At 59.8% G+C, this 56,941-nt stretch carries 56 protein-coding genes and 1 tRNA gene (2 of these 57 cut by a window edge); 28 read left to right on the forward strand and 29 right to left on the reverse strand.

The features are described from left to right. A protein-coding gene (locus K3177_RS14535) for a lipopolysaccharide biosynthesis protein (protein WP_221598805.1) crosses the window boundary here: on the forward strand, positions 1-437 show its 3' portion. 1,102 nt of this gene lie to the left of the window's left edge; 437 of the gene's 1,539 nt are visible here — the last part of the coding sequence; its start codon lies off the left edge, out of view; it ends in the stop codon at positions 435-437. Here K3177_RS14535 and K3177_RS14540 read toward each other — a convergent pair. Continuing rightward, positions 358-1,224, reverse strand: a complete 867-nt coding sequence (locus tag K3177_RS14540) for a glycosyltransferase family 2 protein (protein ID WP_221598806.1) — start codon at positions 1,222-1,224, stop codon at positions 358-360. The two genes, K3177_RS14535 and K3177_RS14540, sit on opposite strands and share 80 nt — an antisense overlap. Before the next feature lie 158 nt (positions 1,225-1,382). Here K3177_RS14540 and K3177_RS14545 point away from each other — a divergent pair, with 158 nt between their 5' ends. The 3 genes from K3177_RS14545 to K3177_RS14555 all read left to right on the forward strand — a co-directional run bounded on the left by K3177_RS14545 (position 1,383) and on the right by K3177_RS14555 (position 5,378). Then, positions 1,383-3,191 (forward strand): ABCB family ABC transporter ATP-binding protein/permease, encoded by a 1,809-nt coding sequence (locus K3177_RS14545; RefSeq protein ID WP_221598807.1) that lies wholly within the window; start codon positions 1,383-1,385, stop codon positions 3,189-3,191. A gap of 110 nt (positions 3,192-3,301) precedes the next feature. After that, on the forward strand, positions 3,302-4,804 hold the full coding sequence (locus K3177_RS14550) for a SulP family inorganic anion transporter (RefSeq protein ID WP_103025224.1): 1,503 nt from the start codon (positions 3,302-3,304) through the stop codon (positions 4,802-4,804). A gap of 7 nt (positions 4,805-4,811) precedes the next feature. Then, the gene (locus K3177_RS14555; protein WP_221598808.1) at positions 4,812-5,378 is read left to right on the forward strand and encodes a DedA family protein; all 567 of its coding nucleotides are present in this window, start codon (positions 4,812-4,814) and stop codon (positions 5,376-5,378) included. Positions 5,379-5,411: 33 nt separating this feature from the next. Here K3177_RS14555 and hslU read toward each other — a convergent pair whose 3' ends face one another. The 3 genes from hslU to K3177_RS14570 form a co-directional block, all read right to left on the reverse strand. Beyond that, on the reverse strand, positions 5,412-6,713 hold the full coding sequence (gene hslU, locus K3177_RS14560) for an ATP-dependent protease ATPase subunit HslU (RefSeq protein WP_103025222.1): 1,302 nt from the start codon (positions 6,711-6,713) through the stop codon (positions 5,412-5,414). A 74-nt stretch (positions 6,714-6,787) separates the two neighbouring features. After that, a complete protein-coding gene (hslV, locus tag K3177_RS14565; RefSeq protein ID WP_103025221.1) occupies positions 6,788-7,348 on the reverse strand; it encodes an ATP-dependent protease subunit HslV in 561 nt (186 codons plus the stop codon). Positions 7,349-7,395: 47 nt separating this feature from the next. After that, positions 7,396-7,860: an outer membrane protein assembly factor BamE gene (locus K3177_RS14570; RefSeq protein WP_196847796.1), complete on the reverse strand. Its 465-nt coding sequence runs from the start codon at positions 7,858-7,860 to the stop codon at positions 7,396-7,398. A gap of 162 nt (positions 7,861-8,022) precedes the next feature. Here K3177_RS14570 and K3177_RS14575 point away from each other — a divergent pair, with 162 nt between their 5' ends. The 4 genes from K3177_RS14575 to map all read left to right on the forward strand — a co-directional run bounded on the left by K3177_RS14575 (position 8,023) and on the right by map (position 10,130). Beyond that, positions 8,023-8,538, forward strand: coding sequence for a ubiquinol-cytochrome C chaperone family protein (locus K3177_RS14575; protein ID WP_221598809.1), 516 nt, complete (start codon positions 8,023-8,025; stop codon positions 8,536-8,538). Further along, a complete protein-coding gene (locus tag K3177_RS14580; protein WP_221598810.1) occupies positions 8,535-9,071 on the forward strand; it encodes a YceD family protein in 537 nt (178 codons plus the stop codon). The genes K3177_RS14575 and K3177_RS14580 overlap by 4 nt, the downstream gene beginning before the upstream one ends. An 80-nt stretch (positions 9,072-9,151) precedes the next feature. Next, positions 9,152-9,361 (forward strand): ParD-like family protein, encoded by a 210-nt coding sequence (locus tag K3177_RS14585; RefSeq protein WP_196848034.1) that lies wholly within the window; start codon positions 9,152-9,154, stop codon positions 9,359-9,361. A gap of 1 nt (position 9,362) precedes the next feature. Beyond that, positions 9,363-10,130 (forward strand): type I methionyl aminopeptidase, encoded by a 768-nt coding sequence (gene map, locus K3177_RS14590; RefSeq protein WP_221598811.1) that lies wholly within the window; start codon positions 9,363-9,365, stop codon positions 10,128-10,130. 125 nt (positions 10,131-10,255) lie between these two features. On the opposite strand, the gene ssb is transcribed toward map, so the two are convergent. The 5 genes from ssb to K3177_RS14615 form a co-directional block, all read right to left on the reverse strand. Continuing rightward, on the reverse strand, positions 10,256-10,780 hold the full coding sequence (ssb, locus tag K3177_RS14595; protein ID WP_103025218.1) for a single-stranded DNA-binding protein: 525 nt from the start codon (positions 10,778-10,780) through the stop codon (positions 10,256-10,258). A 99-nt stretch (positions 10,781-10,879) separates the two neighbouring features. Beyond that, positions 10,880-12,727 carry a ferrous iron transporter B gene (gene feoB, locus K3177_RS14600; RefSeq protein ID WP_221598812.1) on the reverse strand — a complete coding sequence of 616 codons (1,848 nt, stop codon included), beginning with the start codon at positions 12,725-12,727 and terminating at the stop codon, positions 10,880-10,882. Further along, positions 12,724-12,963, reverse strand: a complete 240-nt coding sequence (locus K3177_RS14605; RefSeq protein WP_103025216.1) for a FeoA family protein — start codon at positions 12,961-12,963, stop codon at positions 12,724-12,726. The genes feoB and K3177_RS14605 overlap by 4 nt, the downstream gene beginning before the upstream one ends. 54 nt (positions 12,964-13,017) lie before the next feature. Next, positions 13,018-13,677 carry a COQ9 family protein gene (locus K3177_RS14610; RefSeq protein WP_221598813.1) on the reverse strand — a complete coding sequence of 220 codons (660 nt, stop codon included), beginning with the start codon at positions 13,675-13,677 and terminating at the stop codon, positions 13,018-13,020. Positions 13,678-13,680: 3 nt separating this feature from the next. Continuing rightward, on the reverse strand, positions 13,681-14,238 hold the full coding sequence (locus K3177_RS14615) for an ankyrin repeat domain-containing protein (RefSeq protein ID WP_234003297.1): 558 nt from the start codon (positions 14,236-14,238) through the stop codon (positions 13,681-13,683). A gap of 117 nt (positions 14,239-14,355) precedes the next feature. On the opposite strand from K3177_RS14615, the gene K3177_RS14620 reads away from it, so the two are divergent. From K3177_RS14620 to K3177_RS14650, 7 genes are read left to right on the forward strand one after another with little or no spacing between them, the layout of a single operon-like run. Then, positions 14,356-14,955, forward strand: coding sequence for an SCO family protein (locus K3177_RS14620; RefSeq protein ID WP_196847791.1), 600 nt, complete (start codon positions 14,356-14,358; stop codon positions 14,953-14,955). Further along, positions 14,943-15,401, forward strand: a complete 459-nt coding sequence (locus tag K3177_RS14625; RefSeq protein ID WP_221598814.1) for a YcgN family cysteine cluster protein — start codon at positions 14,943-14,945, stop codon at positions 15,399-15,401. The genes K3177_RS14620 and K3177_RS14625 overlap by 13 nt, the downstream gene beginning before the upstream one ends. Continuing rightward, a complete protein-coding gene (locus K3177_RS14630) occupies positions 15,398-16,120 on the forward strand; it encodes a M48 family metallopeptidase (protein WP_221598815.1) in 723 nt (240 codons plus the stop codon). The genes K3177_RS14625 and K3177_RS14630 overlap by 4 nt, the downstream gene beginning before the upstream one ends. Positions 16,121-16,163: 43 nt before the next feature. Then, complete coding sequence (locus tag K3177_RS14635) at positions 16,164-16,619, forward strand: hypothetical protein (protein ID WP_221598816.1); 456 nt, start codon at positions 16,164-16,166, stop codon at positions 16,617-16,619. Beyond that, the gene (gene ribD / locus K3177_RS14640; protein WP_247714514.1) at positions 16,600-17,571 is read left to right on the forward strand and encodes a bifunctional diaminohydroxyphosphoribosylaminopyrimidine deaminase/5-amino-6-(5-phosphoribosylamino)uracil reductase RibD; all 972 of its coding nucleotides are present in this window, start codon (positions 16,600-16,602) and stop codon (positions 17,569-17,571) included. The genes K3177_RS14635 and ribD overlap by 20 nt, the downstream gene beginning before the upstream one ends. A gap of 12 nt (positions 17,572-17,583) precedes the next feature. Beyond that, positions 17,584-18,201, forward strand: coding sequence for a riboflavin synthase (locus K3177_RS14645; RefSeq protein WP_221598817.1), 618 nt, complete (start codon positions 17,584-17,586; stop codon positions 18,199-18,201). A gap of 16 nt (positions 18,202-18,217) precedes the next feature. Then, the gene (locus K3177_RS14650; RefSeq protein ID WP_345725416.1) at positions 18,218-18,805 is read left to right on the forward strand and encodes a protein-methionine-sulfoxide reductase heme-binding subunit MsrQ; all 588 of its coding nucleotides are present in this window, start codon (positions 18,218-18,220) and stop codon (positions 18,803-18,805) included. On the opposite strand, the gene K3177_RS14655 is transcribed toward K3177_RS14650, so the two are convergent. The 5 genes from K3177_RS14655 to K3177_RS14675 form a co-directional block, all read right to left on the reverse strand. Further along, positions 18,790-19,302: a helix-hairpin-helix domain-containing protein gene (locus K3177_RS14655; protein ID WP_221598818.1), complete on the reverse strand. Its 513-nt coding sequence runs from the start codon at positions 19,300-19,302 to the stop codon at positions 18,790-18,792. The two genes, K3177_RS14650 and K3177_RS14655, sit on opposite strands and share 16 nt — an antisense overlap. Positions 19,303-19,411: 109 nt before the next feature. After that, positions 19,412-20,662, reverse strand: coding sequence for an SAM-dependent methyltransferase (locus K3177_RS14660; RefSeq protein ID WP_221598819.1), 1,251 nt, complete (start codon positions 20,660-20,662; stop codon positions 19,412-19,414). Next, positions 20,662-21,207, reverse strand: a complete 546-nt coding sequence (locus K3177_RS14665) for a GNAT family N-acetyltransferase (protein ID WP_221598820.1) — start codon at positions 21,205-21,207, stop codon at positions 20,662-20,664. Before K3177_RS14665 ends, K3177_RS14660 begins: the two co-directional genes overlap by 1 nt. Positions 21,208-21,213: 6 nt before the next feature. Continuing rightward, entirely contained in the window at positions 21,214-22,395 is a 1,182-nt protein-coding gene (locus K3177_RS14670; RefSeq protein WP_221598821.1) for an amino acid aminotransferase, read from the reverse strand. Between the two features lie 112 nt (positions 22,396-22,507). Then, the gene (locus tag K3177_RS14675; protein WP_221598822.1) at positions 22,508-23,326 is read right to left on the reverse strand and encodes a DUF1134 domain-containing protein; all 819 of its coding nucleotides are present in this window, start codon (positions 23,324-23,326) and stop codon (positions 22,508-22,510) included. Between the two features lie 230 nt (positions 23,327-23,556). Here K3177_RS14675 and K3177_RS14680 point away from each other — a divergent pair. The 7 genes from K3177_RS14680 to K3177_RS14710 all read left to right on the forward strand — a co-directional run bounded on the left by K3177_RS14680 (position 23,557) and on the right by K3177_RS14710 (position 28,842). After that, a tRNA-Ser gene (locus tag K3177_RS14680) sits at positions 23,557-23,648 on the forward strand. A 157-nt stretch (positions 23,649-23,805) separates the two neighbouring features. Further along, the gene (locus K3177_RS14685) at positions 23,806-25,122 is read left to right on the forward strand and encodes a tyrosine-type recombinase/integrase (RefSeq protein ID WP_221598823.1); all 1,317 of its coding nucleotides are present in this window, start codon (positions 23,806-23,808) and stop codon (positions 25,120-25,122) included. A gap of 205 nt (positions 25,123-25,327) precedes the next feature. Continuing rightward, a complete protein-coding gene (locus K3177_RS14690; RefSeq protein WP_221598824.1) occupies positions 25,328-26,353 on the forward strand; it encodes a hypothetical protein in 1,026 nt (341 codons plus the stop codon). Positions 26,354-26,477: 124 nt separating this feature from the next. Beyond that, positions 26,478-26,936: a hypothetical protein gene (locus tag K3177_RS14695; RefSeq protein WP_221598825.1), complete on the forward strand. Its 459-nt coding sequence runs from the start codon at positions 26,478-26,480 to the stop codon at positions 26,934-26,936. A 153-nt stretch (positions 26,937-27,089) separates the two neighbouring features. After that, positions 27,090-27,767 (forward strand): helix-turn-helix transcriptional regulator, encoded by a 678-nt coding sequence (locus tag K3177_RS14700; protein ID WP_221598826.1) that lies wholly within the window; start codon positions 27,090-27,092, stop codon positions 27,765-27,767. An 88-nt stretch (positions 27,768-27,855) separates the two neighbouring features. Next, positions 27,856-28,143 carry a helix-turn-helix domain-containing protein gene (locus K3177_RS14705; protein WP_221598827.1) on the forward strand — a complete coding sequence of 96 codons (288 nt, stop codon included), beginning with the start codon at positions 27,856-27,858 and terminating at the stop codon, positions 28,141-28,143. Between the two features lie 81 nt (positions 28,144-28,224). After that, positions 28,225-28,842 carry a hypothetical protein gene (locus K3177_RS14710; protein WP_221598828.1) on the forward strand — a complete coding sequence of 206 codons (618 nt, stop codon included), beginning with the start codon at positions 28,225-28,227 and terminating at the stop codon, positions 28,840-28,842. A 192-nt stretch (positions 28,843-29,034) separates the two neighbouring features. On the opposite strand, the gene K3177_RS14715 is transcribed toward K3177_RS14710, so the two are convergent. From K3177_RS14715 to K3177_RS14735, 5 genes are all read right to left on the reverse strand, one after another. After that, positions 29,035-29,301, reverse strand: a complete 267-nt coding sequence (locus K3177_RS14715) for a hypothetical protein (RefSeq protein ID WP_221598829.1) — start codon at positions 29,299-29,301, stop codon at positions 29,035-29,037. A 562-nt stretch (positions 29,302-29,863) separates the two neighbouring features. Then, positions 29,864-30,442, reverse strand: a complete 579-nt coding sequence (locus K3177_RS14720) for a hypothetical protein (RefSeq protein ID WP_221598830.1) — start codon at positions 30,440-30,442, stop codon at positions 29,864-29,866. Positions 30,443-30,467: 25 nt separating this feature from the next. Next, positions 30,468-32,552 carry a hypothetical protein gene (locus K3177_RS14725; protein WP_221598831.1) on the reverse strand — a complete coding sequence of 695 codons (2,085 nt, stop codon included), beginning with the start codon at positions 32,550-32,552 and terminating at the stop codon, positions 30,468-30,470. Continuing rightward, positions 32,542-34,467, reverse strand: coding sequence for a hypothetical protein (locus tag K3177_RS14730; protein WP_221598832.1), 1,926 nt, complete (start codon positions 34,465-34,467; stop codon positions 32,542-32,544). The genes K3177_RS14725 and K3177_RS14730 overlap by 11 nt, the downstream gene beginning before the upstream one ends. Before the next feature lie 25 nt (positions 34,468-34,492). Next, positions 34,493-35,806 (reverse strand): site-specific integrase, encoded by a 1,314-nt coding sequence (locus K3177_RS14735; RefSeq protein WP_221598833.1) that lies wholly within the window; start codon positions 35,804-35,806, stop codon positions 34,493-34,495. Positions 35,807-36,278: 472 nt separating this feature from the next. Between K3177_RS14735 and K3177_RS14740 the strand changes: the two genes are divergently transcribed. Beyond that, positions 36,279-37,067: a hypothetical protein gene (locus tag K3177_RS14740; protein WP_221598834.1), complete on the forward strand. Its 789-nt coding sequence runs from the start codon at positions 36,279-36,281 to the stop codon at positions 37,065-37,067. Positions 37,068-37,115: 48 nt separating this feature from the next. Here K3177_RS14740 and K3177_RS14745 read toward each other — a convergent pair whose 3' ends face one another. Continuing rightward, entirely contained in the window at positions 37,116-37,613 is a 498-nt protein-coding gene (locus K3177_RS14745) for a hypothetical protein (protein ID WP_221598835.1), read from the reverse strand. 222 nt (positions 37,614-37,835) lie between these two features. Then, positions 37,836-38,201: a hypothetical protein gene (locus K3177_RS14750; protein ID WP_221598836.1), complete on the reverse strand. Its 366-nt coding sequence runs from the start codon at positions 38,199-38,201 to the stop codon at positions 37,836-37,838. Positions 38,202-38,273: 72 nt separating this feature from the next. Here K3177_RS14750 and K3177_RS14755 point away from each other — a divergent pair, with 72 nt between their 5' ends. From K3177_RS14755 to K3177_RS15505, 4 genes are all read left to right on the forward strand, one after another. Continuing rightward, positions 38,274-39,707, forward strand: a complete 1,434-nt coding sequence (locus tag K3177_RS14755; protein WP_221598837.1) for a DUF2779 domain-containing protein — start codon at positions 38,274-38,276, stop codon at positions 39,705-39,707. A 257-nt stretch (positions 39,708-39,964) separates the two neighbouring features. Further along, positions 39,965-40,825, forward strand: coding sequence for a hypothetical protein (locus K3177_RS14760; RefSeq protein ID WP_221598838.1), 861 nt, complete (start codon positions 39,965-39,967; stop codon positions 40,823-40,825). Further along, positions 40,792-41,289, forward strand: a complete 498-nt coding sequence (locus K3177_RS14765) for a hypothetical protein (protein WP_221598839.1) — start codon at positions 40,792-40,794, stop codon at positions 41,287-41,289. The genes K3177_RS14760 and K3177_RS14765 overlap by 34 nt, the downstream gene beginning before the upstream one ends. Positions 41,290-41,416: 127 nt before the next feature. Next, positions 41,417-41,545 carry a hypothetical protein gene (locus K3177_RS15505; protein ID WP_282099673.1) on the forward strand — a complete coding sequence of 43 codons (129 nt, stop codon included), beginning with the start codon at positions 41,417-41,419 and terminating at the stop codon, positions 41,543-41,545. 108 nt (positions 41,546-41,653) lie between these two features. On the opposite strand, the gene K3177_RS14770 is transcribed toward K3177_RS15505, so the two are convergent. The 8 genes from K3177_RS14770 to K3177_RS14805 all read right to left on the reverse strand — a co-directional run bounded on the left by K3177_RS14770 (position 41,654) and on the right by K3177_RS14805 (position 56,338). After that, positions 41,654-42,673 carry a hypothetical protein gene (locus K3177_RS14770; protein WP_221598840.1) on the reverse strand — a complete coding sequence of 340 codons (1,020 nt, stop codon included), beginning with the start codon at positions 42,671-42,673 and terminating at the stop codon, positions 41,654-41,656. 302 nt (positions 42,674-42,975) lie between these two features. Continuing rightward, complete coding sequence (locus K3177_RS14775) at positions 42,976-47,004, reverse strand: hypothetical protein (RefSeq protein ID WP_221598841.1); 4,029 nt, start codon at positions 47,002-47,004, stop codon at positions 42,976-42,978. 115 nt (positions 47,005-47,119) lie between these two features. Then, entirely contained in the window at positions 47,120-49,138 is a 2,019-nt protein-coding gene (locus K3177_RS14780; RefSeq protein WP_221598842.1) for an ATP-binding protein, read from the reverse strand. Next, the gene (locus K3177_RS14785; RefSeq protein WP_221598843.1) at positions 49,135-49,671 is read right to left on the reverse strand and encodes a hypothetical protein; all 537 of its coding nucleotides are present in this window, start codon (positions 49,669-49,671) and stop codon (positions 49,135-49,137) included. Before K3177_RS14785 ends, K3177_RS14780 begins: the two co-directional genes overlap by 4 nt. Beyond that, entirely contained in the window at positions 49,668-50,900 is a 1,233-nt protein-coding gene (locus K3177_RS14790; protein ID WP_221598844.1) for an SIR2 family protein, read from the reverse strand. The genes K3177_RS14785 and K3177_RS14790 overlap by 4 nt, the downstream gene beginning before the upstream one ends. Before the next feature lie 502 nt (positions 50,901-51,402). Beyond that, positions 51,403-52,773, reverse strand: a complete 1,371-nt coding sequence (locus K3177_RS14795; RefSeq protein ID WP_221598845.1) for a hypothetical protein — start codon at positions 52,771-52,773, stop codon at positions 51,403-51,405. 169 nt (positions 52,774-52,942) lie between these two features. Next, positions 52,943-54,301: a hypothetical protein gene (locus K3177_RS14800; RefSeq protein ID WP_221598846.1), complete on the reverse strand. Its 1,359-nt coding sequence runs from the start codon at positions 54,299-54,301 to the stop codon at positions 52,943-52,945. Positions 54,302-55,426: 1,125 nt separating this feature from the next. Then, positions 55,427-56,338, reverse strand: a complete 912-nt coding sequence (locus tag K3177_RS14805; protein WP_221598847.1) for a sigma-70 family RNA polymerase sigma factor — start codon at positions 56,336-56,338, stop codon at positions 55,427-55,429. Positions 56,339-56,506: 168 nt separating this feature from the next. Between K3177_RS14805 and K3177_RS14810 the strand changes: the two genes are divergently transcribed. Further along, a protein-coding gene (locus tag K3177_RS14810) for a carboxymuconolactone decarboxylase family protein (RefSeq protein WP_221598848.1) crosses the window boundary here: on the forward strand, positions 56,507-56,941 show its 5' portion. Its footprint extends 21 nt past the window's final position; only the first 435 of its 456 coding nucleotides appear in the window; its start codon is at positions 56,507-56,509; the stop codon falls past the right edge of the window.

The following is a 56,941-nucleotide window of genomic DNA, read 5'->3' on the forward strand; positions in this document are numbered from 1 at the left end:
CTACAAGCATAGCCGGGGCGGCGATCTTCGCGACATCGTTCTATATCGGCGTGCAGTTCGGACCCCAGGGACTGGTCCACGCCTGGTGGATTGGTGCACCGCTGCTGCTGATCTTTACGCTGGCGCTTACCCTGCCCCAGATCAACCTGTCGGCGGGCCGCCTGATCGGCGCAGCAGTCCCGCCGGCGGCAGCCTGCGCTGTCATGGCGATCGCCGTTTTCGGAGTGCGGGCCCTGCTGCCGACCGACATTCCTGCCGCCGTGACGCTGGCCGCGCTGGCGGGCGCCGGAGCGGCGACCTATGCGGGCGTGCTGCTGCTGGCGTGGCCGGATGTCGTGCGATCGGGCATCGCCATGCTCAGGCGCCGACCGACGAGCCCGATGCCGCCCGCATCCGGGCCAGTGCCTGTCGGTCAAACCAGTACCATTGTAGACTGAGCCGCGGCTTGAAGCCCGGCAAGGCCGCAGGATAAGCCTCCGCCAGATTGTCCGGCAGACCGCCGGGCCCTTCCGAGCGCATTATTTCCGTGATGATGCGGTTCTGGAACCGGCGAACCGCATAATTGACCATGCGCGCGGACTGGCTGCGCAAACCCTTGAGAGTGATGCGATTGGGTTCGCAGAAGAAGCCCGCATCCGGGCAGACTTTCACCAGTTCGTGGCGCCAGGCCGATTCCGGCCCGAGATCGGTATGCGCCAGAGCGCCGATCAGGCCATCGTCGCCGACAAGATCGTTCGGCAGGCGAATACCGTGGGTCCGGATGCGGCGAACGAAATCGCCCGACAGGCCATAACAGTCACCGAACAGGCCGCCCTCGCGCACCATGGACCTGCGATAGTGTTCGGCATTGCGGCCATTCATGGGAACGGCCGAGGCAGCATTGGCACCCGATTTTTCGAGACATGAGCGGAGGGCATTTACCGAGCCTGCCACAAGCTGCGCATCGCCATCGACGAACACATATGTTTGCGCTTCCGGCGCCTCGTCGAGGACGAACCTGTTCCAGCTCCGTGATTTGCCGCCTTTGGCATAGTCAACCAGCCGCACACCGCGTGCGGCATAGCCACGGACGATCTCAGCCGTGGAATCGCTGCTGCCGTTGACCACCACCCAGATCTGCACATCGGGATCGTCCAGCGGCAGACTGTCGAGACAGAGAGCGATCCTCGCCTCTTCATTATGGGCAAGGACAGTGACGAGAACCGGTTTGGATTTTTCAGTCATGAAACGAATGCGCCAGGCTGCCGAAGGCATGACCAATACGCGCGGCAGAGGGCGGCGTCAGCAAATATCCATGCACCTGTCCCAGAGCGGTTTACGTTCATCCCGTGAAGGCGGTGTGCCTTGCCCTGCCCGTGCCGCGACCCCAAGTATGCGCCCGAATGCCACCCGATACTGCCAATTCCGCCCAGCGCGACGATCCCGAAGGCTGGGCAACCGTCCAGCGGTTCCTGCCGTATCTCTGGCCAGCCGATAATCCGGCCCTGAAGCGCCGCATCGTCGGTGCCATGATGTTCGTACTCGCGGCCAAGGCGACCACGCTCGCGCTGCCGTTCGCCTATAAGAGAGCGGTCGATTCCATGACGACGCCGGCCAATCAGGCGGTCATGGTCGCGCTTGCATTCGTCATTGCCTATGCAGCCGGGCGGTTCGCCGCGGTCGCTTTCGACAATCTGCGCAATATTACCTTCGAGCGTGTTGGGCAGGATGCCACGCGCAAACTTGCCGAAGACACGTTTTCGCGGCTGCATCAGCTATCGCTGAGATTCCACCTGTCGCGCCGCACCGGGGAAGTGACCAAGACCATCGATCGCGGGACGAAGAGCATCGACGTCATGCTCTACTTCCTGCTGTTCAACATCGCGCCGACTGCGCTGGAACTGACTGCGGTAGGGGTCATCTTCTACCTCAACTTCGGATGGGAACTGGTTGCCGCCACTGCGCTGGCGGTGGGGGCGTATATCTTCGTCACGCGCACGATCACCGAATGGCGCAACGAATTGCGACGGCAGATGAACGAACTCGACGGGACGGCCCTCGCCCGGTCGGTGGACAGCCTGCTGAATTACGAAACCGTCAAATATTTCGGCGCGGAAACGCGCGAGCGCGACCGCTACGCCGAATCGACCCGCGCCTTCGCCGAAGCGGCGATCCGGTCCGAAAACTCGCTGGCCCTGCTCAACATCAGCCAGGCGGTCATCATGAACCTGCTGATGGGCGCAGCGATGGCCTTCACCGTGTGGCAGTGGAGCAAGGGCGCGCTGACCACCGGCGATCTGGTGCTGGTGAACACCTATCTCATCCAGCTTTTCCGTCCGCTCGACATGCTGGGCATGGTCTATCGTACAGTTCGCCAAGGCCTGATCGACATGGCCGAGATGTTCCGCCTGATCGATACCGACGCCGAGGTAAAGGATGTTCCCGGCGCCCCTGCCCTGCTGATCCGCAAGCCAACCGTTGCCTTCGACAATGTCGTATTCGGGTATGAGGAGGATCGGACGATCCTGCACGGACTGAGCTTCGAGGTTCCGGCGGGCAGTCATGTCGCGGTCGTCGGCCCTTCAGGCGCGGGCAAGAGCACGATCGGGCGATTGCTGTTCCGGTTCTACGACCCGCAGGAGGGCCGCATCCTGATCGACGGACAGGATATTGCAAAGGTTACCCAGCACAGTCTGCGCGAGCAGATCGGGATCGTCCCGCAGGATAGCGTGCTGTTCAACGACACCATCGGTTACAACATCGCCTATGGCCGCGGCGGCGCCGGGCGCGAGCAGGTGATCGCCGCGGCACAATCGGCAGCGATCATGCCGCTGATCGAACGCCTGCCCGAGGGGCTGGATACCGAAGTCGGCGAGCGCGGACTGAAACTGTCCGGCGGCGAGAAACAGCGCGTCGCCATTGCCCGCACGCTGGTGAAGGATCCGCCGATCCTGTTGCTGGACGAGGCGACAAGCGCGCTCGACAGCCGGACCGAACAGGAAATCCTGGCCACGCTCCGCCGGGTTTCCGAGCATCGTACCACGCTGGCCATTGCCCACCGGCTGTCGACCATCGCCGATGCGAACAAGATCCTGGTGCTGGAGCATGGTCGCCTGGTCGAAAGCGGTCACCACACGGATCTGCTGCGCCGCAAGGGCCTTTACGCAGAGATGTGGGATCGCCAACGCGCAGAGAAGTCGGATAGCGGCTGAACAGCGCCGCCGACCTTGCGGCTTGTGCCGCGATGCAACATTATTCATAATGCGCTGATCAACGGCGCCGATGCCGCGCCATTCCCGGATTAGACGAACGGAATTCTCGCATGCTCGACCGCAGCACGCTTCATCGCGACTGGTTTTCAAACATTCGGGCAGACCTGCTCGCCGGCCTGGTGGTGGCGCTCGCCCTGATCCCCGAAGCGATCGGCTTTTCGATCATCGCAGGCGTCGACCCGCGGGTGGGCCTCTATGCCTCGGTCGCAATTGCTATGGTCATCGCCTTCACGGGCGGGCGCCCCGGCATGATCTCTGCCGCGACGGCGGCGGTCGCCGTCGTGGTGGTGCCGCTGGTACGCGATTACGGTGTCGATTATCTCTTCGCGGCAACGATCCTGATGGGCGTCTTTCAGGGCATCGCGGCGCTGTTACGGCTCGACCTGCTGATGCAGTTCGTGTCGCGGTCGGTCATCACCGGCTTCGTCAACGCCCTGGCCATCCTGATCTTCATGGCCCAGTTGCCTCAGCTCGACCCGACGGCAGCAGGTATCGGCTGGACGACCTATGCCATGGTCGCGGCGGCGCTGGCGATGATCTACCTGATCCCGAGACTGACGTCAGCCGTTCCGAGCCCCCTCATCGCCATTGTCGTGCTCACCGCGCTGACCATCTGGCTCGATGCTCCGGTCAATACCGTTGCCGACATGGGCGAACTGCCGGAAGGCCTGCCCTATTTCGCCCTTCCGAACGTGCCTTTGACCTGGGACACCCTCCTCATCATCGCGCCCTATTCGGCGACCATGGCGGCGGTCGGCCTGCTGGAATCGCTGCTGACGGCGCAGATCGTCGACGACATGACCCACACGGGCAGCAACAAGCGCCGGGAAAGCGCGGGGCAAGGCGCCGCGAATGTCGTCGCCGCGCTGTTCGGCGGCATGGGCGGCTGCGCGATGATCGGCCAGTCGGTCATCAACGTGACGAGCGGCGGACGCGGCCGGCTGTCGACCTTCACGGCAGGCGCAGCGCTGCTGATCCTGCTGGCGCTGCTTGGCGACCTCGTCGGGCAGGTGCCGATGCCGGCGCTGGTAGCGATCATGATCATGGTTTCGATCGGTACCTTCAGCTGGAATTCGATCCCCAACATCGCAAAGCACCCGTGGCAAAGCAGCGTCGTCATGCTCACGACCGTCATCGTGGTGGTGGCGACGCATAATCTGGCACTCGGCGTGCTGGCGGGCGTGATCCTGTCGGGCGTGTTCTTCACACACAAGGTGATGACCATGTTCGAAGTAGTGCGCGAGCGGGAGGGAGATACCGCGACCTATCGTGCCAAGGGGCAGATCTTCTATGCCAGCGTCGAACGGTTCGAAGCCGCGCTCGGCCCCGAAAGCATCCAGCCCGATCCGGCGCCGCATGTAATCATCGACGTGCGCAAGGCACACTTCTGGGACATCAGCGCGGTCGGCGCGCTCGACAAGGTGGTCGAACGAATGCGCCGAAACGGGCGCAGTGTGCAGGTCATCGGGCTAAACCGGGCAAGCGCTGATCTGGTCGACAAGTTCGCCCTGACCGACAAGACCGGTGTGGAAAGCGGGCTAGCCCCGCACTGAGGCAGATATGAACCTCGAAGCGATCATTGCGCAGTACGGCATCTGGGCGGTTGCGCTGGGTGCCGGCCTGGAGGGCGAAACCGCGCTCGTGCTAGGCGGCATCGCAGTTCATCGTGAGCTCATTGCCTATGCGAGCACGATCCTCGCCGGGGCCGCGGGATCGTTCATAGCCGACCAAACCTTCTTTGCCATCGGCCGAAAGTTCCGCGACGGGCCGCGGATCAGTCAATTCAGGCAGAAGAAGGGATATGCCCGCGCGGTGGCTGCATTCGAACGGCATCCGACGCTGTTCGTTTTCGCGTTTCGGTTTCTTTATGGAATGCGCACGGTGAGCCCGATTGCGATCGGCACGACCACCCTGCCCGCGCGGCGCTTTCTCGTCATAAATGCGCTGGCTGCGCTTGTATGGAGCGCTGTCTTCGTGAGCCTCGGCTATGTCAGCGGACAGGCGATTGAAGCTGCATTCGGGCGAGTACGATCCTTCGCCCACGTGCTGATACCGGTCGTAGTGATCGCTATTGGCCTGGGCCTGATGGCACGCGCGCTGCTGCGCCGCCGCGGCACGAGCAAATAGGGTCCACGCCGCAGGAGCGGCAGGGACCCTGTCTTACAGGATATATTTGCTAAGGTCGGTATCGCCCGCGAGCGTTTCCAGCCTTTCGCGCACGTAAGCCGCGTCGATCATGATCGTCTCGCCCGCGTGATCTTCCGCTTCGAAGCTGATTTCTTCGAGCAGGCGTTCCATCACGGTCTGCAAGCGGCGGGCCCCGATATTCTCTACCGTTTCGTTCACGCGAGCGGCCAGCTTGGCAACTTCGGTGATGGCATCTTCGGTAAAGTCGAGGGTGACGTTTTCGGTACCGATTAGCGCTTTGTACTGTTCGACGAGATTGGCCCGCGTTTCCTTGAGGATGCGCACGAAGTCTTCTTCGGTCAGCGCACGAAGTTCCACCCGGATCGGCAGACGTCCCTGAAGCTCAGGAAGCATGTCCGAAGGTTTGGAGACGTGGAAAGCTCCGCTGGCAATGAACAGAATGTGGTCGGTCTTCATCGGGCCGTATTTTGTCGCGACCGTCGTGCCTTCGATGAGCGGCAAGAGATCGCGCTGAACGCCTTCGCGGCTGACGGATCCGCCCCGCACATCGGAGACTGCGATCTTGTCGATCTCGTCGAGGAATACGATCCCGTTCGTTTCCGCATTTTCCAGCGCGACGCGATTGACGTCATCCTGGTCCATACGTTTTTCGGCTTCTTCATCGACGAGGCGATCCCAGGCATCGGGCACCTTCAGCTTGCGACGCTTCATCGAATTCTTGCCCATGGCCTTGCCGAGCATATCGGACAGGTCGATCATGCCCACGCCGCCGGGCATTCCGGGAATATCCATCTGCTGGCCGGGCTGGTCGCGAACCTCGATTTCCACTTCGGTATCGTTCATCGCATTTTCGACGATACGCTGGCGGAAGGCTTCACGCGTCGCTTCGCTGGCATTTTCGCCAACCAGTGCATTAAGAAGGCGGTCCATCGCCGCCTTGCTGGCAGCATCGCGCACCGCTTCGCGGCGGCGTTCCTTTTCCAGACGGATCGCCTCTTCTGCCAGATCGCGCGCGATCTGGTCGACATCGCGGCCGACGTAACCGACTTCGGTGAACTTGGTCGCCTCGATCTTGATGAAGGGTGCCTCTGCCAATTTGGCGAGACGACGGCTGATTTCGGTTTTGCCGCAACCGGTCGGGCCGATCATCAGAATGTTCTTGGGCGTGACCTCGTCGCGCAATTCCGGGCCGAGACGCTGGCGCCGCCAGCGATTGCGTAGCGCCACGGCGACGGCGCGCTTGGCCTCTTTCTGGCCAATGATGTGTTCGTCCAGTGCAGCGACGATGGCTTTGGGGGTGAGGTTGTCGGTCAATTCATTTTTTCCAATATCGCGCTCGTGCACGAGGCTTGAGCGGGGTTATGTGGAGTTGCCCGCGGGCTGATCCATCACACCGTTTCGAGGGTAACGTTGCCATTGGTGAAAACGCACACGTCTGCGGCGACCGCCATGGCCTTGCGCGCGATGGTTTCGGCATCGGTTTCGTAATCGACGAGAGCCTTTGCGGCTGACAGCGCATAATTGCCGCCAGAGCCGATCGCCGCGATCCCGCCTTCGGGTTCGAGCACATCGCCATTGCCGGTGAGGACGAGGAGGTTTTCCTTGTCCGCCACGATCATGAGAGCTTCGAGATTGCGCAGATATTTATCCGTGCGCCAATCCTTGGTCAGTTCGACCGCGGCGCGAAGGAGCTGGCCGTTGTGCTGTTCAAGCTTGCGTTCCAACCGTTCGAACAGAGTGAAGGCATCGGCGGTGGCGCCGGCAAAGCCGGCGACGACCTTGCCGCCTTCGCCGATCCGGCGAACCTTCTTGGCATTGGGTTTCATCACCGTATTGCCCATGGAGACTTGTCCGTCGCCGGCAATCACGATCTTGTCATCGCGCTTGACGCCGATGATGGTGGTTGAATGCCACTGGGTCAGGCCGTGGCGATTGTCGTTTGCGTCCATGCCGCGCGATATGGGGGGCATGAAGCGGGGGTCAAGCGGCGGGCGTGTCAGCCCGGCCCCTGACCACCCATGCCCGGCGCGCCGACCGCACCGATATTGCCGAACAGGTCTTCGAGGAACGTGCGCTCCCGGCCCAGGGTCGGCGTGGTCGCACCGTCGGGGCTGAGATTGACGACCCTGTCCATCCCTGTGCGTTCGGCGGATACGACATTGCCTGTCTGATCGAACTTCACCGCCAATACGGAATGTTCTTCGATGCGCGGACGCACGAAAGGCTTACGCCCGGTGGTGCTGGATACGTAGTACCAGGTTTTTTCACCATACTGGCTTTCGAATGTCGGGCGGCCCAATGTGCCGGCCACGCTCTGTTCGTTATCGATGCCCGGCTGGACCGACTGCACCAGCGCCGCATCGACGATGTATCCGCGCGGTTCGCGAATGGAGGTGCAACCGCTTGCGGCCACGGCAGCCACGCCAATGGCGGCGAGACCCAGAATTTTCGACCTGTTCATGGGAACAGCAAATCTCCGTATTCCGGCAGGTGCTTGGCCGCGGGCGGCCACCTGCCTATATGCTCGGGCAACGCCTTAATCCCAAAGCGTCACCCCATGCAACTCGGCAATGCGGGGCGCTTGGGGATCGCGGCCTGTATTGCCGCTGAACGGAGTAGTCTCTTGTCTTTCCTCGCCCGCCTTTTCGGCACCAAACCCGACCCGCGCGAAGAATGGCGCGTTCTGTGGCACCGCACCGTTGCCGAAGCCCGCGACCCCGACTGGTATCGCATGTGCGGCGTCGCCGACTCCATCGAGGGTCGATACGACATGATCACACTGGTGTTGACCCTGGTCATGCTGCGGCTGGAAGACGAAGGCGGCCAAGGACCGGCGACAGCACGGCTGACCGAATTGTTCGTGGACGATATGGAAGGACAGATGCGCGAGGCCGGGATCGGCGATCCGACCGTGGGCAAGAAGATCAATGCACTGATGGAGAGCATGAACGGCCGCATCGGCGCCTATCGCGAAGGACTGCGCAGCGATCCCAAAGTGCTGATCGATGCCGTCCGCCGCAATGTTACGATGGCCCAGCCCGACGAGGCCGAGGCGCTGGTGCAGCGCATGGCCGCGCTCCATGCGCGGCTGGCCCGAACGAACATCGATCAGTTGAAGGCCGGGGAGATCGCGGCATGAGCGCACCCGAACTGAGCCGATTGGTAAAGCCACGCGCCCTGCCAAGTGAACCGATGCAAGTGGACGCCAGCGAAGCCGAACGCGCCGCGCTGGCCGAAAGGTTCGGCGTTACGTCTATTCCCGCACTTCACGCCGCCATCGAGTTCGGCATGAAGGACGAGGCCGTCCTGGCGAATGGCACCCTGACCGCGACGATCGAACAGCCTTGCGCCGTTACGCGGGAGGAACTGACCTACGAGGTTGCGGAGCCGCTGACGCTGCGCTTCGTTGCAGCGGGATCAACGCCCGATTTCTCACCGGACGAGGAAATCGAGCTGGAAAGCGAGGATCTCGACGAGATTGAATACGAGGGCGAAACCTTCGATCTGGGCGAAGCAATTGCTCAGACGCTGGCGCTGGCCATCGATCCATATCGCGAAGGTCCCGGGGCCGATGAGGCACGCCGAAAGGTGGGGATCAAAAGCGATGAGGATCGGGTCGCAAGCGGACCGTTGGCCGAAGCACTGGCATCGCTGACCACGAAAAACGACTAAGACGTCGCTTCGAAGCAGATTGACAATTTCCGCAGACCGCAAATATACGAATCATATATGGTTTGTATAAGGACGATGGCGTGGGCTTGGTAAAAATCGACGATGAACTACACGAGAGCGTGCGCCGCGCGAGTGCGGTCATGTGCCGATCGATCAATGCGCAGGCCGAGTTCTGGATGAAGATAGGCCGCCTGGCCGAAGCCAATCCGACCCTGACTTTCAGCGAGATCGTGAAGCGCGAAATGGCGCACGTCCACGACGACGCAGAAGGTGTGGCCGAAGCTGCCTGACATGGTCAAAACCGCAGATGAAATCACCCTTATGCGCATATCGGGCCGACTGCTCGGCTCGGTGTTCGAGATGCTGGACACGATCAACCTTTGCGGCATGTCCACAATGCAGATCAATGATCTCGTCGAACGCTTCATTACCGAAGATCTGGCGGCCCGCCCGGCCAGCAAGGGCCAGTACGGCTTTGCTTACGTCCTCAACTGCTCGATCAACGATGTCGTCTGTCATGGGGTGCCGTCGGAGGATGAGGTCGTAAGAGACGGCGACATCATCAATCTCGATATCACGCTGGAGAAGAACGGCTTCATCGCGGATTCGAGCAAGACCTATGTCGTCGGCAACGCCCCTGCGCCTGCCAAGCGGCTGGTGCAGATCGCGGAAGGCGCGATGTGGGCCGGCATTCGGGAAGTGCGGCCCGGGGCGCATCTGGGCGACGTCGGTTACGCGATCGAGAAACATGCCAGAAAACACGGCTGTACGGTCGTGCGCGAATATTGCGGCCATGGCATCGGCCGGGAGATGCACGAGGATCCCCAGGTACTGAATTTCGGGCGCCCCGGAAGGGGTTTACGGCTGCGTCAAGGCATGACCTTCACAATCGAACCGATGATCAATCTGGGTAGTCGCCAAACCGTTACTCGGGACGACGGCTGGACCGTGGCGACCCGGGACGGAATGCTGTCGGCGCAGTTCGAACATACGGTCGCCGTCACGGCAAGCGGCGTCGAGGTTCTGACGTTGCGAGAGGGCGAGCGAAACCGCGCCTGATCCGCCCGATAGTGACAAGAAGACCATGGGGCCGATCAGGACAGCGAATATTATCCAACCGGATGACTGAATGGCACGCTTTACGTTTCAGCCCGCGCCGCAGAGCTGAAACGGGAGACTGCAGCCTAAAACGGAATATCGTCATCCAGATCGTCGTAATTTGAACCACCGCCGGAACTGCGCGCTCCGCCACCGGACGATTCGCCGCCCTGATTCCAGCTGCCTGAGCTTCCGCCCCCGCCCTGATCCCACGAGCTGCCACCGCCACGCTGGCCACCGCCGCCACCGCTGCCGCCCTGCGCGCCATCGAGCATGGTCAGCGAGCCGTTCATGCCGCGGATGACCACTTCGGTACTGTAACGATCGTTGCCGGATTGATCCTGCCACTTGCGCGTCTGTAGCTGGCCTTCGATGTAGACCTTGCTACCCTTGCGCAGAAAGCGCTCCACCACGCCGACGAGACCTTCGGAGAAGATCGCGACAGTGTGCCATTCGGTCCGCTCCTGGCGTTCGCCGGTGTTACGATCCTTCCACGTTTCGCTGGTTGCGATGCGCAGGTTTGCGACCTTGCCGCCGTTCTGGAAGCTGCGGATTTCCGGGTCTGCGCCCAGGTTTCCGATCAGCATGACTTTATTGAGGCTTCCGGCCATCGAATCGTCCCTTCGTAATCTGTTGGCGAAGGGCCTAACCGAGCCTTCGCATCGCTTCTAGGCCCGCTACCGAATTTCCACGGGCGTAGATGGGGTTCGCTATAACCCCAGCGCGGTAGCAATCCAAAAGGTCAGCCCGGCGAACACATAGGCCAGGACGAACAGATAGCCGACCATGAAGGCGGGCCATTTCCATCCGTTGGTTTCCCGCCGGGCGACGGCGATGGTGGATATGCATTGCGGCGCAAAGACGAACCACGCGAGGAAGGCCAGCGCCGTGGGCAAGCTCCACGATGCAGCGATCCGGTCGGTAACGCCTTCTGCAGCAACATCTTCATCGGAGGCATCGACCGCGTAAGTCGTGGCGAGCGCGGACACCGCAACTTCGCGCGCAGCCATTGCCGGCACAAGGGCAAGGCTCATCTCGCGGTTGAAGCCGATCGGCTCCAGCACGGGATGAAGCCCGCTCGCGATCATGCCGGCGACGCTGGCGTCCATCTGGCTTTCGCCCGGCTCTGCCTTGGGAAAGCTGAGCATCAGCCAAAGGGCGATAGTGACCATGAAGATGATCGTCCCGGCACGGCGCAGGAACACCCATGCGCGCTGCCACAGACCGATCGCCAGGTCCTTGATGCGGGGGAGCTGATAGCGCGGCATCTCCATGATGAAGCCGCTCGCCGCGCCCTTGGCGACCGAGTGACGCAATACCAGAGCCACCACCATCGCACCGACGATCCCGGCAAGGTAGAGCGCAAAGAGCACCAGACCCTGAAGGCCAATGCCGGGGCCAATCGTGGTAGACGGAATGACCGCGGCGATGATCACGGCGTAAACCGGCAGGCGGGCCGAACATGTCATGAGCGGCGCGACGAGAATGGTCGTCAGCCGGTCTTTCGCATCGGGGATACTGCGCGTCGCCATGATGCCGGGGATGGCACACGCGAAGCTTGAGAGCAGTGGAATGAAGCTTTTGCCCGACAGGCCCACGCCCGCCATCAAGCGGTCCATCAGAAAGGCCGCGCGGGCCATGTAGCCTGTCGCTTCCATGATCAGGATGAAGAAGAACAGGATCACGATCTGCGGCAGAAAGACGACGACGGAACCGACGCCGGCCAGCACGCCTTCGGTCAGGAAGTCCCGAACGAAGCTGGATGGCATAGTGTCGATAACGGCGCTCGAAATTACCCCGACTCCGCCTTCCAGCGCATCGGCGAAAGGCGTCGCCCAGGCAAAGACCGCCTGGAATATGATGAACAGTAGACCGAACAGGATGACCGGACCGATCCAAGGATTGAGCAGGATGCGATCAGCGCCATTTTCAACCGTGTGACGCGCCGATTTCGACAGGATCGCACCGCGCGCGATATGCTTGGCAGCGAGGCGACGTTCCGGCAGCGTGATGTGCCAGCGCGTGTGCGCTTCCTCGTCCGCATGGGTTTCTGCCTCGGCAATGGCGGCGGCGAGATCGGTCAGACCCCTGCGCCTGACGGCTACCGTGGGCACGACGGGCACGCCCAGAGCTTCGGAAAGTGCGGCAGGATCGAGCACCAACCCGTCACGCTCCGCCAGATCGACCATGTTAAGCGCCACGACTGTCGGGCGCCCGAGTTCAAGGACTTCCTGCGCGAAGACAAGGTGCTGTTCGAGATTGGCCGCATCGATGACGAGGACGATGACGTCGGGAAGCGCTTCGCCATCGAATTCACCATGGATAACCTTGCGGGTTACCTCCTCATCCGGGCTGGCAGCATCGAAACTGTACGAACCGGGTAGGTCGATCAGTTCTACCGGCTCGCCGCTGGGAAGGGTCAGCCGCCCAGCCTTTCGCTCGACCGTGACGCCCGGATAGTTGGCGATCTTCTGGCGCGCGCCCGTAAGCGCGTTGAACAGAGCCGATTTGCCCGCGTTGGGATTGCCGACGAGTGCTGCGGTACGCTTGCGGCTCATGCGGGTTCCACCTCGATCGCGAGGGCGTGCGAGCGGCGCAGGGCAATGGTCATCCGCCCGATTCGAATGGCGATCGGATCGCGCGTGCCGAAAATACCACGGTGGATGACGGCGACCTCCGCGCCTTCGTCCACGCCGAGCGCTTTAAGGCGCTTGCCTTCATCCTCGGCCAGCGCAGTCCAGTTAACCGCGACGATACGGGCGGTCTTTTCGTGATCAAATCCGTCGAGCGTCATGCTGGAGCCGCTGCCAGATGCGCAGCTTTATTGCAACCGATTATCAATAGCGCGCTAACGGGCCGGATAACGCAAGCGTCCAAGAAAACGCGAAACACTGAAATGCTCGCGATCGGGGCTCAGCCACTTCGCCTTGGTCCGCTCGAATTTCATGACCCCTTCTATGCGCCGATCGAGAAAGGCTTTGGTGTCGGCCTTTTCCTCGCTCTCGTCCTCGACGAACACGGCCAGCGCGGCCGCGTAGATAGAGGCGAGGATCGCGCGCTTGGTGTAGTGATTGTAGTCGGTGGCGGTATCCCCGGCGAGCCGCCACATCACATCGGCGCTGTGCCAGCCGGCCTTCAAAGCGCGACGCGCATTCTGCGGCATAGCCATGATGGAGAGGGCGCGGCGGAGGGATTCCTCCTGCCCGTTCACCGCTTCGAGACGGAATTGTAGAAGGCTGCGGATACGCTCGCGTATCTTCATCGCAGCCAGTTTTTCCGGCGGAAGGTCCAGGATCATTTGCCGATCGATGGTTTCGATCCAGGCGCAGATCATGCCCATTGCGCCATCGTCCTTGAACGCCAGTCGCGCTACGTCGCGATCCGCGCCAAGCTGATCAGCCGCCATGTCGAGCGCATCGGCACTCCAGCCATCGAAGACGGCTGCTTGCGCGATGCCAGGGGCAAGTGCCAGGCGCAATTCGTCGAGCGTGAGATCGGCAACATCCATGAATCAGCTCGGTCCGTACGATTTTGTCTGTTCGCCGCGGGAGGATTCGGCGCGTTCGATTTCGTCCAGCATGGCCGAGCGCGCGCCCATGAGTTCGGCATAATCGCGCGCCGTGCGGCCTGAATTATCAGCCCGGTCGGGGCTGGCGCCCTTTTCCACCAGCAGGCGAACAAGGCCAGTGTCGCGGCGATGCACCGCTGTAATCAGGGGGGTTTCCCCGGTGCTGTTCGGAACATCGAGTGCTGCCCCGCGATCAGCCAGGATTTCCACCCCCTCGGCAAAGCCGAGTTGGACTGCTAGCTGCAGCGGCGTGCCACCACTCCTGTTGGCGATGTTGGGGTTAGCACCTTTCGCCAGCAGGAACCGCAGCCAGACCGGATCGCGCCGTTGCGTCACGATGTGAAGCGCGGTGTCGCCGCTGGAAATATCGCGGGAATTGACGAGGATACTGCCAGGTTCTTCGAGAAAACGGGTAACCTCGTCACCATTGCGCTTTTTGACTGCCTCGAGGAATTTGTAACCGTCGCTCTGGGATTGCGCATGGAGAGGCGAAGTTGCCATCATCCCCGCAAGCCCAGCCAGAAGTATGTTTGTCGCGAAACGCTTCACAGTGCGAAAACCCCTATTATTCGCAATTGGATCGATGACTCGCCCTTGCCGAAGGACGGTTAGCAGACCATGAACCGTCAGACCATGCTACACAACCGAACCCTTGTTATAGCGGGCCTCCTTGCCCTGACTGCCTGCAACCAGACCCCGCCAGCCGAACCGCCCCTGGCAGGCGCTGCCATAGGCGGAGATTTCACACTTACGGGCGAAGACGGCAAACAGGTCAGCTGGGAAGATTTCGACGGCAAGTATCGCACCGTGTATTTCGGCTACACCTATTGCCCCGACGTCTGCCCCGTCGACACACAACGCGCGATGGCGGGGCTGAAAGCGTTCGAAAAAGAAAATCCTGCACTGGGTGCGAAGATCCAGCCGCTTTTCATCAGCATCGATCCCGAACGGGATACGCCGCAGGCACTCACGGAATTTACCGACAATTTTCACCCACGCCTGATCGGCATGACTGGGACCAAGGAACAGCTCGATAAGGTAACGGACCAATTCGCCGCCACCTATTCGATAGGCGAAAAGCAGGAAGGCGGCGGCTATCTGGTCGGCCATACCAACATCACCTATTTGTTCGGCCCCGACGGCGAACCCTTGGCCATGCTTCCGACCGATGAAGGCGCAGAGGCGGTCACAGCGGAACTGGAAAAATGGGTGCATTGAGGGACCGCTTCTGGGAGCGACCGCTAGCCGATCTCAATACGGAAGAATGGGAAGCCCTGTGCGATGGCTGCGGGCGCTGCTGTCTGCACAAGGTAGAATATGAAGACACCGGAGAGATCGAGCACACCAATGTGGCGTGCAAGCTGCTGGATACCAAGACGGCAGCCTGCACAGACTATCGCCGGCGCAAGACTTTCGTGCCGGAGTGTCTGCGGCTCACCCTGAAAATCGTGGACAAGGTAAGCTGGCTACCGCCGACTTGCGCCTATCGCCTGCGCGCGGACAGGATGCCGCTCCCGCGCTGGCACTATCTTATCTCGGGCAGTCGCGAGGATGTGATAACCGCAGGGGTATCGGTGGCCGGGCGCGTGATCAGCGAGGATGTGGCCGGCCCTTTGGAGCATCATGTCGTCGACTGGGGCGACGAAGATGAGGAGGCAGCATGATCGACTGGCTCCGCCGTGAAGCACTGGAGCCTACGATCAAGCTTATTGGGCGCGACGTACCGATCGATCTGGTCCGCAACCGCCGCGCAAAGCGGCTGACCCTTCGACTGGCGCACGATGGCAGCGCCGTGCGCATAACCCTTCCCCAATGGTGCCGCAGTGCCGATGCGATCGCCTTTGCCCATGCCCGGCAAGAATGGTTGAGCGCGCAGCTCGCCAAGGTGCCCGAACGGCGCGATCCCGCCCGCGATGGCACAATGCTCTATCGCGGCGAAGACATCGCGGTCGAATGGCGTGAGGATCTGCCCCGCAAACCGGATTTCAAAGACGGCGCGTTCAGGGTTGGAGGCCCGAGGGAAACACTCGCCGCACGCCTGCAGCGCTGGCTCGAACGTGAGGCACTGGATTTATTCGGCGAGGATGCGGCGCAATATTGCTCACGCGGCGACCTTGATCGCGCCGATGTGAAACTGACCCGGGCCAAGCGCCGATGGGGCAGTTGCTCTTCCGAAGGCGTGCTGCGGCTCAACTGGCGGCTCGTCCAGGCCCCGGATTTTGTCAGGCGTTCGGTCGTTGCTCACGAAGTCGCGCATCTGGTCCATTTCGATCATTCGCCCGCGTTTCACGCGCTACTAGACCGGCTGTACGAGGGCGACATCGAACGAGCGAACCGTTGGCTGAGCGTACACGGCCGGACGCTTTATGCGACATTCGGATAGCCTATACTGGCGCGGTTCATCGAAAACCTCTATCTTGAACATCATGCGCCTCAAGACACGTTTCGATGCCAAGGCCGGGGCCGCCGACCTGTGGGACTATATTCGCGAACCGCGGCCGTATCGCTGGACCTTCCTGACGATTTCCATTTTGATCCCGCTTGCGGGGATCGCAATGCTGGCTCAGGAATCGCATTTCCGCCCGCCGGACGCCCCCAAGGTCAGCTTTATTTCGACCTTCGCCGAAGGCCGAAGCGACGAGGAAATTCGCCAGAGCAACCTTGAAAACCAGAAACGCAAGGAAGCTCGCGAGGCGGAGTTGGCCGAACTACGCCAGCAGAAGGTCGACGCCTACAAGACCCTCGGACGCGCAACCGGGCTCGACGTGGATGAGATGGCACGTCAGGCGGCCATAGAAAACGCTCGCGAAGCGGCGGAAGCCGAGGCTCGCCGCCGCGAGCTGTATCGGGCGGGTTCGACGGTTGACGACAGCGGCGAGTGATTGGCGCTGGCTGGATGCGGCCGCGCGGCTTGCCTGTCGCGCGCGCCCCGCAAGCTATCCCAACCCCGGTGTTGGGTGCATCCTTGTAAAAGATGGCATGGTCGTGGGCCGCGGATGGACAGCCGTGGGTGGGCGCCCTCATGCAGAAGCGGCTGCCCTGGACCAAGCTGGTAAGCGCGCTCATGGGGCAACCGCCTATGTAACACTGGAGCCTTGCGCACATCGCTCAGAGCGGGGTCCGGCCTGCAGCGAACGGTTGGTCGACGCCGGTGTGGCTCGCGTTGTCGCAGGAGTAGAAGATCCTGACCCGCGAACTGCAGGGGCCGGGTTCGCTCGGCTTCGCGACGCCGGCATTTCCGCCGAACTGGTCCATCATCCCGCAGCCGAGGCCAGCCTCGCGGGTTATCTCATGCGCGCGCATACCGGTCGCCCGCATGTCACGATGAAGCTGGCCATGACGCTTGATGGCTGTATCGCGACGGCGGGTGGCGAGAGCCAGTGGATATCGGGCGAAGTGGCGCGTGCACATGTGCATTCGCGCCGCGCGATTGCCGATGCAATACTGGTTGGCGGCGGCACGTGGCGGGCGGACAGACCGCGGCTCGACGTGCGGCTGCCTGGGCTGAAAGATCGTGGCCCACAGCGAGTGGTCCTCACCCGCGGAATAGCGCCGGACGGGGTCAAAGTCATCAACACCCCCGATCAGATTGCGCAACTCGATGCACTCTACCTCTACATCGAGGCAGGTGCGAATATCGCGGCGAGCTTTCTGAAGGCCGATCTCGTCGACCGCCTGGAAATCTACCGCGCCCCTATTGTGATCGGTGGCGGCCGCGGCGCAGTGGCCGATGTCGGGCTGACAAAACTTGAAGATGCGCATGATCGCTGGTGTCAGGTCGAGCGGCGTCAGCTTGGCAGCGACACCTTCGCAGCCTACAGCCGCACGCGTTAACCAGGAGCACGCATGTTTACCGGGATCGTAACCGCCATTGGCACCATCACGAAGGTCGAGAACAAGGGCGACTTGCGCGTCGTAGTTTCGTGCCCCTGGGACCCGGCAGGTATGGACATCGGCGCCTCCATTGCCTGTTCGGGTGTCTGCCTGACTGTCGTTGAAAAAGGTGGCGAGCGGGGCGATGCCTGGTTCGCGGTGGACGTGTCGGGCGAAACGATCAGCCGGACACCTCAAGACCAGTGGCGCGCCGACCGGCGCCTGAATCTCGAGCCGGCTCTGCGGCTGGGCGATGAATTGGGCGGGCATCTCGTTACCGGTCATGTGGACGCCGTGGGCCGAATTGCCCTTGCCGAGGATATCGGTGGTTCCACTCGTCTTGAAATCCTCGCCAGCGAAGAGATCGCGCCTTTCATTGCAGAGAAGGGTTCGATCACCGTCGATGGCGTGTCGTTGACAGTTAACGATGTCGAGGACGAACCTAATGGCGATGTCCGCTTCTCGCTCAATATCATCCCGCATACGGGTGAAGTGACGACGTTGGGCGACCTTTCCGAAGGCGACGCCGTCAATCTGGAGATCGATGTACTGGCGCGGTACCTGAAGCGCATGCAGAGCCTCGCGGTCTGACAATGCGGGCACACATGTGCTGAAAGCTGCCGCAAATTCCCGCCCTGCTTTGTGGCTCGTCCTGGTGCTTCCGGGACTGTGGATTGCCTGGCGCTGGATCGCGACACCCCAGCTCTACGGCTATGGTCATGCGATCGGCGACAGTGGCGATTGGGCTGCCTGGTTACTGATGGCGACGCTTGCGGTCACTCCGCTGCGCCTCATGTTCCGCAAGCAGGCCTGGACGATCTGGCTCATGCGCCGCCGCCGCGATTTGGGCGTTGCAAGCTTTGCTTACGCGCTGGCCCACACAGTAATGTATCTCATCAGGAAGGGGTCGCCCGAATTCGCATTCGCCGAACTCTCGACACCTTACATCCTTGCCGGCTGGATAGCGCTCGCCCTTTTCCTGCCGCTTGCCATTACCTCAAACGATTTCTCGGTTCGGCGCCTGAAGCGATCATGGAAGCGGCTGCACCGACTGGTCTATCCAGCGGCGATACTGGCCTTCCTTCACTGGGTCTGGTCGGCATTCGATCCGACCACGGCCTGGATTCACGTAGGCATCCTAGCCGCGATCGAGATCGTCAGAGTTGCCTTGCAGCAGCGTCAGAGAGTGACGTAGTTCCGGAAGCGCGCGACTTCGGCTTCGTCGACATACTTGCCGATTTCGCGATCGAACACACCCATGTCGGCATAGGGACGATACTCTTCGAATTCGTGTACCATCTTGTCGGTCATGCCGGGGATCAGGCGAATTTCCTCTTCCGTACCGGTGTTGAGATTTACCGGTACGAAGACGCTGACCAGAACATTTGCGGCCTCGTCCTGGCTTAGGGTTTCAAGCAGTTTTGCATTGAGATCGGTCACGCTGGCATAAGGCTGTCCGGCTACGATCGCTTCGGCGAGTTCGGGAGTGACACCTTCCGTGCCGGCGAGTTGTTCAGCGGTCGCGGTATTCGCATCCACAACAGTCGTGGCCTCGCTCGCCATGTCGCCGGCAGCCGCTTCGCCGGTCGCCACGGTGTCGCTTGGTTCGTTCGCGTTATCCGCGCTGCCGGAACAGGCGGCCACGGTAGCAAGGCTGCCACAAAGGGCAGCGGCAAGGATGAGTTTACGCATAAATCAGGTCCTCCTTTTGAGAAGGACTCGCACTAACAGGTTGAGGCTCGATAGAAAGGGGTACGGTAAATACTCTTGATTTGAAGAGCTCTCTTTGGTCGCCGGAGCGTTATCTGTCCCCCAGTAGCTCGCGTTCAGCATCCGCGATATAATAGCGCGTTACAGGAAGCGCCCGGCGATCCCGCGCGAACTGGATCTGGTAATTTACCATTCCGCCCCACTCAAACGCCGCTGTCGCGCCAGCCAGATAGAACGTCCACATGCGGTAGAAACGTTCGTCGTGCATGGCGACGATCGCCTCGCGATTGGCTTCGCAGTTGGCATACCACGCCCGCAAGGTCTTTGCGTAATGAAGGCGCAGCGTTTCGATATCGGTATGGATCAGGCGAGATTTCTCGCTTGCCCGGAGCGTTTCCGAAAGCGCAGGAATATAGCCGCCTGGAAAGATGTATTTGCGAGTGAAGGCGTCAGTCGTGCCCGGCCCGCCGATGCGACCGATCGTGTGGACCAGCATGACGCCATCATCTTCGAGCAAATTCGCGGTAGCCCGGAAAAAGGTGTCAAACTGCGGACGTCCGACATGTTCGAACATCCCGACCGAAACGATCCGGTCGAACCTGTCCCCCCGCAGTGGCAAGTCGCGATAGTCGATGAGTTCGAAAGTGACACGATCCGCGACACCGGTGGCCTGCGCCCGATCCCGCGCAAGAGCCAGTTGCTCTTCTGAAAGAGTGATGCCGAGAACGCGCACGTCGAAGTGCCGCGCGAGGTAAATGGCCATGCCGCCCCATCCGCAGCCGATGTCCAACACGTTTTGCCCACCGGATAGCGCCAGTTTGGCAGCGATATGGGCAAGCTTGGCTTCCTGTGCGGCGCCGAGCGTTTCGGTGCCGTCATCCCAGTAGGCGCAGCTGTACTGCATGTGTTCGGGATCGAGCATCAGTCGATAGAGATCGTTGCCGATATCGTAATGGTGCGCGACATTGCGTTTCGATCCAACGCTGTTGTTGACCGATTCCATTGCAAAGGCCGCCCGATTGCGCAGTCGCTTGACCAAACTTGGCGCGCGTAACTGGCCGCCCCTTTCGAACGGAGCATTGGACCGCAGGAGCTGAACCAGCTCCATGATGCCGCCCCGGGTCAATTGCAGTCGGCCATCCATATACGCTTCGGCTGCCCCGAGACGTGGGTCGAGCAGAATATCGCGCGGAACCTTGCGATCTGTCAGCCGCACGGCAACGTCGGGAAAGCCGCTTTTAGCCTGGCCCATCGTCACGACCTCGCCGTCGGCAAAGGTCATGCTCAAGGTTCCACGTTCGATGACCCGCCCCAGGAAGCGCTTCAGCAGGCGTTTGCTCATCACCTTTTCTCCAGCATGTGGCGTTCAAAACGGTCGCGGGTGATTTCGTAAACGAGGTGCACCACGCGTTTCCCTTGATACTTCTGAAGTTCGTAACGGTCGCTGCGCATGGCCCCGATTGCTTCCAGAGCGTTGCGCGAGCGATAGTTGGTGTCGCCGACACGAAATTCCACAAGTTCTACGCTGGCGAAAGCATGGGCGAGCATGGCACGTTTCATCTCGGGATTGATGCCCTTGCCCCAGTGGCGCGTTGAGAGAAAGGTCCAGCCGATTTCGACCACACCGCCCTCTTCAGGGTCGAATGGGCCGAAACGGGTCGAGCCCAGAAGCGAGCCGGTCGTTCTGTCTGATACGGCCAAGGCACCGCCGCTCGCCATCCCGTCAGCGAAGAAAGCATCGAACACCTCACGCCGCCAGCGGTCATGAATGGGATGCTGCTCCCACACTGCCGGATCTGAAGCGATCTGATAGAGTGGTTCGTAATCGGCCTGCGCCAATGGACGAATGATCAGCCGATCGGTCTGTAAAATCGGCTGGCGGTTCATGGTGGCTTATCCGGCGGTCACGTCCGCCAACGCGGCGATGAATTTGTCCGTGTTGCCAGCGTGGAGACCGGCCACATTGATTCGGCCTGAGCCGGCCATGTATACGCCGTGGTCTTCGCGCATGCGCACGATCTGCTCTTTGGTGAGCGGCAGCATCGCGAATAGACCATTCTGTTCACCCAACGCGGCAAGGTTGAGACCTGGCACCTCATTGTCCGCTGCGGCCAACCGCTCGCGTACGCGGCGCATTCGCGCCCGCATTTCGTCAAGTTCATCCAGCCATTGCTGGGTCAGCTCTTCGTCGGTCAGAACCGTGCGCACCGCAGCACCGCCATGATCCGGCGGCATCGACCAGTTGGCCCGCGCCAGCGCATTGGCGTTGGAAACAATTGCGGGCAAGTCAGCAGCCTGCTTCGCAATCATATAGAACGCGCCGACGCGATCGCGGTAAAGGCCGAAATTCTTGTCGCAACTATATGCGACAAGCGCTTCCGGGACCTTGGCCAGGACCTTGCGTACACCAGCAACGTCTTCTTCCAGGCCCTGCCCCAGACCATGATAGGCCACATCGAGGATCGGCAGGATTCCCTTGTCGGCAAATGCATCTGCAATCCGAGCCCACTGTGCCTCGGTATAATCGACACCGCTGGGGTTGTGGCAACATCCATGCAGCAGAACCGCATCCGTATCGCGCGCATCGGCAATTGTTTGCAGCAAGGCATCGATATCGGCGGCCCCATCTGCTTTCGCGTGTTGAAAGGTGACAGCTTCGAGACCAACATCCTGCAGGATTTGCGCATGGTTGGGCCAGCTCGGCACACCGAGATGAATGCGTGTGACACCGGCTGCTTTTGCAAGCGCGACCGCAAGGCGCACCGCGCCCGTGCCTCCGGGCGTCTGCATCCCTTCGACCCTTCCTCCCATCGTCGGATCGGCTCCGAACACATATGGTTTCAGAGCATCGACAAAGCCCAGGTCGCCTTCGGGGCCGAGATAGCTCTTGGAATCCTGCGTATCGACCAACCGCTGTTCGGCAGACTTGATCGAGCGGAAGACGGGTGTTGCCCCGTCATTCGTACGGTAGACGCCCACCCCGAGATCAATTTTGTCGTCGCGCGGATCCTGCGCGTACATCTTGATGAGCGCGAGCAGCGCGTCGGGGGCCTGGGCTTCAAGTTGGTCAAGCATGCCCGCCTAATTGCCGGATATGGAAAGGGCCGCAACAGGAAATCCTGCTGCGGCCCCGGAGCTCTTCAGGAATTATCGTTGGGCGACCCGAAGGGCTCCTTTCGCCAAACTCTCAAAAAGGCAGCCAGCGCTGCTTCTTGGAAAACTTCATGTAACCCGCATTGATGCCCAACCGCAACCCTGCACCCATCCTTATAGGTATGAGCACTACGTCGCCCTTGCGCATATAACTCGCCGTAAGACCGCCGATCACATAGGCCTGACCTTCACCCGCAGGATACCGCTCGTAAAGCTCCTCGCTATCGTAGAGGTTGTAAACCAGGACGAACGTGCTGCCCGCGTTGGCCCCCGCGTCAAATCCGATTGACGGTCCGGTCCAGTAAACGGGCCGTTCGCCTTCGACCTTGTGGAATAGTGTGCCCGATCCGTAACGCGCGCCGACGATGAATGCGCCGCCCGCTTCGCGCCCGACGATATAGGCGTTGGGTTCGCCCTGCTTCGACAGCAGATTCTTGATCATGTCCGCGACACCCTTGGCGCCTTTACCGAAGACCCCTTCGGCGGCACCGATAAGATCGTCTTCGCGATAGGTCGTGGCGGGATCATCGGTACCCGCCGTTCTCACAGCCTCGCCAGCGGCTTCTTCGGCGGCCTTTTCCGACCACTGAGGCTGATCCGGATAGGCATCGACCGGAGCAGCAGCATCGGGTTCTGGCGTATAAGTCGTGCCAAAATCAGTTTGCTCAGAGTAGGAATTACCGGCATCAGGCTCGGCGTATACCGGCTGATCGCCGGGCTGCTCCATCAAGTCGCCATCGATCGCCGAGTTGGGATCGATTGTTTCGACCTGCGCGGCCAACGGGCTGGTTGCCATGCCGAAAGCGGCAATTACCAAGCCAAAGCGCGGTAGTTTCTTGTTGAATATCGTCATCGATCCCTCCGTGTCGGCGATCCGAGCGCAGACAGCTGCGCCACGAGAAGAATCCTCTTTGAGCAGAGGGGCAATGAAACGGCGATGAACCGAATCGAAAATGCGGCGAGGCGAGTCGTTCAGTGCGGTGAACCACCTTTCGCAATCGAGCGTAAAACTCCCCTTGATGGCATGCAGGGCCATGGCTATAGGGCGCCCCTCGCAGTGAACGCTTCCTCATTGCGACATGCGGAGACGTGGGTGAGTGGCTGAAACCAGCTCCCTGCTAAGGAGCCATACCTGGTAACGGGTATCGAGGGTTCGAATCCCTCCGTCTCCGCCAGCAACCTTTCCATAGTGGTCCGGAGAGGTCCGGACTCCGGAATATTCCCCAGAATTCTGCGACGTTAGCATTCCATTAGGGTCCGGCAGGTTCCAGTACCATCCGGATGCAAGTGGGGGCACATTGGGGGCACCCATTCCCTGAATTGGGGGCACGGATGCTCACGGACGCGCAGGCGCGGCAAGCGAAGGCCAAGGACAAGGACTACAAGCTCTCCGATTCCGGGGGGCTCTACCTCTTCGTCTCGAAGACGGGGCACAAGACCTGGCGCCTCAAGTACCGCTATCTCGGCAAGGAGAAGCGGCTCATGATCGGCACATATCCGGAGATCAGGCTCAGCGACGCACGCAGCCGACGCGATTCTGCGAAGCTTGCCCTTAAACAAGGTCGCGACCCACAGATCGACGTCAAGAAGCAGCGGCTGGCCAACGAGGAACTCGCCTCGAGCACTTTCGAGAAATACGCGCGGGACTGGTGGAAAGTACAGAAGCCGCGCTGGCGTCCTGTCCACGCCGAGGACGTGCTCAATTCGATGGAGCGGGATCTCTTCCCCAAGATCGGTGAGCTTCCGATCCACGAGCTGAACGAACCAGTGCTGCTCGGCGTCCTCGAGAAGGTCGAAGAGCGAGGGGCCATCGAGACTGCCCATCGGCTGCGACAGCGTATCGAACGCGTGATCCGCTATGCCAAGGCGAAGGGAGTGCCGATCTTCGGCAACCCGGCGACCGACATCAAGGAAGCGATGAGCGCCGTGCCGAAGCGCAAGAAGTGGCCTGCGCTCACGAAGGTCGACGACGTCCGCGCGCTCGTTCGGAAGATCGACACTTCCACATCCTATCCCATCACCCGCCTCGCCTCCCGCTTCCTCGCGCTCGTCACCCAGCGTCCGGGCATGGTCCACAGGATGAAATGGGATCATCTAAGGGATGTCGATTGGTCGAAGGGTCCGGACGCTTCTCCGAAGGCTCACTGGTACATCGATTCCGAAGAGATGAAGCTCGAGTTCGATCGCCGGGGCGATGAGGAGTTCGACCACGACGTCCCCCTGTCGCCTCAGGCTCTGGAGGTTCTCTTCGAGGTCCGAAAACTCTCCGGCCTCGGTCCCTACGTGTTCCCCAACTGTTGGAACTCCCATGCGCCGATGTCGGAGAATGCGCTCAATTCCCTCTACCGGCGCCAAGGCTTCAAGGGGAAGCATGTGCCCCATGGATGGCGCACCAGCTTTTCTACCATCATGAACGAGAAGCTCGAACGCGGATTGATGATGGAAAAGCGTTTCATGATCGACAGGCTCGTCATCGATATCATGCTCGCGCATCTGCCGACGGGAATGAGTGCGGAGGAGTTCGCCTACAACCGGGCGCGCTTCGCGGAACGTCGCCGCGAACTCGCTTGTGAATGGGCGGATCATATCATGGTCGGTGCGGTTCCCCTGGGCGAGCTCGTCAGCGGTCGCAGACGGCGCGCCGACTGAGACTGTGTCGCTACGAGGCTCGCTGTCATGCGATCCAACCTTATTCCGGAATAGAGATTTCTAAATCTTTGATGTTCTAGGGTCCAGTTCGACGCGCTCGCGCTGCGATCCGAACACGGGTTGGCGACGGGTGATTTCGAATGGGATCGGTGAGCAAGGTTTAAGAGAGGAAAAGTCTCTCGCCTGCTCCGCAAGGAGTTAAATAATGAAGGATGAATTCCGCGGTCAGCTTCGCGAGTTCGTAGACATGGTCCGGCGAGAGCTTGATGAACAGGGATATGGCCATATCATGCTCCGGCCGACATGGCTGAAAGGGAATGGAGCCCTTGACCCCTTCTTGCTCGAAATTCCGATCAGTCCTGAACTCGTAGTCTCGCTTCGATCACGTGACATTGAAGATCGCGAGACGCCACCGGCCATCTGGGATCGGGAGGCCAAGGCATTCGCCGCCGCAATGATCACCTTGGACAAGGGCCAAAGAAAGCTGATCTCGTATGCAGATGAGATGCGGGTTGCTGCAGTTGCGGAAGTGGAGCAGGCACGGACGAATGGTCTGGACATCCGGCTGGTCGGTATCGGATTCAAGCCGATCTACGCCCAAGTACTCGATAGAATGGATCGCGAAGAGGCACTCGATCGCATTGTCGCGGAAGTGAAGTTGGAGGTGACGTCCTTCACATTGGAACGGGAAGTCGAACGGTTCACCGTGGAAGAGCCGGAAGACGTCGCCGATGAGATACAAGATTATGTGGATGATCAACGAGAACGACAGAAACGAGAGGACGAACTACATCGTTGCCGCGCGGATTTGGAGATCAGCGACATTGGCATAGACGTTCTTCGACTGGCAGGAAGGCGGCCAGAGGAAATCCTAGCCGAACTTTATAGTCGTGGCTCCCAAGACATCGTTCTGGACGATGTTACCAGGATCGGCCTGAGGCAGGATGCTGGCTACGTTGAGGTGAGCCTAGAAACCCAAGAGCTCTATTGGAATGGAAAGGTTCTGTGGCTTCGAAAGCCTATGACAGTCGAAAGCGGAGGGACTTCAACCCCGACGCCACTCAGCCAGTTAATCACTGATCAAATCTTCGCATCGCGACCCGTAGCTCAAATCAACAACCTTGGGGATGGCAAGACGGCATACTCTTTCGACGAAACTAGATTCCTTTTCGACGCCGCTGAAATGCGGATACGGAACAAGGCGAAGGTAGCCGCAAAGCAGCCTGATTAGCGCGGGTGGTCGTCCTTTCAGGTCGACCATAGGATGACAGTCCATTCCCTTTCCCATAAAAGCCAAGCACCCCCTTAGGAAAAATCCGATCTCCGTCCTACAACCCGTAGGAAGGAGAAACGGAATGCCTAACTATGTCTATGCCGCGTTTGATGTTTCCGGCGAGAAGGAAGAAATTGAACGCTTTCGCACCAAGATGCTGAAGCGCCGGAATGCGTCTGAATGCAGTGACGAAGACGAAGCCGGTCGACCTGAGATAATTTTAGACTTCTCTGAAGTCCTTCCCATGCCCGCGGACTGGGAGGGCGGGAGCGAGGAGGACTGGAATGTCCATGCCTGGGGGACGAAATGGGTGGGCTTCGATGTGGACGAACAAATGTGTGAGGACGGAACCTTCTGGTTTCAGTTCACTACCGCTTGGGATTTTCCGACCCGTGCGTTCGAGGCAATTGCTGCGGAGTTCCCAACCCTCCTTTTCAGTGGCTCAGCATATGAAGAGAACCACGAATTCGAAATGGCGGGAGATTTCAATGGCGAGACAGAATGGGGCGAAGGAGAGCTTAGGTGGATCGTAATTGACTAGATAATGTGAAAACTTCCCTACTTTCAAAAACCATCTGGCAAATATCGAGGAGTTCATTCTTCCTCATGCAAGTCCACAATTGCCTGCCGTGAGCCAACAAAAATAAGGAGTTTTCGATTGAAGACACCATGCGAACCGTGGGCGATCTACGCAATGGAGGAGGTTCCGATCTCCTCGGTAGGTCCTCTTCTCAGCCAAATGCTGTTTCTGCAGGTCTGCCTTTCCGAGGGTCACGGTCCAGAGCAGATCGCCCACGCCTTTAAGGACGACGATGACGACGCCATGAGGTGCCGATCGGCGGTGCTCGCGGCGATCAACCTATTTCGAGGGCCTCTCATGCAGGGTCGTTTCACCACCTACGCGAGACCGTTCGGCGGCGGTTCAGTGACCGTCATGAAGCCATCCGATTGGGAGGTGGACGATCTTCTACCTCGGTTCGCGACCTGCAGCTACGACCCTTCCAATCCCTTTGATGCAAACGCCGAACCGACAGCCTGGATTTTCGCTGACGCTTCGATCGAGACGGCGATCCTTGAACTCCACCGAAGCGAGTACGTCTCCGCCAGCAATCAAGCTGATTATGAAGAGAGTTCAGCGCACGAGCAACAGACTAGCCCTGAGACATTCGCCTCGGAAAGATCTACTGGAACATCGGAGGGCAAGGTCTTCCTGAGACGCGGTGAAGTCGAACGCATGACCGGGCTCAGAAAGAGTTCGATCTATGAGAGGATCCGCGACGACCGTTTTCCCAAGCCCGAACCGATCGGCAAAGGCCGTGTGGTCGGCTGGCGCTTCAGAGACATCGAAAAGTGGCTCGACGACCCGCAGTAGAATGCTGGCGGAATGTCCCGCCCGATTGACGGTGGATACGTGAGGGAAGAGCGGTGCCAGACTTCCCCTCCGCGACTAGTCTATCGCGATGCCTAAGAAAGATCTCGATTCGGGTGACGAACTGCTGGCCGCAAGTTTCGGTAAATGCCTGGCGCGTCACCGCGAAGCGGCCGACATGAGCCTAGCAGCACTCGGAAACGCTGCCGGGATGGGTCGCGCCTACGTATGGCGCCTGGAGCAGGGGCAAATCCTTCCCTCCCTTCGAAATATCGCCCGCCTATCGGTCGCGCTGGAAGTGCCGGTCGCGAGGCTAGTCGAGGGCCTCGACACATCCAGTATCCGGCTTGAGAACCGAGCGTACGAGAAAGAGGAATAGCGGCGCATTAGCGCCGGTACCGTTTCCGGCCTTGACAAGACCACCGCATTGTATACTTTAATTGATACAAGCGGAGATGCAATGACCGGTTTTTCCCCACTATATAGCGATCATGCTTTCGAAAGCGTGCTTCTTGATGAGGCCCGGCATCGCCACGCCAATGAATTTGCCGCAGCCCTTGCGGCATTGAGTCTCGTGCGTGCGAGCGGTCGTGTCGAGCATTCGCTTCTCGACAAGGCGATAGAGAGACTCGACGGTAACGTTCGGATCGAGCGTCTGTTGCTCAACCCGGGAACTCATGATGTCGGTGTAGCGGTGCTGGATTTGGCATCGCTCCTTTCGAGCACGCGAGTGGAACGCCCGGTTTTCAAGATTCGGCTGGTCGGTCGCGGTCTCGTTGTGGACCTGGGAACGATGAGGTTGATCCTACTCGTAGCGTACGAGCTCATGACTAACGCGATGAAACGTTCGGAGCAGGCTCGACCCATAGCCGTCCGGGTGGCGGCAAAGAACGGCACCGTTCGTCTGACAGTCGTGAATGCAATCGCTGGCACCGCCCACCAGACAACCAATTTTCCCTCCGGCCTGCCTGTGCTGCGCCGATTGGCGGCGGCATGCGGAGGATATGTAGCATGTAAAAAAGATGGTGATCGACACGTGGCACAGGCCTTCTTTCCAATGCCGGAGCGTGAGCGGTAACCATCACCGCATGAAAAAACCCTTCCTAATAGGATACCTCGCTATGCTTACACTATCACTAACGGATCAGAACGAAAGTTCGGAGAATACCGCCCTCAACTGGACTGGGTGCAGTTCGAGCGATGCGCGGCAATTCGTCGTTGATCTCGGCCTTCCTGCCAGCAGTCCGCTCGAATTGATCCTTCATGACGCTCATGGTCCAATCGCCTGGTGCTCGACGATCATCGCTGAAATCATTGCTTGGAACGTAGAGCTCTCTGCGCTTCCTCGCCCGGTGGCGAGACCCAGTTCGTCGAATCCCAGCGGTATGGGGCAACCGTCGACTTCGAAAAAGCAAGTGGCATGAAACCAATTATCGAAAGCATGGGCATAAACCGGCACCGAGAAATGTCGCTCCCCAGCTTGCAAATTCTCGCGGCGTAGTGACGATCCGCCGTGAAATACTCTCTCTTCCGACATTCGGGGCGTTAGCTCCATGGCTGATTTCGAAACCCACTCGGCGAAGATCTGGAGAGCCTGTGCGTTGCTCCGCGAGAGTGGCCAGGCTCTCCGTCAACTCGGAGAGCGACAAGCGTGTGCTTACGTGGATGCTTCGGCGAGCAGCGCCTACCGTGCATTGTCCACTCTCTCTCGGGAACGCAGAATGCGCGAAGTGGCATTCTCGCCGTTGGCCGCTCCGATGGAGATCGTTTTCGAGGACGGTCGTAGGAGCGGGACCTACACCACGGCCCAGGATGAAAGATTCGCGCGGCGAAAACCGGTCGAAGCAGGTATCGGGAGGCGCTTTCCTTGCATACCCGTGCAGGACCTAGGAATAGACGTCATCTCCTCTCCCAGCCTATCGAGCTTCGCTGAAGATGATGTTCAGGCTGCCCTACTTCAGGCCGCTCTGCACACTACAGGTTGGATATCCGACGCACACTCGGCGAGGTGGACCACGTCTCCAAACGGAGCCGGTACCATACTTCGTATCCTCAGGGCAGGCCGACCCGCACCATCCGTCACCGGATATCCAGCCCTTCTACTCGATCTGGATGTCGTCGAGCGTCTCGCCCCGCTTGGATGGCGGCCCCAACGCGGTGCGTAGCTCCGCCAGAAGGATCGACGTCGAATCCGCTGGAACGAGCCTGCCTTGTCTCATGGCCTCGAGCATTTTGGCCAAAAGGGCCTCCAGTCGTCTGTTTCTGGTCTTGAGGGCAACAATCTCTGCTGAAAGTTCCGCGTTAAGGGAGTCGGCCTGCTGAGCGACCTTCCGCAACCATGACAGCTTCTCCTGCCGACGGTTTTCCCTAACCTCATCCTCATTCTCATCAGCAATATCCAGCTCGGGTCGTCGCCGCATAATTTCATCAACGATTACTTCGCGCAATTTGCCGTAGGCGCCCCCTGCGTAGGCTATCGGGGTTTTGGACATACCTGCTCGTCTAGCCACTGCGGCAATGGACAGCCGGCCGCCACCGTCCCTGACCAGGGCGTAGGCCCTCCACATACGGCGCTCACCTATCGACAGCGGGTGATGGTCAGTGGGCCACGGATCGGGGATAGTCCAGCCGTCGTCATCCAACGGATCGATTCCCTTTATTTCATGAACCTCAGACATCCTTGCTCCTGTCACTCATCATGATTCATTCCGAGCCCGGATCGAAGCCCATTTGGCGAAGTCGCCGGGAGGCTGCCAAGGCTAGATCACGCGAGGCGCTCGTCCGCGCCTGGAGACCTTCTGAGGCCGCTGCTCGCATATCGCGCCTCGCGCTCAGCAGTTGACGCATAACAGACGGCCCGTCCCTTCCCAGTTCGAAGCGGTCGTGCGAAGCGGACGGGTCGGAAGGATCACCTGTCCTGAAGACAATACCCTCAATCCCCGCTACTGGCCGCAGTCGTCCCGTCCCGAAAACGGAGGGCTTGGACGAACAGCGCGCCTCCCACAATTCCTCGCGCGTGTGCGATGGAACGACCGCAGGTAGGCGGGATACGACCTGATCGATACTCGCTGCCATCGTTGCCATACCATGCTCGCCGTCCATCAGCTGCCTAGCGAGCATGACGGTCAATCGCGATGTATTCGTCTCGAGCTCCCTTCGAAACTGCGGATCCTTGGTGACATACGATCTCTCGCTCATTTCAGGATTTCCATTCTGCAATTGGTCGTTGATCGGTGACATGAGCGTAGGATCGACGCGGTAGACCAATTGTGCCCAGGTCTTGCGAAGCTGATAGAGCGCGATGCATCCGCCGTTGCTGTCACGATAGCGGGTGAGATCGCGTCCAGCCTCTTCCCCACTGAGATCCGACAGATCCGTTATCCGAGGTAGCGTGCCCCTCACCGAATGGGCCAAAGGGCCCACTGGAAGCGGGACCGTCACCAGCTTGTCTACGCTTGAGGTATCGAATTCGAGGATGAGTAATCCTTCCGCACCTTGCACTGCGAATTCGCGCAATGGAGCGAAGAGCCGTTCGAGCACCCCGAGAGCATGGAGCGCATATGGCTGCGCGTCGTCGCTCGGTGCTAATCCCAAAAGCCAAGTGACGCGCTGCGGCTCACGACGCCCTTTGAACACCGAGCCATGCAGGAGATACTCGGTGAGAAATCCACTCTTGACCGGGCCCTCCGTCACGCATCGGGGCGCAGGCCGATTATGGACTGCGGCTACCCCTCGTACCGTCACCGGACCCGGCCCGCCGAGCAGACCCAGCAACTCGGAAGGCCGACTGCCCACCCCCAGTAGCACCAATACGGCCGCCGCGTCCCTGATCGTATGGACCAGGTGAATGATCGCGGATTGCGCCGTCAACCCTCGCGAAAGCAAATCGCTCCTCCAAGGCGCGTCTTCCCCGTCAATAATGGAGAATTGGAAACCGCAAATTTCCTTTGCGGCCTCGCCAGGTGCCAAACCTCGCCCGATTTCCTCCAGCCATGCGGACACGAGACGGCATACATCGTCCGCCGGCACCCCGAGCATCCGGCGGGCCGACGATACGAGGGGGCGCAGTACGGCGTCAGGTAGCCTCTCGACCGCCTGTTCCGGAAGCTTGCACCTGCTTTTGGCGATCCTTCGCGCGACGTCGTTACCGAAAGGGGCCTTGAATGCGCTGACGTTAGCGAGATCAGCCATCCTATCCGATATCGAGGCGAGGACGATGAAGGCCCGGGCAAAACGTTCGACGGCACCGAAGGTCAATTGGCCATCGCGCCCTATGGGCAATTTCCCTCGCCCTGCGTTGGAGCCCCTCGGGTCCCAGTCACCCAACATGGCGTCGAGCGAACCCTCCTTTATCTGGTCCAACGCCTGTGCGAACGCGTCCAGGAAGACATCGCCACAACCAGGAGCCAGCTGGGAGATCGACGTCAGGCCAAAGTTCGTCATCCAAGCGCCCACCGTTGCGAGCGACTGGCCGAACCTTGCAGCCGTCGCCATTGAACTTCGACGCAGACGTGGATGGGCAACGTCCATGACCGTAGCGAACTTGAGCTCATCCCGTAGTCCTTCGGCGACATGGCTCCAGTCTATCCGCTCGTACAGCCACTCGGATGGCTGCTTCATATCGACCAGCCAGATGCAATCAGCAAACCGCGAGGCTTCCGATACCCATGGGTTCGTCGCACGGAAATCGTCGAGGTGACGGAGATAGCCGCAGCCACCCCAGAGGAGCCAACTCGGCTGCGGCTCGCCACCATGGGTTGCGTCGCGGGAATGTCCATTATCTGACATGCGGCAGCTCCTGAAAAGTAATGAGCGGCAGCATTCGTGCCTCAGCCACGACCTCCGGCGGGAACATCGGCAACCATATCTCGAGGAGTTCGTCCGCCACCGGCGCGTAGGTCAATGCCCAATCGGACAGAGGATTTTCGGCGATCCCGCTTTCTATGCGCTTGAGCAAGGCGATCGCGCGAACAAAGGACCAGGCGGGCCAAGCCGTGTCGATCTCACCGTGAGGGCAGATTGGACAAAGCCCGATGGCCCCGCACAGCCCTCGGTCTGCCCACCCACCGGGTCCATCGAACGGATTGGCACACTTCCATCCGTCCGTCGCCGAGAGAAGATCTGATCCACCCGGACGCGCCAAGGGATCTATAGCCGTCTCTCGCCTTCTATCCTCTACGAGAAGAGCCATCCCGACGGCTTCCCGTCCCCGCCGTCTTGCAGCCGGTCCGAAGTAATGACGCTCGCCCGTTGCCAACGAACGCCAGTTGCCCGCGGCGCGCATGATGACTGGATCCCCGCCGCTCGCCTCGTGCACCACATTGATTCCGAAATCACGGAGCATCGTCGGCGTGAGGTTCGCAATCCCCACCTCGCGACCCAGCCCCTTTGTCTCGCGGCGCAGTAGATGGCAGTCGAGGTGGGCGAAGGACTTCGCTTCGGCAGAAGGTCGCGCGGGCGAGAAGATAAAAAGCTTGTGCGCGAAGGGACCCGCATGCGGCCGAAGAAATTTCGTCCAGCGCTTCAAAAAACCCACTATCGCGCTAGGATTTTCGGCCAGATCGGTTGCAGGGGCATCCACCGGATACGGACTTCGCGCCCGCAGCTTGTACGGCTGACCCTGTATGCGTGGTCCTCCGCCGTCCTCGCTCGCCTCGACGAGTTCGAGCGTATCGAGGTCGAGCATAGCCAGAACCGATGCATTCAGACGTGTTTGCAGTGCCAGCATTACTGCGAACGCCACCATATCCTGAGGCAGCGGGAAGGCGGTCCGGGCAACTCTCTGCCATCCGACCGCCTCGATCTTTTTCCATAGCGCGGGATAATTGGCCCGCAATTCCTTCGGGATTAGCGGACGGAACATGTGAAGATTGCGTAATTCGAAGGCCAGCCGCAGGGTGGCTTCGTCCTCGGGTCCCTGGTTTGAAAATGCTCCGGTGTCCAGCAGGTGATCCAGCTGGTCCTGACGCGCGACTACGGACTGAATCATGGAAGAGCAGTGCTTGATGAGACGCTCGACATCTAAGTCTCCCACCACTTCGTCGTCCTCGACCAGAAGACGACCCTTCTCGTCTTCCACCCAAGTGTGTGACTTCTTCGAAGCGCTATACGTTGGCGCCGTCTCGACATGGTTGCAGCCAGGCACGAGCGCGAAAACCGCCCGTGCCCAATTCAATTCATTCAGCTGATGGGACGTAAGCGGATTGCCATTCAGTCTCTCCATTTCATCTTCTACCCTCGCGAATAGGTCCGAAGGCAGGTGCTCGGGTGCGGTCGCATCCGAGGCAATCGACGGCAGAAGTCGCGCTACTGCCTCGCAGGCTTGAGCGGATTTGCGGCAGGTTTGAGACGCCTTTCCTGTCCCATAACGTGTGAGCGCTTCAAACAGCGCATCTCGGATGGCGCCGCACTTGGTGAGCGACTGCACAAGCGAGCGCTGACGCCCCCCTCGATTGCTTGGATGACCAAAGTCGAAGTAGTGGTCGCCGACCGGATCGACTACAATCACCGGTGGGTCCGCGGCGGTCCTTGGCATACGCGCGCCGAAAACCAACTTCGCACCTTCCTTGCGAAGACGCCTGCCCTTCCCGGACACACGTTTGCGGGTTGCTGACCCCAAGTCAGGAGCCTTAACCTTGCCCGGTCCATCGCTTTCAAACCCGCCATCAGACGACTGAGCAGAACGCCGCTCCTTCTCGGCCAACAAACGGCGCATGGAAGCAGACATATTAGACACCAAGAATCCGCTGGGTCGCATCTTCAGCCATGTCACCGAGCGCGGCTACTCGGCTGCGGTCGGGAAAGAGATAGATGTTCTCCGTCGTCTGTCGGCGTGCATGGCCAAGCCTGAACTGTACGAAAGCGATCGGGTCCCTAGCGGCACTGCCGCCCCGCATCAGGGCCAAATCATACAAGGCGAATGCGCAGGTATGTCGCAAGTCGTGATAACAATGGTCCAGAACGACCATCTGTCGTAAGCCCCCTTCTGGATCCGGCACCCATCTCCTTGTGACCAACCCGAGGCGCTCCTGTACGACGCGAAAGTCACGCTGGATGGTGCTCGCCCGGGTCGGCCGACCGACGAATTGGGTGCCGGAAGCCAGTCCGTTGACAAGCAAGGTCGGCGGCTCCTCGTAGTCACTGCACGCCTCCTTGGCGCGGGAGACGCACGCCGCCCTCTCTTCCCTTACATAGGTCTGCCATTCCAGGATTTGCCGCCCATCGACAAGGACATCCCGCCGGTCTGCACCTTTCGTCCGCCGGATGGGGAATTGGTATTCGAGATCCTGATCCACCACCGTCAACCTCATCACGTCGTCGACATGGATTCCCGTGTTCTCCACAAGCCGCAAACCGAGCCGTCGACCATTCTGGAACGTGAGCCAACTCCGCGATGTGGGCCCTCCGGGGATCCACCGAGATGGATGAACCAGGCTGCCCTCGATCGATGTGATCGTTCGTCTGTCCAGGGGTCGCGTCATGACTCGGCGACGATGGCAACGGGCAACCTCAGGTATTAATTGGCCGTCGCGATCATAGATGCTGTCCACGCCCCACGCCCTCGCCTTTGCAGCGTCCCGGTCCAAGGAGATTTCGCTCAGCCCAACGCCGTTCGTGTGCTGCACGCAACGCCACGCGGCATCGATCACCTGATGGATAGTGCCTTTAGCGAAGGGTTCACCCCTGATGGTAAGACCACCAATCATGGAGCTGACGACGGCGTCGAGGATGTCGTCATCGAGATACTCGTAAGGACGCCCTTCGAGCATCAGCATTTCCGCGATCGGCTTGAGCAGCGCGACGTAGGTGCGATTGGTGTTCTCGCAGAACCTACCCGTCCGGCTTCGTGCGTAGTTCTCGGCGACCGACAAGAGGTAGTCGAAGAAGCCAGGGAGCGGGCGTCGGGTCTCGCCGTCGACTATGAAACGGAAACCTATCGGAAGTGGCGAGTTTCGCGCAATGTCGGCTGGGACCGATGCGATCGACATCTGCATAGCATGAGGGTTGTAAGCCACGATGTCGACGAGCGGATCCATAGTCATTCTCAAATTTCAAGGACCAGTGACATGGTTCTTGAAAAACAGTTTGTGAACAATGCAGATGTAGAGCAGCGAAACAGTCAATCATCACGCGCACAACATTGTAATAGATGGTAATTAGTGGTAGCTTATCTATTGAACGCTTCTTTTTATGAGTGATAATACCTCTTATACGGAACAAAATCGTTCATTTGGCAAATCTCTAAACTCACCTATTAGTCTGTATTACATTCTATTTCGCAGCGCTTACTTTTCATGCCTGCACTTACGGGAAGCGAGACTTCAAGAATCGATCAGTCGGTCTAATCGGTGCCACGCAACCGTTCACCCAGTTGAGATTTTCGCGCGAATATGAGTCTCCCCACTTTGAATGTCGGAAGCGCCCCAGTCTCATGATAGCGATATATCTCCCGCGGCGCGAAACCGGTGTATTCCGCGATTTCCGCGGCGCCTCTTAGAAGATCGTCCTTCAACAATGTATTTTCCTTTCAGACATATTTATGTCCGAGATATGCGGTTCCTGACTATAGTTGTCAATAGATACATTTGTGTCCATGAGGGGCGTATGCCCAGATCGAACCTTCAAGAGCCCACTAAAAAATCACCGGAAGTCCGCCTTCCGGCTAGGGTAGCGTTGCAGGTAATCGCCGCGGGTCTGGCACTGATGAAGCCGATGACGACATCCGCACCTGCGCCTGAAGTTCCGAAAGAACTGTCCTGGCGATTGAAGCAGATCCAGCGGCAAGACTGGCCTGCGACGATTGTAGACGATCCAGAATTGCGGCGAGGTTACACTGTGAAGCAGATTCTCCGCCTCGTCGCGGCGATGGCAATGCTGGACGCCGGCCTCGGCCCGACCGCGTCAGTGTCCATCTCGCGTGACAACGAGAACACGCTTCTTGCCATAATGCAAACATGCATCGGGTCGCGGGCCATGCCGCACGATACGTCGTCACCACGCTTCGGCGTGCTGCAGCCTAGTCTTCTACGTGCGAACTCCGATCAATCCGAACATCTCATCTTACCGATGAGCCGCGAAGCAATTTGCGCCCAACTGTCCCGCAACCTGTCAGAACGCCCTATCGTAGTCGTGGACTTCGGCGGTATTGCCGCGAAAGCGATCATGGCTTGGGAAGCGAGCGAAATTCCAGTCCCGAGGGCGTCGCTCGACGCAATACTTGTCGACGGCTTCAGGGAGTTCAGGGCCGGTCGGGGTCACGTCAAGATACAAGCTCGCAAGGGGGACCGCTACGCATCATCGTAGGATTTCAACGGCCCCCATTCCAACCGGTAATGAACGGCTCGATCTGGATCAGGGCGTCGCCAGGTTGGTATCGCATATTTCGACGCTGCGCGAATTGCAGGTCAAGATCGATATCGAATCCCGGCCCAGATCCACCACTCTTATGTCGGAGACCTTATAATGCCCGCGCGAGAGATGGGTGATCGACACCATCTCCTCGAGAGGTCGACCGATCCTTCCTATGATGGCGTTGGGTGGACGGAGGCGCACAAAAACCTCGAACTTCTCTGGCAGGCAATCTATCCAGCAACCGTCAATGAGCGGCACCTCACCGACTAACGTGCCCCCAATGGAATAGAGATACGGACACTTCGGCTCGACAATTGGAGAGGTCTTCCGCAACGCGGACAGGAGTTCCGACGGGATCGGTTTGGCAAACTCGCAACTAGCAAGATGTTCGCGCACGCATGCGCCAAGGGCATGAATGCCTGCATCGACGAGAAGAGCTATCGGCTCGGCTACCTTCTTGATGTCGCTTTCTGAATTAGTGTTGATGTCGTGTTTCACGCGCGCTCCAAAACACCCCTCGAAGAGCGAACTCACATAAGCCGGGGAAGGCTTGCCTGCGAGAGCTCAACAAGAACGGTCGCAAGCTGAATGTAATACGACATCATATGGGTCCCGTCCTGCATTCAAAGCTCCCGTATCCGCTCGAAAGCGTTGGCTATGGCTTCAAACGGATCAACCCGGCCTCGCCTCTTCGGGACTTCCGGTGCCTCACTCAGGCGATCAGTTGCGGTAGGTGGAGCGTTCGACAGCGCTACATATTTCGCCGATCAATTTCGGCTCCTCCAGCATCGCCCGGAGCGGTGACACCCCGATTCCGAGCGCCTCTGGAGAACGCAGCCAGACCTTCGCGTCCTCACCCATTCCATGCCGCAACAGGCTAAGGGTCGCATGGAGCTGCCGAGCCGTTTTCTCCGTGAGCGCATTCCGGACGCAGGCCCTGACCGGCCACCGTCCGATCAGCTGGCGAAGCTCGACCTCCGAGAGTCCGCAGTCCGCCGCCTTCACGGCGAGTTCTTCAAGCATCACCTCGAACTCCCTTCTTGCGAAACGAAGCAGCTCGGAACCAGATTGACCTTCGTTGGACATGGCCTTCTCCACATGTATCAATTAAAGTATACTTTCTCTTGTGGAACGGGTTCCCGGGAGCTATGAGAGGTCATGACGAGAGATAACTCCGGCGCCTCGCAGACGCTCCTAACCAAATCCGAATTTCTGTCCTTCCGCGAATGCGGGAAGTCTGCCTGGCTGCGCCGAAACCGGCCCGGCGCCGTCGACTGGCCTCCACCCAGCGAGTTCGATCGCCTTCTCATGCGCGAAGACTACCGGGTAGAAGCGATTGCCCGCAGAATGCTGGTGGACGGCCCGGGAGGAGAACTGTTCGACTTCCAGGTAGAATTCATCGAAGGGACCTGCCTCGCCCGCGCCGATGCCGTAAAGAGGTTCCCGGATGGAAGCATCGAGATCTTCGAGGTCAAGTCATCGACATCGCCGGCGGAACACATCGTCGATGCATGTTTCCAGCGGATCATAGCGGAGCGCGCCGGCTTCTCTGTCAGAGCTGTCCATATAATCCACGTGAACCCGGACTACCGGCGGAAAGGTGACGTCGATGCCAGCGCTTTGCTGATCATCGAATCCGTCGACGATGCGATCGCGGCAATCCGCGAAGAGATCGAGAACAGTCTCGACACGGCGCTCGAATATCTCGGGCTGGACACGATCGACGAAAGTGGGTGCGAGTGCATCCGAAAGTCGCGGGCCCAATGGTGCGCCGCCTTCACCCACTTCAACCGCAACCTCCCCGATCCTAGCGTCCACGTCCTTCCGCGCATGACGGGCAACAGGCTGTTCAGGCTAATGGACGAGGGTCGCCTCAGCATTCACGACCTCGACGATACGGATGTCACCCCCTCGCAGCTCCCGGTATTGGCCGCGCTCAAGACGGGTCAGCCGCAGATCGACCGCGAGCGGCTGAAGATGTTTGTCTCCGGTCTCGCGTATCCCCTGTACATGTATGATTATGAAACCGCGGCCGGCGCGGTTCCCATGGCCGATGGCCACGGACCGCATGAACAGATCCCGGTCCAATGGTCATGCCATGTCGTGGACGAGCAGGGAGAGTACGATCACTCTGAATTCCTCGCGAAACGTCACGGGCAGGAAGGCGAACTGGTCGCCTCGCTGCGGAACGCGATCGGTGACACCGGCAACCTGATGGTCTGGAACGCCTCCTTCGAGAAGGCCTGCAACCGCCGCCTCGCGAGACTCCTTCCGCAGTACGCCGAATACCTGGAAGATCTCAACGACCGCACGGTCGATCTGATGGACGTCTTCAAGGCGCATTACGTTCACCCAGATTTCTGCGGATCGGTTTCGATCAAGCGCGTGCTGCCGGTATTGTGTCCCGAGCTCGCTTATTCGGAGACCGAAGTTCACGACGGCACCGGCGCTATCCTCGCGTTCACGGAGATGGCCGAAAGCACCGACCCCGTCCGCAGTGCGGAGCTTCGTCGACAACTTCTGGCCTACTGCAAGCTCGACACCTTCGCGATGGTCTCGATCTTCCAACGCATACAGGCGGCCTGCACCTGAGGGGCTAGGACGGCGCTCGAAAGGCAGAACTTCATCAGGCTGGCCGCCGTCCGCGCCGTCCAGACCGGGAAGGCATTCTACTTGGTAGTGACGCCGTTCGCGACATCCGTAAGACTGCTTCGGACCGGTCGTCGATCCATCGTCGGCCGGGGCCGCGAAATTCACGGTCTGGGGATTATAGCCCCAGACTGTTGTCTTGTGTGCCCCGCCGACCGAATGATGATTTAAATCATGAATAAAGAAGTCTTTGAGATCCGATGACGGTAATCCTGAACAAGACCCAATGGCTGGCGAGGGTATCCGTCATCGCGCAAATAAAGACCCCAGCGTCGGAGCTTGATCACCACATTTTGCGGGATCGGCTAGCGGAGTGCGACGCGGTCATGCGCGCGGCTCCCTTCAACCTGCGCAATGATTTCGGGGAGTTCAGGGAGGATGATTTGCAGAAGGCGGCTCGACAGCACGCCTCAGCGATCGAAGCCAAGGGCATCCATTGGCCACGACCGCGATACGCTCGCGTCCATGCCCATTTCGATTTGGCCGTCCACATCCGCGCGATCGATGAGCTCCTGCGAGACTACGATTTGAGGAATCATGCGGTCACCAGAAATCCCAAGCGCTGGAAGGATAGCGCTGGCATGACCTACGTCATTCCAACGCGGAGACCCCGCCCTCTGGATGCGAGGGCTGGAGACGGCTTCCGCGCCGGCTACAACAAGCGAGGAACGATCCGCCATCGGGTTGTGCCCGCAGAGGTAGATGGACTTCCAGTCAAGGTGGTGATCTCGGGGAAGCTCGGAATGAGCCGCGCTCATCGCCCTATCCAAGGTGGCGGAGCCGTATTTCCGGGCCTGGAGCTCGATTGCGAGAAGAAGAATCAACGCTTCATCGTTACCGGGATCCGGTGCGGTGATGTTGCCCGGACAATCCGCGATCAAATCTCAGCGCTCACAGATTGCCACCTTCTCGTCTGGCCGGAGCTCACCATCGATGATGACGCTTTGAAGGCGATGTCGAAGTCGCTCAAGGGCGCAAGCCGCTCGTCCGTCCAAGCACGATCTATGCGAAAGCGTACAATGAGGTCGTGGCCAGCGCGCGCCTCGCGGACCTGCGTCTGATTTCCAGCCGAAGCGAAGTGAAGCCCGAAGCGCTCGAGGGCGACCGGTCCGACTGGGAATTGAAAGCCGGTGACGAACTCGTCGACTGGAAATTCGAGCACGACAAAGGCAGATTGAGGGCCAGGATTTCATTCAAGGCGGAATGTATTGATGGCAGAAAGAAGCCAATAGTCGTAAAAGGGGACTATCTGGTGGTCTACCACGTCGAAGGAGAAGTCGATGCGGCGTCCGCAAACCTGTTCGTAGCGCGGGTGGCTCGCTTCGCCTGCTATCCATATTTCAGGACACTGTTCGCGACGCTCCTCGGACAGTCGAACATCGTACTGCCGCCGCTGCCGGTACTCAAGGAGGTCCCTCGGCGCATCACCCGCCAGGAGGCAACGAGCTCAAGGGTCACCAAAACGACGATGAAGCCTTCCAAGAAGGTCGCGAAACGTCCTAGCCGCGCCCGCGGTCAATCCTAGGTTGCATACAGAGCAAAGAGATGACGTGCCGGATGGCACATAACCATCAACGTTCGGATCGTGGGGCGCGAATTCGGTGTTCCTAGTCACTCGTTATAGTTATCATGCTCACTAACGGAGTTTGGCCATGTCTCGGCAAGTGAATGTGATCGCTTTCATAAAGCCAAAGTACGCCCATCTCGACGATGCTCGAGAAGCCATGAGCGGCATCATGGATGCCAAACCTGCCGAACCGGGCTGCATCGAATCCGTCTGAGCGAGGACATGGAGGAAGGTGTCCTCTACCTCAACGAGGAACGGCGCGACCCGGACGGGCTCGCTGCATTGCGGATGGCTCAACATACCCCGGTTGCATTCTTCGCCCTCAAAAAGCTCGGACGTCAAACTCGACCTTGGGCATCTCTATTTCCAGCAGAATATACCCCTTCCCACTTTGCACCCTTTCAATGATCGCGTCGAATTCTAGCCCTTCGATCTGTAGCAATGTGCTCAGGGGGCGCCCTGCACTGGACGAAAGCGTCGTCGCAGGAAGGTCGAACGAGCTGGAAATCATGACTCTCTTGCCATCAATCCAGCATCGCCCCATTTGCATTTCCAACGAACACTCGAGCGTTCCTCTGGACCAGTAGAAACTCCCCCCGGAAAATGGAAGCGAAGGATCAACCGACCTGAATGGATGATCACAAAGCTCAAAGCTTATCGCTCCACTTTCCGGACTCAAACCGGCGAGTTTGAGAACGCGGAATGCGAGATCGGTCATCGTCGCTTGAAAACACTTCGTACCATCGACCGTCAGAGCCGCGAAGTTGCGATCATGTTCTCGCAGGTCAAATTCAACCGCATGAATCAACTCTTCGATGTCGGAAGCAATCCTCCTCGATCGGGTTTTCGAAAAGTCGCCCCTGAGCTGAACAAACTCTGCATGAAGAAGTAGCTCGTCATGGGGTCCTGCCACAAAATCCAGCCGCTCCAAGGAAGCTTCTGGCCTCTCCGAGAACCGAGACTGGAGATCGCTGTAGGTATCCATCCAGATACGGTCGTACATTTCCGCATCCGCGAGCATCAATCCGATCGATCTAGCCAGTGTCGCTTCAATTGAGGGCTCATCGGGTTCCGACTGGCTATCTATCGGCAGAAGGAGTCGGGGGCCGAATCCAGAGGTCTGTTGGCAGTCGAGAACACTTACGGCGATATTTTTGAATCCGTAACCGCCCGTGAGGTCCATGGGGAAGGACTGCTCGAAACCCATCCGACGCAGGACGTTGCGGAACGCTTCCTCATGTCGACATGCATTCGCCCAAGTCGCCCCAGCGTCCATCTGATCATCGAGGAACTCGATCTTTTGGACAGGTGCTGATTCTATCAATATACGCGAACTGGACATGATGACGCCTCTACCGGGAAGAACTTACAACGGCTTATAGGATGCTGAATACAGCCGTCCCTAGCACCTTTAGGATAGAGTTCATGGCGTCCACTTAGCGCCCTCATCCCAGACATTGAAGCGTCATTGCCGACCTCCTGAAAGCGGACATCGAACTGATTTCCATCAAGAGGCAGCAATGTTGGACGATCCGGTAAGTCCCCTTTGGGGAGCGGATTGACCAGAGCTGCCCATCATTCAGCCACCCTCCCTGTCTAAAATATGAGCGCAGCGGACGGTATATCGCCTGCGGGCAAGATCGTTCAGGCTTCCATAGCCTCGATCGTCTTACGCGCATCGTCATCCGCAGCCAGCGGCACGATGCCGAGAGCCGCCTGCAATATGGTTCGCAATTTTGGCCACCCTTGCCCGGGTGCGGCGATGGCCGTGGCCAATGATTCGGAGGCCTTCTTGGATGTGCCGAACCCCGCCGGGAATTTCGTGAGTGCGGCCCACTGACTGGAGGCAAGGTGGGTGACATAGTGTTCGGCGAACTGCCGACGATGGGGTTCCGTGAGATAATGGACCCACAGCGATTGCGCGACGAGCAGGGCGTCCGGTGCCAGACGCTCCAGCAGCGTCGCGGCGAGCGCGGAGATCGCATGATGGGACCAATCAGTTGATGGGCATTTGAGGACCGTGCCCCAAGCTTCAACCGTACCCGTGATGAATAGACCCTCGAGGTGATCGACCAATCGTTCCACACGTCCGCCTTGCGGATGCGCCGCCGCGTCCGCTCGCCAGCGGGCAATAGGCAGTCGATCAAGTCGATCTGCGGCGGCCAGAGCAAACGTGGCGACGACCACATGCCCTACCAGAATTTCGTCGGCGCCCTGTGACCATTCCCGGGCCTTGCCATCGTCAACGCGCATGACGTCGCGATCATTCATGGCGATTTGTTCCGCCAGCATGGCTAAGGCGTCGAGCATTCTCGTGCCGTCAATCACGATGTCACTGAAATCCAACGTCCGCTGTGCTAGTTCAAACAGCACGGGGCCACTCGCTGCACGAAACGACATGAACGGGCTGGCACGCAGGGCCGGGGCCTCCTGCAGTGACCCGTCGAGCGATGCGCCGCAGGCAAGCTCAAGCCGGATCAGATCAAGGCGGAGAGTGTCGAGCGGTGGCGCAACGGGAGCATCGGTTACGAACGGGTCGAGGTTGCTGCACATCCCGACCAGCTTCATCATCTCGTCATCAGTGCGCTCACCTGCTGCCCAGCCTACCGCAGCGGAGAGGACTCCACCGCTGCGACGCTGGAGCGAAAGCAGAGGTTCGCGCTCATAATCAGCCTGCATCGGCTCAAGCGCTGCAACGATCTGCCCGAACTCACGGACCGCCTGGGCGCGATCGCCCCCCATGAAACGCGCAAGGGCTGCATCCATCTGGAGGCCGATGGTGAAGGTCGGACGCGAACCCTCCTCGATCGGGCTTCGCGCCTCATCGAAATAGTCCGCGGCCTCGGTCCATTCGTCGTTCCGCGCGGAGCCGATCGCGGCCGAGCGATAGGCATACGCGCCACCAATATCATCTTCCGCGCGAGGCCATTTCGGGAGCGCTTCACGCCAGAGCTGCCTGGCTTTCGGGAAGTTGCCGGCATCGCTGGTTACCTTGGCAAAGGCACAAATGTAGATTGGGTCTGTTCCCACGAAAGCGTCGAGATCACCTGCTTCGGCGATGGCGCCTTGAGGATCGCCCATATCCTCGTTGATCATGCGCAGAAGCACCGGCGCGATCGCACGCGCCATGGGCGCGGCGCCGACCTTGGCGCTAAAATCGAAAGCGCTCCGCAACTTCTCCCGGAAGGCGGGCCAGCCAATGGCCTTTGACTGATATTCCGACAGCCACAGGCGTTCAATCAAAACTGATGCCATATCGTCAGGTGCGCCGATCGAGTTCAGCACCGCACATGCATCTTCCACGGATTTGCCGTCGAGCGCTTCAATCAGCGCTGTGAATTCATTGATGTCCTGAATCTGCGAAAACAGCCGAAGGCTGGCGAACTGCACATAAGTGCCAGCCGGGACACCGTCCTCGTCCTCAAGCCCAGCTTTGGCGAGCCGTTCAGGAAACGTCGTCTCAAGTGTCTTGGCGACGTCGAAGAATTCGAGCGATCGAGCGACGATGACTGCGACCGGGTAGCGAACCTTCATGATCGAGAGGAACTGGCTGAGATAGAGGAAGCGGAAGAACCGCCGGCCTTCGTCGTCCGGAGCGGCGTCGAATTCTTCCTCGATCTTGAGCGCGATCCGGATCGCCGTGTCAGGATTTGTCTCGGCCGCGATGCGGTACTGGAGAATTCGGAAGACGAAGACGTCGATCGCCTTCGTGAAGGGCAGCGGGTTGCTCGCGTCAAGGCCGAGGCCGGTGTAGATTTCACACGCTTCGCCAACCGCCACCCACGTCTCGTCGCTCGCGGAGAACATCCCTTGCGAGACATAGACCAATGGTCCGGCTGTCCCTGCAATGTAACAATGCATCAGGATGGAAGAGATATCCCAAGGGCTGACGGTACGATCGAGAAGGTAAGTCCAGGCGAGCTGCCCATGCATCGCCTTGGTCCAGTCTTGGCCGCGCAGCTCGTCGGCCGCACCGCGCGCGAGCGGCGAAACGCGGTACTCGCCATCCTCAGTCTTTTCGAGCCATGGTCCCGCGATAATATCGACCGCGGAACCAGGTTCGACGATCGTGTCTTGCAGACGCCCAATCGCGATCAGTCGCTTGCGCGACAAGCGTCCGGTCATCAGGCTCGCCCGCAAAAGAAGCTCGCGCGCGCTCTCAGGCAGCTCGGAAATGAGTCGCCTAGCCTCGAACTTGATGGGGTCGAGATCACTTGTCGTCCCGAGCAGGTCCGAATGGTCCGGCTGAGGAAAGTTCTTTGCCGCCAGCGTGCGCACGCGTGCGCTGACCAGCTGCGGATGGCCCCGTGTCGAGACTTCCAGAAGTTTGGACCAGACGTTGGTGCGGTCGTCCGGGCATCCGTTCTCTTGCAGAAAAGCCTCGATCTCGTCCGCATCAAAGGGCTGCATCTCGAATTCGCGCGCCGGATCGAGCTGAACTGCCTGCGCCAATCGGTCGGGCAATGTGCGATCCGAGGTTACTAGCAGCCGCCCGCCAATCGCCGCTAGCGCGTGCCTCAGCGCGCCGAGCGGCCCGGCGATCGCCCGGGGATCCGAGAGCGTATCCAGATCATCGACCACCAACGTTCTGGCGGCCGCGCCCGCTCGCAACTGCTCGGCTGCTGCAACGAGCCGTGCCTTGACCTCGCCTGGGCTCAGATCGCGAAGCGTCAGCCACAACGGCTCGTCACCGACAAGCGTGCTAGCGGCGGTCAGCGTCTTGCCCGAACCGGTCGATCCGTGGAGTAGAACCGTGCCGGTCAACAATCCCGTCTTCAGGGCCCGTTCGTTCGCCACCCGCCGGAAATATTGCGGGGGCAGCGGTGGCGGACCTTCCAGAGCCAAAGGTTGCGCCTGAACGGCCAAGTCACCACCGCCCGCGGACAGGGCAGCGTGCATGAGGGTCAGCAGATCCTGCTTGGGGACGTGAATCCCTGTCGCGCCGGCGAAGATGCGCAGGTACTGCGCGCGATTTAGCGGGGCACCGTCCTTCTGCTTCGCCGCGTCAAACGCGGCGGTGTATAGCGCGTCGAAGGCGAGTTCGGCGTCGGCCGGCGCGATCAAACTGGCCGCGCCATGCACAATGAGCCGGTCCTTGATCGTTCGGACCAAGGCATCGCCGTCCTGCTGGCCCGCCATCCACTCGATTGGCTGCATCACCTGCGCGAACAGCTCGGCCGGGCTGGCTTCTGCGAACAACCGTTTCAGCGGCGCCGACAGCTTGCCTTCGTCGAGCAAGAACCGGGCAATCGACACAATTCGCTCCTCGATGGCCGGATCATAGGATGCGGCGCGAAGGCTGTTCCAGAGATCGAGGCCACCCCGACCGCTATCGAACAATGAACCTTGCTCGATGCCAATCCCGGATGTGGTAACGTAGCGATATCGGATCGCGATGTCGGGATTGCGCGTCCGGTGCGCCCAGAAGTTGTTGATCGCGGCGACGACCGATGCCGTGCGCAAGGTAATACTGCCCGAGCCCGCCGTTTCCTTGACCTGTTCGGTCAGCGCTTCACTGCCCTCGATGCGATCGAGGTCTTCCGCGCCTTCAAGAAACAGCTGCTCGTCATCACCTAGGTCTAACCAGACAAGGATGCTGCGCAATATCTGATAGATATAGCCGCGAAATGTATCCTGCGCTTGCCGCGCCGGGTCGCTTACGAGACCGGCCATGGCACCGACCGCTCATGATTCAAGTATAAGATTGCGGCGCGAGACATATGCGCTTCTATCCTAGCCCTCGCAGCCAGAGGTGCCTTTCGATCATCTCGCTGAACTTCAGTTTGCATCAAGCGCTGCGCGACTGCTCGGGAAGTACCAGCGAACGCTGAATGAGGGGCGCGATCTCTTCCTGGCGATCGACCGCAATCGCTCCATCTCGATCGCTTCCCAAAGTGACCTGCCGGCCAGGCGCGCCTTGCAGGGATGGCAAACGGCGGCACATCAGATCCGCCAGCGCGCTGTCCTCGACGGCGCAGATGATCTGTCGGCCCGATTGGCACAGATGGGCAAGAACCTCGGCAAGGTGCACTGTTCGAAAGTCATCGACATGCTGGACCGGATCGTCCAGCAGTATGCTCCGCCACCGACTCCAAGTGAGTGACAGGTTGACCGACAGCAGGAAAGCGAGCCCGGTCGCGCGGCGCTGCCCACTCGAGAAGACGAATTGCGGATTTATGTCGCCGCCCACTTGCAGTTTCAGGAAGCGCTGAACGTCGCCACGTACGCTATATTCGATATCTTCCCAGACTGGATGAGGCCGCAAACGTCGGTAGAGCTCCGACATCAAAGGCAGCACGCGATCGAGCCGCTGGTCGAGCGTTTCGGCGGCTGAGCGCCGCGCCGCATCGTAGATCGCCTTGGCGCGGGTTTCGCCCAGACGCGCCCGGCCAAGCCGTTCCTCGGCGCGCGCCAGACGATCTTTCGAGGCCTCCTGGTCGCCGGTCGCCCGCGCGATCGAACGATCAAGCGAAACAGTGTCGACGAGACGCAAGTCCACACTGATCCCCTCGCGCTCATCCTCCAGCGCCAAATGGCGGCGCTCGATATCCGCGAGCGCAGCACCACCTAGGCCATGTTCCTCCAGACGCGCGTCGTAGGAAGCGACGGCCTCCTTCGCCTCATCGCGCTCGTTCTTCTCCCTATCCAAGGCCAGCTCCGCGTCGCGCAACGCGGTTGCCGCTTCATCGCGCGCACGTTCCTTTTCAGCCTGATCGACCGCCTGCGCGTCGAGCTGCTTCGCCACGGCCAATGCGGCATCAAGCCCATGATCGAAGGCATCATGCTCGATCGCCGACTCGCATAGCGGACAATGCCCGTCCCTAAGGCCCAGCTTGCGTCCCAGATCGGCGAGTGCGACTAGTCGGCGGGCCTGATCGCCCAAAGTCGAGGCAGCCGGCGCAGCCGACACCGCGGCTATCGCCTCATCAAGCGCGGCACGCGCTTCCCTCACCTTCGCTTCCGCTTCCTCAACCTTGACGTCGCGCTCGGCGAGACCTGATCGCATCACCGAAATCGCCTCGAACTGATGCGCCAGCGGCGTCACCATATCAAGCTGCCTTGCGATATCGGCCAGCCGCCGACGTCCGATATCTGGGAGCTGCTCCGCCGCTGCGCCGCTGCCCAGCACGCCTTGCAAACGCTCTACCGCCTGGCCTACCAGGGAAGCTGCGGGCAAAGCGGCGCGCGTCTCATCGACTTGGCGCGCGGCGTTGGCGAGGACCAGCTTGGCTTCCTCCAGCTCCGCTGCAGCATTTTTCACCCGCGTGCCCGCGGCCGACGAAATGGCCTGCGCCCGCCTAATCCAGTCTTCCGCATCAACCGCACCGATTGCATCGCGCAGCAGCGCAAAACGATCGCCTTCCTTGAGGTCGAGGCTGAGGCGCGCAATGTGCTCGTCGCGAATGATCGTCGAACTGCATAGCTGCGCCATGGCCTGGCGCGGCGCAAACTCGGCATCGATAAGTCGGCCGAGCAATGCGTCAGGCGCAGCCGATTGCGCATCGAGCGGCGTGCGCCTGACGGAGATCATCTCTTCCTTGTCGCGGAAACCCACCTCGACGAAGCGGTCGCCCAGCGTCTTGCCGTCGCCCGTCCACCACAGATAGTCGTCGACCGACTCCCTGCCTGACTTTGCGTCGAGATACTTGCTGATGGTCCCGGTAAGTGCGAACTCCACGGCATCGAAGATTGTGCTCTTGCCGGCGCCATTACGCCCGTCGATGATAGTAAAGCTGTCCGAAAAATCGATGCGGACCGCCTTGCGATAGCCGCGAAAGCCGCAGAGATGGACATAGGCAAGCTTCATTGCCCGGCTTCCAGGATCTGCGCCACCGTGGTTTCGGATGCGCCGCTCACAAAGGCCTCAACGAGGTCGCGCGGCAATTCCGAGGTGCGCAGCCGGATTTCGCCCGCCATATCGACCGCATCGAGCCGCGGCGCGCTCTGAATTTCGAGAAGCGGCAGCAAGGCCGCGCGCATCTCCCGCAGACCCGCCACGCCGGCCCGCGCGATCTTACGCGTGCCCACGAGGTTTTCCTCGATCGCGCCGAGCATGACCTGCTGGCCATAATCGCCTTTGGCTTCGGCCAGCAGCACCAGATAGGCGTTCCACGCCTTTCGTTCCGCGCGGCGCAGCGCGAACTGCACCGACTTAAGCACATGCTGGCTTGCGCCGCTCCAACCTTCGAGCAACGCGGCCGCGTCGGGAAAGAACAGGACGAATCCGAGCACCGTGTCGCTTTCGAACAGCAAGGTAGGTCCGTCGCCCTGCTCGAAGGCCGCAACCGAATAGCCGCCTTGCGTCAATTGCTCTTCCGCCAAGTTCAACATCGTGCTCACAATCCAAGCTCCGCAATTGCCTCACTACGCGAATACCAGCGCGCGGCCGAGCCGCGTGCGATCGACCCCGTTCCCGCGCCGCGCGCGAAGTTGGGCGTCAGCGGCAATGCCTCGGCTCCGACCGCGATCACGATCTCGGGTGCTACCACCGGCGGCGTCTCGCGATCGAAGGCGGCCTGCACCTCGTGAAGTGGCCGATTGGCCGAACGCAGCACGCGCACACGCCGGCCATCCAGTTTCCAGTAGCTGCCGTCGGCAACTGCTCCGCACGCCTGGAGTTGCAGCAGCGTCATGCCTAACAGCGGCTCCTCGACCGGGGCCCGCCTCTGCGCGGGTTCATTGGGATCGCAACCTTCCAGATCGCGGCGAATCCGCCACAGAATCTCGGCGTCCGTCTCGGTCGGTTCGAGCCAGGCATCATCGGGAGCGACTCCAGCATGGTGCGAATATGACGCGCTGCCGCCATGTAGGACACGCCTAATGAGCGACTGCGAGAAATCGACGCGAAGGCGATCGAGAAACGCGTCGCCCGAACAGCGGACATGGCAGAATTCCTGGGAAGCGCGTTGCCCCAGCGCGTGGAGCGCCGGGGCCTTTTCTTCGAACGTATCCGTCTCGCAAGGATCGATCACGATTACGCGCGCCGGATTGACGGCCCCCAGCGACATATCAAGGACCTGATTGAGATAATCCCAGTCGGTCCAGTAGCCGACAACCACAAGGTCGCGGTTGAGGAGTCGCTGAGCAAGCCAGGCTCCGGCCTCCTCGACGCGTGTCTTGACCGGTTCGGCGGCCACCTGCCCCGCAGCCCAGACCGTTGTCGGAGGATCCGACCAGCAGCCATGAATTTTGAGCAGCGGTGCGGTCTCGGGAGTGAGTGCAGCGACGCTGTTGCGGGTGATGCCGGCCCCGACCTGCCCGAACAGATAATTGCCTGCGGTCTCGATCAACGTATCCACATTGGTCGAAACCGCCGTCCTGATGGCACCCGTCAGGAGCAGGTCCGCCGCGGCGAAATGCCCGCCATTGGGTCGCCCCGCAAAGGCATTGTGATCTATGTACTTGCGCAGATAGACGGTATCCAGCTCACCTTGGTCGAAAAAGAACTCTGCCTGGTCGTCGATCGATTCCGCGAGCGGCGGGCGCGTCGCGCCGTAGGTCGCGTCATATTTCTGCTTCGCTTTCCGCGCCAATTCAGCAGCACTTGGTAGCGAACTGGGTGGAGCCATCGAGAGACCCGCACCACAAAGCAACGCAAGGCGATCGCTCAATAGAGCGTCGAGCGCCTTAGCAACACCGAATTCAAATTCAATCTCATGCATTGAAATTCCGCTTAAAATTGTCTCGCGTGATTGAGGCAGAAACACCAAAACTAAGAAGAACTGCAAGGTATGTTTTACTCGACCAGCGCATTAATGGCCACGCAGGCTGAATTCGGCGATAATCCCGGTCCTTGAAACCAGCAGCCGCTCAATAAGGGTTGAGGCCACATCTCCGTGCGCGGCGGCGCCCCGGTCGCATTATTATGTCTCAATATAGGTAACCGTATCGACCAAAAAGCGGTCGCTTTTGGCGATCTCTAGCACGTCAACCCGCGGATTGGTCCAGAGCGCCACACGCTCCTTTGCGGCGGTTACTCAGGCAGGTTTGGCACATCGATAAAAGGCAGGCCCAAGTGCCTGAACGCTGCCCCCGAATGGCGGCAATGTCGGCGGGTGCCGACGGCCGTGATTACTTTTCACGAAGTCTGTTCAGATCGTCGACGCCGGAGTTTTCACATAGCCAATCACACGACGTGGTAAGCAGCCATCGACCAATCACCTCTGCGCTCGCCCGGACTTGCGTCCAGTCGTGAGCGAAATCAGCGCTTGCGCCGTGAATAAGCTTGCTACGCCCGTCGTTATAGATTTGCGCCATCACCTTCTTGGTCTTGCGGCCGTCCGTCATCAGTGGGTCGTCCGGCTTTGGGCCAAGGCGCGCGCTAATAAGCGAAAGGATACCAGGCAACCCCTTTCCGCCTGTCAACGCATCCATGCTGGCAGCGAACTTCGTGGTAGCAATTTGATCCAGCGATTCACGGCAGGCCTCGTGATACCAACATAGGCTTAGGAACAACGCGTTCATAACCTTGGGGCGCTTCGTCGACCGATTGGGCTGCACGTAGCCATAAAGCGCTTCCCCGATCTGCTCGAACAGCCATCGATACGAACGCAGATTCTCGAGCAGTTCGGGTTCCGAATAGCGACCGACAGGCAGTTCCGCACATTCGGAGTTCGAGCCGACATTGCTGCCGCTGCCAAACAACACTGTATGACGATGGCTACGCCGCCGGTCATAAAGCAGGTTCATCCACCGCAGGCCTTCCGAGGGTTGATGCCAAGTGAGTGAGATGGCGGTCATGGCGAGACGTGCTGCCAGTAGGCCTTTCTCCTGAATGTATCTACCAGAGAGCCCTTCCGTCGCCACGCTGCAAACCACTGGGCAGTCACTGACTGCGTCAACAATAGATTCTTCTGCAGAGGAATCGAATGAGCGCTTGCGCTTCCTTGGTGACTTGCTGCTCCAGCGCGCATAAAGGCGGCGTGCCGTCGTCGGCGATAGCTTGCCTGCCGCGAGCATCCGTAGCCGCCATGCTTCGCGGGTCTCAAATAACACCGGTCCAACTTGGAGCGGATAAGGCTCATCGCCTTCGATAAGGTGGCATCCCAACGTTAGGTCTATCGCTCGGTTATGCCCGGCGATCTGTTCGGCGAGCAGTTCTTCGACGCGCTCGCTGACGGCGGGGTGCAACTGCGCATCGCTGGTATCGAGATCGATCTCGGCTAGCGCTAAGCCGAAGGACTGTGCCGTAATCTTGTTCAATTCCTCGATCTTGAATCGGGGCTTCAAGGCTGGGTCGTTGTTCCAGCATATCCGTGTGTAGGCATAGACCGCATCCAACAATGCTTCGGTTACCCGAATGGAGCGACCATCACCCAACCACAAGGCGGGCGGAAAGCTGATCCTCTTCACCCGACCGGCTGCGGGCCGCTTCCATGTCTCGGTCTGCGCCTTTCGCAGCTCCGCCAAAATCTTGGAGATAAGTGAGGCCTTATTAGTCATGCTCGAGTGCGCTCCTCATCCAAGGAAGAAGGTCAGCGATCCGATCCTTGAACGGGTAGTCACGTTGCCGGTCACGAGTCACAGCATGAGCAACTGAAAGCATGAAGCCCTTCTTCTCGCCGGAGGAGACTTCGCCACAGGCGTCGAGGAAGCTGTCTGCCGTACCATGCTATAAGACATACTCGACATCGTCGATCGGGCAGAACGCGATCTCGCGGCGATCGCCTTCGTCGATATATCCTTCCGCATTTGCCATCGCCATGGCGGTGGCGATCACCTGCTCTGCCTGCCTGCTCGCCATGGTGAGCCAACTGTCGGCCGTCACGATCACTCCCCGGCAGAACGGGTCGACCTTGATGTCGCCCGTAAGGCCGCGCCGGGCATGCGAGATGAAGCGCCAGATCTGGAACATGCCTTTCGCGAGTTCATCGAAGCCGATAGATGCGAAGGCGACGGGATCGTCAGCGTATCTGGCGTCGAAGCTCATCCTCTTCGCCTTACACTCGATCACTGCGACGATGCCGTCCGTTCCAGAGACGAGCACGTCGGGGGTGCGATGCCGCGCTTTCTTCGGCCCATAGACTTGCTCGCCGATGACCTCGTAGGGGGACATCATGGTTTGGAGATATTCCAGCACGTAGCCCTCGAACCGCACACCGATGTCGGTCCAGACAGCGGAGCCACCCTCCACCACGTCGAGATATAGACCCGATGTGTATCGGTACATGATCAGTTCTGGGATTGGGGCGCGAAGGCGCTCGTTCTGCTCGCCAAATGCGATGATCGGAAAGTCTCGCAGAATGCTGGGGCGATAGGCAGTGTGCCGATGACCTTTCCGCATTCGCGCCGCAAGATGTCGTGCCTCGGCATGGGGTATCGCGAGCTTGCGAAGAGTTGCTTCCCGGACCTCGGGCGAGATGCCGATCTCACTCAGATTCCGCTGGCGGTTGACCCAGGCGTTACCCTCCAGAGCACCCGACATACATGCGCCGGTCTTTACGAAATCGGAAAGGGACATGCCGGCGCTCGCTTCGAAATATTCACGCGCCGAACCGGTGCCATAGAGGAGCATGGAGCGGTAAAGGTGCGGAGCGTTTGTGACACCGCGCTGCCATGGGAACTGGCGCTGTGCGATCCGCGCCATCTCGTAGAAGACGTCATGCTTTTCGAGGAACATCCCGTCCTCCGCATTCTCCAGCTTAATGAGGATGGCCTGCAGGGCACGCATGGTCTGGAACATCTCGGCATTGAGGACGCGCGTACGTCCGATGCCAAAGCCTTTGACCTTCGGGATGGCGAGAAGCTCATTGACCAGCGTCTCCACCGACCAAAGCGGAATGTGGTAAGGCGAGCCCAGCTCCGCACCTACAGCCTCTGGCGGAAGATCCTGTATTATCGCCAGAACATTCTGACTTCCTGACTGGGCGGCAACGACGGCGGAAACCAGCGAGATGATCGGTTCATCGAAACTGTGCGACAGGTATCGCTCCAGCTTCTTGCGATAGATGTCGCGCCCGAGCCTACCCATCGTTCAGGCGATGGCAACGAGGCGGTTGGAACGATCGATACCAATCGCGCCAGACTACTTCGCCGAGATTGCGGCGAGGCCCTTCACGCGGCGGATACCTCGAATATAATTGCGTTCGACGCGCTGAAAGACTTCGGCCAGTTTCATGACGCCATCTTATTAACGCCGCCCGCACGAAACAAAACAAAAACGTCTGTTCACTCAGCATTGCCAAGTTGACGTATCCCTAGCAGAAGGAGAGTCGAACAAGGAATGCAGTCGGAGCGCCGTGGTGTAGACGGCAAATACTGCTTTGTCCGACGCTCTTTCTGAGCGTGCCGGTTCCTTGCAGCCAGTTGCCGTCATGGCTCTCCATTAACGAACGGCCGGTTTTGACGGGTCGAACTGGGCCTAGGAATGGCCGCTTTGTTGGCTGGTCCTGTCAGAGTTAAAAGTCAGCCTGAACGTCTGCTTCTCCGGCTCCTGACGCTGGAACCGGACAGGCAGCAACCGGCCCCGTAGCTGTCTGTCCGCAATGGGCCCAAATGCGGACGTTAGACACAGTTATGAGGAGTTCTGAACCTGCCATCCGTGGACGCCGCGGTGGCTAGCCCGCGAGAAAGGCTTTCGGCAATGCGCCGTTCCTCATGATAGAAGTCAACGACAGCATCTGGCTGGCGCGAGCCTTCAGGCGTCCGCCGGTGTGGTAAGCGAATGAGCAAACCTGCAAGGGAGGCGACGGCAGTTTATTTGCAGCGACGTTGGCGATGTGCGGTTCCTTCCTGCGCTGTGGTTTTCACAACGGCACAGGAATGTGACCCCTCATAAAATCCCGACCATGACATTTGGTCCCGGAACCCGGCTTTGCTGTTCTACCTCACCCACTAGCAGTCTCGCTAGAGACCGCCTGGGAACTGCGTAAGCCCGGGAATGGCCAGAAGTGTCGCTGATGGAACATGACTTCCAATTGGCGACGCCAAGGAAAAACGTCGATGTGCCTCGATAGCTCTATCCTTGCTGACAACAAACCGGCAGGCGGTCGCTGCTGAGATCTACTGGCGCGTCCGCAGCTACGATATCTGCGACTTCCCGCGCGTTATTTAAACCTTCCGCAGCCAAGACCGGCAGCCGCTCCAATCCGCGCGCCTAGTCCAACCCTGCAGGTAGCTGCATATGCGTGAGTTTGTCCGGGTTCTTCACTATGTAGATTCCGACGATCTTCCCATCGCGGCTGTCGAGGATGGTCGCCTGCGGAATGCCATCGTCAAGACTAAGGTAGCCAGGAAGACCGTCCACGATCATCGTGTGAAGCAGGGTCGGATATGCTACGTGTTTGCGGTTGGCATGTTGCAACAGACGTATCACGCGCTCGATGCCTCGAACGATATTTCGGAGCGCGAATATGCGCCCGCCACCGTCAGTATGGATCTCGACATCTTCGGCTAGCATCGCCGACAGCTGCGCGGTGTCGCCATCCCGTGCCGCGATGAAAAACGCACGAGCCATCCTGTCGGCTCCCTCGGCGTCAATGCTGTAACGCTTGCGCTCTTCTTTGATGTTCCGGCGGGCGCGCGAGGCTAGCTTGCGCACGGCGGCTGGCTCCCTCTCCAGGGTAAGCGCGATTTCCGACAAGGGAATGTCAAAGACATCGTGAAGAAGAAATGCTGCTCGTTCCAGCGGCGACAGGCGTTCCATCGCGAGCATCAGGGAATACGTGATGTCGTCCTCGATCCAGTGATCGACTTCGACCTCACAAACGAGCGGCTCGGGAAGCCATGGCCCCACATAGATCTCTCGTCGCCTTTGAGCCGATTTCAGCCGATCGAGGCACACGCGCGTCACAACTCGAGTGAGATAGGCGGCTGCGTTATCGACCTCGTCCTCTTTGCCGTGCCAGCGAAGCCAAGCGTCTTGGACCGCGTCTTCAGCCTCGGTAACTGAACCAAGCATCCGATAGGCGAGCCGTAGGAGCCTTTTCTGCTCGGATTCGAACTGCGCGGCGCGCTGGTCGCGGGTCGCTGACCCCTTATAGCCTGCTCCTCTCACGCTGCAATTCATTCGCTCCTCCGATCATGCTCGAGATATGCGTACTCAAGCAAGTTTGTCGGACCTGCCACAGTCGCGCCTCCGGAGAAAGTTTGCATCTCGTGTCACAACCGTCGCTTCTGTGTCGTCGAAGGTATGAAGACCCGGTCAGCACGGGTTGCATACATAGGAGTATCAAAAATGCAGGAATCGAAGCGTCACGTTTGGCACGAGGTCGCGCCGAAGGGGGCAAAGGCATTGTACGGTGTCTACCACTACGTCACCAGTGAGACCGACCTACCGGAAGAGCTGATCCACATGGTTTTCCTTCGGGTGTCCCAGATCAATGGATGCGCACATTGCATCGACGCCCACTCCCGGGATCTGCTCAAAACGATGTCGGTCGAGAAGGTCGCGCTGCTTCCGGTGTGGCGAGAAGTGCCGAACCTTTTTTCCGATCGCTACCAGGCGGCGTTGGCGTGGGCTGAGGAGGTCACACTTCTCAGCGAAACGCATGCATCCGACGATGCATACGAAGCAGCATCCACGGTTTTCAATCCGAAGGACCTCGTCGACCTGACGATCACGATCGCGGCGATGAATGCGTTCAATCGGTTGGGCTCGCCTTTCCGCCTT

This window comes from Qipengyuania pacifica (assembly GCF_019711555.1).
Classification (GTDB): Bacteria; Pseudomonadota; Alphaproteobacteria; order Sphingomonadales; family Sphingomonadaceae; genus Qipengyuania; species Qipengyuania pacifica.

What these genes read in the sequence shown, in the direction of transcription:
- K3177_RS14540 (WP_221598806.1), bottom strand. Translation starts at nt 1,224, where the DNA reads ATGACTGAAAAATCCAAACCGGTTCTCGTCACTGTCCTTGCCCATAAT.
- K3177_RS14545 (WP_221598807.1), top strand. Translation starts at nt 1,383, where the DNA reads ATGCCACCCGATACTGCCAATTCCGCCCAGCGCGACGATCCCGAAGGC.
- K3177_RS14550 (WP_103025224.1), top strand. Translation starts at nt 3,302, where the DNA reads ATGCTCGACCGCAGCACGCTTCATCGCGACTGGTTTTCAAACATTCGG.
- K3177_RS14555 (WP_221598808.1), top strand. Translation starts at nt 4,812, where the DNA reads ATGAACCTCGAAGCGATCATTGCGCAGTACGGCATCTGGGCGGTTGCG.
- hslV (WP_103025221.1), bottom strand. Translation starts at nt 7,348, where the DNA reads ATGGACGCAAACGACAATCGCCACGGCCTGACCCAGTGGCATTCAACC.
- K3177_RS14570 (WP_196847796.1), bottom strand. Translation starts at nt 7,860, where the DNA reads ATGAACAGGTCGAAAATTCTGGGTCTCGCCGCCATTGGCGTGGCTGCC.
- K3177_RS14580 (WP_221598810.1), top strand. Translation starts at nt 8,535, where the DNA reads ATGAGCGCACCCGAACTGAGCCGATTGGTAAAGCCACGCGCCCTGCCA.
- map (WP_221598811.1), top strand. Translation starts at nt 9,363, where the DNA reads ATGGTCAAAACCGCAGATGAAATCACCCTTATGCGCATATCGGGCCGA.
- ssb (WP_103025218.1), bottom strand. Translation starts at nt 10,780, where the DNA reads ATGGCCGGAAGCCTCAATAAAGTCATGCTGATCGGAAACCTGGGCGCA.
- feoB (WP_221598812.1), bottom strand. Translation starts at nt 12,727, where the DNA reads ATGAGCCGCAAGCGTACCGCAGCACTCGTCGGCAATCCCAACGCGGGC.
- K3177_RS14605 (WP_103025216.1), bottom strand. Translation starts at nt 12,963, where the DNA reads ATGACGCTCGACGGATTTGATCACGAAAAGACCGCCCGTATCGTCGCG.
- K3177_RS14610 (WP_221598813.1), bottom strand. Translation starts at nt 13,677, where the DNA reads ATGGATGTTGCCGATCTCACGCTCGACGAATTGCGCCTGGCACTTGCC.
- K3177_RS14615 (WP_234003297.1), bottom strand. Translation starts at nt 14,238, where the DNA reads ATGGCAACTTCGCCTCTCCATGCGCAATCCCAGAGCGACGGTTACAAA.
- K3177_RS14620 (WP_196847791.1), top strand. Translation starts at nt 14,356, where the DNA reads ATGAACCGTCAGACCATGCTACACAACCGAACCCTTGTTATAGCGGGC.
- K3177_RS14625 (WP_221598814.1), top strand. Translation starts at nt 14,943, where the DNA reads ATGGGTGCATTGAGGGACCGCTTCTGGGAGCGACCGCTAGCCGATCTC.
- K3177_RS14630 (WP_221598815.1), top strand. Translation starts at nt 15,398, where the DNA reads ATGATCGACTGGCTCCGCCGTGAAGCACTGGAGCCTACGATCAAGCTT.
- K3177_RS14635 (WP_221598816.1), top strand. Translation starts at nt 16,164, where the DNA reads ATGCGCCTCAAGACACGTTTCGATGCCAAGGCCGGGGCCGCCGACCTG.
- K3177_RS14645 (WP_221598817.1), top strand. Translation starts at nt 17,584, where the DNA reads ATGTTTACCGGGATCGTAACCGCCATTGGCACCATCACGAAGGTCGAG.
- K3177_RS14655 (WP_221598818.1), bottom strand. Translation starts at nt 19,302, where the DNA reads ATGCGTAAACTCATCCTTGCCGCTGCCCTTTGTGGCAGCCTTGCTACC.
- K3177_RS14660 (WP_221598819.1), bottom strand. Translation starts at nt 20,662, where the DNA reads ATGAGCAAACGCCTGCTGAAGCGCTTCCTGGGGCGGGTCATCGAACGT.
- K3177_RS14665 (WP_221598820.1), bottom strand. Translation starts at nt 21,207, where the DNA reads ATGAACCGCCAGCCGATTTTACAGACCGATCGGCTGATCATTCGTCCA.
- K3177_RS14670 (WP_221598821.1), bottom strand. Translation starts at nt 22,395, where the DNA reads ATGCTTGACCAACTTGAAGCCCAGGCCCCCGACGCGCTGCTCGCGCTC.
- K3177_RS14675 (WP_221598822.1), bottom strand. Translation starts at nt 23,326, where the DNA reads ATGACGATATTCAACAAGAAACTACCGCGCTTTGGCTTGGTAATTGCC.
- K3177_RS14685 (WP_221598823.1), top strand. Translation starts at nt 23,806, where the DNA reads ATGCTCACGGACGCGCAGGCGCGGCAAGCGAAGGCCAAGGACAAGGAC.
- K3177_RS14690 (WP_221598824.1), top strand. Translation starts at nt 25,328, where the DNA reads ATGAAGGATGAATTCCGCGGTCAGCTTCGCGAGTTCGTAGACATGGTC.
- K3177_RS14695 (WP_221598825.1), top strand. Translation starts at nt 26,478, where the DNA reads ATGCCTAACTATGTCTATGCCGCGTTTGATGTTTCCGGCGAGAAGGAA.
- K3177_RS14700 (WP_221598826.1), top strand. Translation starts at nt 27,090, where the DNA reads ATGGAGGAGGTTCCGATCTCCTCGGTAGGTCCTCTTCTCAGCCAAATG.
- K3177_RS14705 (WP_221598827.1), top strand. Translation starts at nt 27,856, where the DNA reads ATGCCTAAGAAAGATCTCGATTCGGGTGACGAACTGCTGGCCGCAAGT.
- K3177_RS14710 (WP_221598828.1), top strand. Translation starts at nt 28,225, where the DNA reads ATGACCGGTTTTTCCCCACTATATAGCGATCATGCTTTCGAAAGCGTG.
- K3177_RS14715 (WP_221598829.1), bottom strand. Translation starts at nt 29,301, where the DNA reads ATGTCGGAAGAGAGAGTATTTCACGGCGGATCGTCACTACGCCGCGAG.
- K3177_RS14720 (WP_221598830.1), bottom strand. Translation starts at nt 30,442, where the DNA reads ATGTCTGAGGTTCATGAAATAAAGGGAATCGATCCGTTGGATGACGAC.
- K3177_RS14725 (WP_221598831.1), bottom strand. Translation starts at nt 32,552, where the DNA reads ATGTCAGATAATGGACATTCCCGCGACGCAACCCATGGTGGCGAGCCG.
- K3177_RS14735 (WP_221598833.1), bottom strand. Translation starts at nt 35,806, where the DNA reads ATGACTATGGATCCGCTCGTCGACATCGTGGCTTACAACCCTCATGCT.
- K3177_RS14740 (WP_221598834.1), top strand. Translation starts at nt 36,279, where the DNA reads ATGTATTTTCCTTTCAGACATATTTATGTCCGAGATATGCGGTTCCTG.
- K3177_RS14750 (WP_221598836.1), bottom strand. Translation starts at nt 38,201, where the DNA reads ATGTCCAACGAAGGTCAATCTGGTTCCGAGCTGCTTCGTTTCGCAAGA.
- K3177_RS14755 (WP_221598837.1), top strand. Translation starts at nt 38,274, where the DNA reads ATGACGAGAGATAACTCCGGCGCCTCGCAGACGCTCCTAACCAAATCC.
- K3177_RS14760 (WP_221598838.1), top strand. Translation starts at nt 39,965, where the DNA reads ATGACGGTAATCCTGAACAAGACCCAATGGCTGGCGAGGGTATCCGTC.
- K3177_RS15505 (WP_282099673.1), top strand. Translation starts at nt 41,417, where the DNA reads ATGTCTCGGCAAGTGAATGTGATCGCTTTCATAAAGCCAAAGTACGCC.
- K3177_RS14770 (WP_221598840.1), bottom strand. Translation starts at nt 42,673, where the DNA reads ATGTCCAGTTCGCGTATATTGATAGAATCAGCACCTGTCCAAAAGATC.
- K3177_RS14775 (WP_221598841.1), bottom strand. Translation starts at nt 47,004, where the DNA reads ATGGCCGGTCTCGTAAGCGACCCGGCGCGGCAAGCGCAGGATACATTT.
- K3177_RS14780 (WP_221598842.1), bottom strand. Translation starts at nt 49,138, where the DNA reads ATGAAGCTTGCCTATGTCCATCTCTGCGGCTTTCGCGGCTATCGCAAG.
- K3177_RS14790 (WP_221598844.1), bottom strand. Translation starts at nt 50,900, where the DNA reads ATGGCTCCACCCAGTTCGCTACCAAGTGCTGCTGAATTGGCGCGGAAA.
- K3177_RS14795 (WP_221598845.1), bottom strand. Translation starts at nt 52,773, where the DNA reads ATGACTAATAAGGCCTCACTTATCTCCAAGATTTTGGCGGAGCTGCGA.
- K3177_RS14800 (WP_221598846.1), bottom strand. Translation starts at nt 54,301, where the DNA reads ATGGGTAGGCTCGGGCGCGACATCTATCGCAAGAAGCTGGAGCGATAC.
- K3177_RS14805 (WP_221598847.1), bottom strand. Translation starts at nt 56,338, where the DNA reads ATGAATTGCAGCGTGAGAGGAGCAGGCTATAAGGGGTCAGCGACCCGC.